Consider the following 57,671-nt stretch of genomic DNA (forward strand, 5'->3'; position numbering starts at 1 on the left):
TAAGAGCATTTTAAATCCCGCCTTCACCGCCTTTTCTAATAATTCAGGATATTCTGCCAGATCGATCCTGGTCTGCGCCACAAAACGCTTCTTTATCTTTCGGGCTATTATAAGATCACATATCTCTTCAGACCTCTTGGGCTCGGTGAAGAAGTTATCGTCGCTGAAAAGTATAATACCGGCAGAGATGCTTTCTATTTCCTTGACCACGGATTCCGCGCTACGCGATGCGTAATCTCTTTTCTGCCCCAATGGATTTAAGTTAAATGTGCAAAATTTACAACTAAAAGGACAGCCCCTTGAGCTTAGGATTGTATCTATGGTTACACTTGTCACTTTCATGCCGTTTGACATTATGGAATATTCGTACTGTCTTAAACTACGATCCGGCGGCGTTATGGTATTTATATCGGGTAAAGGCCTATTCTTATTGTGAATCACTCTACCGCCAGCCCTGTAAGAAATCCCAAGTATTTTTTCAAGCGGCTCGTCTTTGGCTATTTCCTTTATAGTCTCTTCGCCTTCCCCCCTTACTATGATATTCACTTTTGGGCATCTTTTAAATATCTCTTCGACATCCTCCGTAGCCTTATATCCGCCTACGACCAAAGGTATCTCGTCCGGCATTAAATTCAGAAGCCCATAGACCTCATCCACCTGACGGTTCCACGAGACGCTTACGCATATTATATCTATATCCTTGCGTATAAAATCCATAAGCTTTTCGGTATCGCACAACATTTTATCGTACCTTAGATCGACAATTGTAACTTTGCCAACATGACCCTTAGCGCTTGTGGCCACGTACTCCAGGCCTGTGGGCGGGAATAGGCACATCCCTGTGCTGTTTTCGATATAAGGGTATAAGAATAAAGCATGCTTATATTTCATCTATATGACGGCCTTTCCTTAAAAATTTTGGAAATTTGAATCGTCGTAGGCGAATTCATAAACTCCGTAGAGATTCAGGTAGATTATTGTTTAGATTATAGCACTTGTTTTCCACCGCGTCCACAGCTAAAACTGACCTACCCCGAACACAATCCCAGGCACGTCCATACAGGGGGAGCCACTGCAGAAGTATTCGAAGCCGAGCGGGGAGGAATGATTTACTTCCTTTACAGTACTTTCAAGAGTATAATCTAATCTCAAATATAAGAAATACCAGTCTGGCGTTCCTATAGGCGAACCCCATGGGCCAGAAAAAAATGGAACACCTGTACTTGAGTAACCCCAAGTGTCCCTCGGTTTTAAAATGAAAGTGGTATAAAAGAAAAGGTCGTAGCTGATGCCAAATCAAAAAAGAAGAAAAGACGTACGGAATCTCGCGATAGTTGCGCACGTTGACCATGGAAAAACGACGCTGGTCGATACGCTGCTCAAATTTACAGGCGCCCATAAATTCGAGGAAGGCGAAGTAACTATTATGGATTCAAACCCTCTCGAGAAAGAGAGAGGGATCACGATTTTTTCAAAGAACGCCTCTTTTAATTACAAAGGTGTGCAATGCAATATTGTCGATACGCCGGGGCATGCCGATTTCGGAAGCGAAGTAGAGCGCATTCTTGAAATGGTCGATGGTGTACTTCTTCTTGTTGACGCCGTAGACGGGCCCATGCCCCAGACAAAATTTGTGTTAAAAAAGTCTCTCGAATTACATTTAAAGCCGATCCTCGTTATTAATAAGATCGATCGTCCCAACGCACGCCCTAATGAAGTCGCCACCATGACGTTTGATCTATTCTGCGAGCTTAACGCATCCGACGAACAACTTGATTTTCCCATAGTATACGCCTCCGGCCGGGACGGGTACGCTACGCTTGACCTTGACGAACCGAGCGACACCATAAAGCCTCTTCTGGACACGATCCTGCACAGAGTACTGCCGCCGATCGCTAATCCGAATCTTCCTTTTCAGATGCTGGTGACTATGCTCGATCATAATTCATATTTTGGACGCATGGCGATCGGACGTATATTCCATGGCGCTATACGTGTCGGGGATCCCGTTGCCCTTGTTAAACGCGATGGCACGGTTACCGCTAACAAGGTGACCAAGATTATGAAATATCAGGGCCTAAAGCGCGTGGAGGCACTTGAGGCAATGGCGGGAGACATTATCTTGATCACCGGCATCGAGGGCGTATCGGTCGGCGAAACGCTCACATGCATCGATGATCCGAAAGCGCTGCCCGCGGTAAAAATCGATGAGCCCACGGTATCCATGAATTTTTCCCATAACACAAGCCCGCTCGCAGGCAAGGATGGAGGCATATTCCTGACATCGCGCCATATCCGTGAACGTCTTGAACATGAAGCAATGGTGAATGTTGGCATAAAAGTCGAAGAGATTGATGGGGGTGAGAGGTTCAAAGTTTCAGGCAGGGGTGAGCTCCATCTCGAAATCCTTATAGAGACAATGCGCCGCGAAGGATACGAACTGGAAGTTTCGAGACCGCAGGTCATATTAAAGAAGATGGGCGAACAGATCCTTGAGCCGGTAGAGGCGGTGGTTATAGAAGCGGGTAGCGTATATCAGGGCACGATTATGCAGGCGCTCGGAGAGCGCAAGGCCCAGATGAAAGACCTAAAGACTGTGTCTTCCGGCGATATCCGGATGGAATTTATTATTACCTCGCGGGCGCTTATAGGGTTCAGGAGTGAATTCTTGTTGATGACGCATGGAAGCGGTGTTATGTGCCAGAACTTTCTAGAATATCAGACATACAAAGGTAGTATGCCTGCGCGCCAAAGAGGCGTTCAGGTCTCGAACGGTGATGGGGTAGTGGTAGCCTTTGCACTATGGAACCTGCAGGAGCGCGGGGAGATGTTTGTTGCGCCTGGGGATATGGCATACGAGGGCATGATCGTGGGCATATATAACAAAGGTGTAGATATAGTGGTGAATCCGCAGAAGGAGAAGAAGTTAACAAATATGCGCTCTTCGACTCGCGACATAGCGATCCAGCTGATACCTCCACGTAAGATTAACCTTGAGTTTGCGCTTGTCTTTATTGACGATGATGAATTGGTAGAGGTCACTCCGCTTAATATACGTCTCAGGAAGATGCAGTTAAAAGAAATAGATAGAACGCGCACTAGCCGGAAGAGCAGAGCCAAAAACGATTTTGATTGACAGATGGAATTTAAAGTAGTAAGCTAAAAAACACTACCGAGTAAAATATTAAAAATTCAATATTCGCATGGACTTTCCTCAAAACTTAGTATAATCCTGCTTTAGGTAGGCCAAATTAAAGACCCGAGTCCTTAAGTGAGACCCGGGTTTTTATTTTTGTAGTTCTTTAAAAAGGAGGTCAAAAATGAAGAAATCGGTTAAAAATATTCCGATTCAGAACTTGCTAACCTCAATGCTTAAAGACTCTAAAAAAGCGATGCTTAGCGCTGGGGCTTTTTACAGTTATATCGCCCAACAGGTTAGAAACGGGTTTATAAGGAGTAAATTCACAAAATTTTCTGAAGAAGAATCAAAAAAACACAAGGATACTATAAACACCCGGCTTAAACTGACAGAAAATAAATCCTATACATCGGGCCCAGACGAACCTGATACCTGTGAGGATATTTCAAGCTATTCTTTAATAGGCGCCTTACATCGAGCCAAGGAATTGGCAAAGAGAATAATCAAGATGTCTAAAGAGGAAAAGAAAAAAGACAGAAATCATCCTGAAGTTTATAATGAAATAATAAAGGATGAAAAAAAGTATTGCAAGGCCTTGAAAAAAGAAGAGCATTTTCCCAGGCCGGAATAAACATAATTTTGAAAAATCCTTGATTTCTGCCCGGAGAAGTGTTATCATACAACCTCAACAGAAGATGTAGTAGTTCCGAGTTTTGAAGGTGGGTCTGGGTACAAAAATGGAGAAACCTTCGTTAGTTGTAGCTTACAACTAGTGAGGGTTTTTTGCTTTTTAAGATGATAAACTTTCTGCCAAAACAACTAATGGTTTTTGATCCGCTGGCGCTGTTTTTTCTGGCGCTCATAGGGCTGGTGTGCATTCCCTCGGCAATATTCTCTATAGGATATCTTCGCGAAGAAACATTTAAGAAGAAGATGGTCGCGTGGGCGCTTCTTATTATCTTTGTCCTGTCGATGTGTTTGGTGGTGATGTCCGCCAATCTTTTTTCATTCCTTATTTTCTGGGAATTGATGTCTCTTGCCTCTTATTTTCTCGTGGTGTTCGATTTTAAACATGAGAAATCCATCCGCGCAGGAACCATTTATCTGGTCATGACGCATATCGGTACAGCCTGCCTCATGGCGGCGTTCTTTATTCTTTATAATTATGCGCGCTCTTTCGATTATGCCGCAGTTAAACAAATAGCAGTTTTCATGCCTGCCCAGGTAAAGAATATCATATTTTTACTTTTATTGGCCGGCTTTGCGACTAAGGCGGGCGTTGTCCCTATGCATATATGGCTTCCTTATGCGCATCCGCAGGCACCCAGCCATATATCGAGCATCATGTCAGGTGTAATGATAAAAGTCGCGCTTTATGGCGTGATTCGTTTTTTAATAATGATTTTGGGAACCGGCCCCGCTTGGTGGGGAGCGCTTATTATATCACTTGGAATAGTTTCATGCCTTGTAGGTATAATCTATGCTCTGATGAATCACGATCTTAAAAGGCTGCTTGCTTATTCAAGCGTTGAGAATATCGGTATAATCCTCCTGTGCATAGGTATGGCGATGCTTTTTGCCGGGCTTGGTATTAGCGCTGTTGCGGCGCTGGGCATGTGTGCCGGACTATACCATTTGATCAATCATGGATTGTTCAAGGGCCTTTTGTTTCTATGCTCGGGAAGTGTGTTTAAGGCAACGGGGTTGCGTGATATGGAAAAGATGGGCGGGCTTATCAAGACTATGCCGCAGACCGCGTTATTCTTTCTGATAGGGGCTATGGGGATTTCGGCGCTTCCGCCGCTAAATGGTTTTGTCAGTGAATGGCTTGCGTTTCAGGCTTTCTTCTCGGGGGTTATGCAGTCACACGGCGTTGTGAAAATTTTTATGGTATTGTCCGCGGCGGCTTTGGCCCTGACAAGCGGATTGGCCGGGGCTTGTTTTGTTAAGGCGTTTGGGATAACTTTTCTCGCACAGCCGCGGAGCGCCCGCGCCCGGGAAGCAAAAGAGGTCGGTCTCTCTATGAAGGCAGGCATGGCTTTACTGGCCGTACCTGTGATCTTATTAGGCATAGGAGCTTCTTTTTTCGCGCCTTTAATTTTAAGAATTTCCGGAGCCATATTAGGAGCTGAAGGCACAGGCGCATCATTTTATATAGTGTCGGTTTTACCGCCTGCGATATTGGCAACATTGATTATATTCGGAGCCGCGATATTTTTCTGGTTCAGGTTCGGCCTGCGGACCAAGCAGGTTTCTTATAATACATGGGATTGCGGATATTATGCCATTGATAGCCGAAACGAATATACAGCCACCGCTTTTTCCAAGCCCTTCAGGATCGCGTTTAGTTTTTTCCTGCTGCCTTATCGCAAGAGTGAAAAGATAAGAGATTCTTTTTATCATATACGCAGGTTCGCTTATGAAACGCATACAACGCCTATATTTAAACGTTATTTTTACAAACCACTTATAAATCTGGTTTACTCAACAGCATTTAAGATGCGCAAACTACAGCCCGGCAGCATCCATCTGTATATACTGTATATTTTTGTTACATTGGCGGCTCTGGTAGCGATCAGCACAATCTTTTAAACTATGACACAAATAAATAATATCGTTTCAATTATGGTTAAGGTGGCCGAGCTAGCCATAGCCGCGCCTTTAGTAAGCGGAGTTATCAGTAAATTAAAAAATAACTTTCGTATGCGAAAAGGCCCGAGTGTTCTCCAGCCTTATTATAATGTGCGCAAGCTTTTTTCAAAGGACGAGGTAATCTCAAAGCATGCTTCATGGATATTTTATGCCGCCCCGGCAATCGTTTTTATAAGCAGCATATTGTTTCTTTTCCTTGTATTAATCGCGCGGCCAGGCTACTCGATAGAAAACAATATAGTGATTCTTATAGCGGCTTTTTTTGTTTTAGGTTTAGCGCGTTTCTTTTTGGCTTTAGCCGGTCTTGACGCGGGTTCTTCATTCGGTGGAATGGGATCATCGCGCGAGATGTTTATTTCAAGTCTTGCAGAGCCAACGGCATTTATTTCAATATTTGTTTTATGCATGGGCCAGGAGGGCGCATTCAGGATATCAAGCCTGCTGGCCGGACTTGCTTTCTTTGTCGTGGTAATCGCTGAAACTTCACGTGTACCCGTAGACAACCAGGAGACACATCTTGAATTAACGATGGTGCATGAAGCTATGGTGCTTGAATATTCCGGCAGATCGCTGGCCCTGATAGAATTAGGCGGGCACATCAAGCAGATGGCTTTTTTTGTAATGCTTTCATGGTATTTTTTTCCTAATATGATAACCGGATTCAGCGGACCGGCGGTATTTGCTTTTAGTGTAGCCGTTGGAGCGCTGGTAGTTGCGTTGATAGAGATGTCTCTGGCAAAGATGAGGCTTTTCAGAGTAGTGGATTTATTAAGTTTTTCTTTTTTTATAGCGCTTCTTGCGTCAGTCGTTGCGGGATTGGGGTTATAAATTATGGTGCTGAATTTTATATTAAGCGGTTTTCTGATAGTCACTTTTCTTCTGGTTATTGCCAAAAGGATCACTGCTTTAGTCCGCGCGTTCGGGATTCAATCCCTTTTCTTGTCCTTATATACTCTATATATGGGAGTAAGCCAGCGGCATACAGAGCTATTGGTTGTCAGCGGGCTTATCTTTATCCTCAAGGTCATGGTAATACCTTTTGTGCTGCTTCGCATAATGCGCCGTATAAACGCGGAAGAAGACCTCGGGCTTATAGTGAATCCCCAGATCTCGCTCGTTATAGCGCTGGTATTTGCGTACCTTTCGTATCTATTCGCGCACAAGGCCATGGCGCTTACGAATTTTGCGGAATCATCCGCATTCATCGTGTCAATCACGGCGGTATGCGTCGGATTTTTTATAATGGTAAGCAGGATGAAGGCGCTTAGCCAGATTATTGGCCTTTTGGTTATGGAAAACGGAGTCTTTCTTGCCGCAGGCGCGATAGCCGGAGGGATGCCTTTCTTTGTGGAGATCGCGCTGTTTTTCGACCTGTTCATTTTTGTTATTATCATCGAAGTTTTTGTATATAAGGTAAACAGGCTTTTTACGCATATTGATACTTCCAAAATGAAGTCTCTTAAAGGATGAGCATGTTCATAGCTGTAATGATTTTTATATCGGCTTGCTTGATAATACTCCCATTATTTATCAGAAAGATAAAATTATTGGGCCTTATCAACGCAGTGGGATACGCGGCTATCCTTCTTACCTGTATCTTATTTTTAAAAGCCTTTTTTGCCGGCGGAAGCGCCGCCATAAATTTATGGGGATGTCTCTATATTGACTCATTGAGCCTTTTCTTTCTGCTGACTACATCTGTAGTAAGTTTCGCGGCAAGCGTATATTCTATAGGGTATATACTGGAAGAAGTGGAAGAGGCGAAGATGTCTGATCGTAAAGCGCGCGGGTATTTCCAGTTATTCAATCTTCTATGCATTACAATGCTGACTGTTCCGCTGCTCAATAATATGGCCCTGGTCTGGATTGCCATTGAATTGACCACTCTTATTTCCGCGTTTCTGGTAGGTTTTCATAACGTAAAAGAATCTATAGAGGCCGCGTGGAAATATATTATTATCTGTTCCGTAGGGATAACATTCGCTCTATTAGGGATAATATTATTCTATTATACCTCTTCAAAAGATGCGGGTGTGATGAGCCTGGAATGGGTGAGCATGATATCGGGTTCAGGCGCGTTTGATCCGAAAATCGTCAAGCTTGCCCTTATCTTTATATTCGTCGGATACGGGACCAAGGCCGGCCTTGCCCCAATGCATAATTGGCTGCCCGACGCGCACAGCCAGGCCCTATCTCCCATTAGCGGGTTGTTGTCAGGCGCGCTGTTAAAGATATCGTTATACGCGATATTGCGTTTTGTTATACTGGCGAATTTTTCTGCCGGGTACACGTATAGCTCAAAGCTTTTTATTTTATTCGGCCTGGTTTCTCTCGTGGTGGCGGGCGCTTTTATCTTAGTGCAAAAGGACTTAAAGAGGCTTCTCGCTTATTCGAGCGTCGAGAATATAGGGCTGGTATCTTTAGGTCTTGGGTTTGGAGGTTTCGGCGGTATTTTTGCGGGGCTGCTTCAGGTATTTAATCATGCCGTAACCAAGGCCCTCATGTTCTTCTGCGCCGGAAGCGCGGCGCATGCCTATGGGAGCAATAACATGAATAAGATGCGCGGCATGATAAAGTTTCTGCCTTTTACCGGCATAGCGATGTTTTTGGGGTTATTCGCGTTAGTGGGCATGCCGCCGTTTTCCATATTCATAAGCAAATTATTGATACTTATCGCCGCTTTTCAGGGGGGATATTATTTCGTCGCGGTGCTGATGCTTATTTTTATAGCGCTTGCTTTCGCCGGGTTGCTCTACCATTTAAGCGGGGTGATTTTGGGCAATGCGCCGCACATGATCCCGATACGCCGGGAGCCGTTAAGTTTAAAGATAGCGCTGTCATTTTTAGGTATCTTTATATTAGGGTTCGGGTTAAAGATCCCGCAGATACTTCTGAACCTGCTTGTAAATTGTCAGCAGCTTATTTTAGGTAGTTAAATGGATAATCGTGATTATATAAAAAACATTCTGGATTCTGAAAAGATCGGCTTAGTTGATATATCTCAACCGCATAAGGATGAATTATATGTCGCCGTGGGCAGCGCCGATTTTCTCAAGGCATGCAATCTGCTGCACAAGCATCTCGACTCTCCGGTGATGATGTTTTTCGCCGAAGATCTACGGCGCCTGTCCGGGAAATTTATTCTTTATTGCGCTTTTTTAAGTGTAAACAAACATTTATGGGTATTCGTTAAGCAGGAAATCCCGCAGGGCAAGACAATATTTGATTCTATCGCGAAAAATATATATTCCGCCAGTCTTTTTGAGCGCGAGATCAAGGAGATGTTCGGCATAGAGCCTGTAGGTAATCCGGATCCGCGAAGGCTTAAGCTTCACGACGAGGTCTGGCCGGAAGGGAATTACCCCTTACGCAAAGATTTTATCCTGCGACGTGACGCTGCCCAAAAGACCGCGCAATATCAGTTTAAGCGCGTTGAAGGCGAGGGAGTTTTTGAGGTTCCTGTCGGCCCTGTTCACGCCGGTATCATCGGCCCGGGCCATTTCAGATTTAGTGTAGCGGGGGAGCCCATAATAAATTTAGAAACACGCCTTGGCTGGACACATAGAGGCGCGGAGAAGATACTCGAAGGAAAAAGCATTTCAGAAGCTGTAAATATCATAGAATGTATAAGCGGTGATACCGCGTTTGGATACAGCCTTGCTTTTTGTCAGAGTGCGGAGAAGATACTCGGTCTCAATATTCCGGACCGCTCGCAACTTCTGCGTGTATTGTATTTGGAACTGGAACGTATTTATAACCATGCCAACGATATAGGCGGCATCGCTTTAGATGTAAGCTTCAGCTTTCCCGCGCAATTCGCGAGCCTGATCAAAGAAGCCATATTACAACTTAATGACAGTTTAACGGGTTCCAGGTATCTTAAAGGCGTTAATGTTGTAGGCGGTATCGATAAAGATATTGACAAGGCCAAGTCAGGGCTTATTTGTGAAACGCTTGTAAAAATTCAAAAAGATTTTTTGGCGCTCGAAGAAATGCTTTTTTCCAGCGTCTCTTTTATGGACCGTGTTGATACAACAGGTATTTTACGCACTAAAACAGCCCGCGATCTCGGTATAACAGGGCCGGCGGCAAGAGCCAGCGGCATAGCGCATGATCTAAGAGGTATTTTTCCGGGTATATATAACGATCTTTCTTTTAAGATATCAAAAGAGCTGTCGGGCGATGTGAAGGCCCGTCTCAAAATAAGATTCTCTGAAATAGAAGAATCTATCAATCTTATACGATTGTGTCTGAAAAAGCTTGAGGGTTGCGCTTCCCAGGCCAAAGTTGCCGCGCAGGCAAAAGAGGGCATGGCATTAGGTTATGTAGAAGCCTGGCGCGGCGGTGTATTGATATGGACCAGGTTAAATGGAGAAGGAAAAATAGAACGATGCAAAATAGTAGATCCGTCTTTTCATAATTGGGAAGGCCTGTCTTTTGCCGTGCTCGGCAATATTATACCTGATTTTCCTTTGTGTAACAAAAGCTTTGACCTGTCATATTCGGGAAATGATCTATGAACCATTATATTTTTAAAAATAGCCTAAGAAAGGGTAGAGTCACCATAAAACTCGATACAAAAAGTGTCCGCCCACCGACGGAGATTGAGTCTATGGGGCAAGAGCTTAAGAAGGCCATTCGCGCGAGATTCGGCAGGTCATTTCATATCCGTGAAGTGGATACCGGCTCCTGCGGCGGTTGTGAATCCGAGATAATAGCATGTTCCAACCCGCTATATGACATTCAGCGTTTTGGTATAGATTTTGTAGCCTCTCCCCGGCATGCCGACGCGCTTTTGGTTACCGGCCCTGTATCTAAAAATATGGAACTTGCGCTGAAAAAGACTTATCAGGCTATGCCCGAGCCTAAATTTGTAATTACTTTAGGAGACTGCGCAAAGGGCGCGGGCCCGTTTAAAGATTCTTATTACACCTGCTCGGGCGCGCAGAATGTTCTACCTGTTACCATGCACATCCCGGGTTGCCCGCCAAACCCGACGACGATAATACAAACGTTACTGGTATTTCTACAAAGATAAAAGCCTGGCTAAAAAAGCTCACCATAACCGCATATTTGTGATATAATCTTACAAAAAGGGAAGATAATGATAAAACATAATGGCAGCAACCAGCAGAATGCTCCACTTGAGCCGGAGCAGGGATTTTTCGGGCTCGGCATAGCTCCAAAGATACTTGAGATACTTGAGCGCATTAAATTTAAGACACCTACCCCTATTCAGCGCAAAGCCATACCGCTCGCTATTGAGGGGAAGGATGTTATAGGTATTGCCCAGACGGGGACCGGCAAGACGCACGCGTTCGCTATACCTATAATTCAGCAGTTAGCGAAAAAAGACGGCCTTGCGATAGTGCTTGCTCCCACGCGTGAACTCGCGCTGCAGATCGAAGAAGCCATACGTCCATTGGCGCAAGCCTTTGGGATGAGGACGGCTTGTCTCATAGGCGGGACTCCCATGCGTCCGCAAGAAGAGGCCCTGCGCAGGCGCCCGCATATCATAATAGCCACCCCCGGGCGTTTTATCGACCATATGGAAAATAGAAATATTATGCTTATCAGGGCCGGCATGCTCGTTTTAGATGAAGCCGACCGCATGCTCGACATGGGATTTGCTCCCCAAGTGGAGAGGATACTAAAAGGATTAACGCGCGAACGCCAAACGATGCTATTTTCGGCTACCATGCCGGCGGCGATAATGCGGATGATAAATACTTATATGAAGCTTCCCGTGCATGTTGAGATCGCTCCATCAGGCACGACCGCCGAAGGCATAACGCAGGAGCTTTACATTGTAAAGCGTGAGGCAAAGCTGAGCCTTTTGCGCAAGATATTGGCGCAGCATAACGGTTCGGTGCTTCTTTTTTCGCGGACAAAACATAATGCGAAAAAGATCGCCAGGTCTATACGCGAAATGGGCCACCGGGCTACGGAGATCCATTCGAATAAGTCGATGTCACAAAGGCGTGAAGCGCTGGACGGGTTTAAGTCCGGCCGTTATCGCATACTCGTAGCTACCGATATCGCCTCAAGGGGCATAGATGTGACAAAGATAGAGATAGTAATAAATTATGATCTTCCGGAGGATGTGGAAAATTATGTGCACCGCATAGGCCGTACCGGGAGAGCCGGGTGCAAGGGGCACGCCATCTCTTTTGCCACGCCGGATCAGAGTAGTGACGTAAAAAATATCGAGAAACTCATTAAGAAACAGCTGCCGATAGCGAAACATCCTGAAATTCCGTCGGAGGAATTTGACAAGAATCAGAGGCCGCCTGTAAGCGCCGCGCATCACCGAGGCGCAGGGTTCGGGCATCGCTACAGGCCCAGGCCGGGGCATTTTTCTAGGAGATAACCTATTAAAGGAAAGTAGAAAGGAGGGCGTAAAGATGCGTGGAGTAAGGGTTTTATTTTTTATAACAGTGGTTGGTTTTTTATGCCTTATCTGTAATTGGGCAAGCGCGGAAGATACAGTAGTTGCCGAGCATAAAGCCCAGGTCAGAGCGGATAAAGAAGCCATTAAAGAGCAGATCCAGGAAATAAAAGAAGATGCCCAGGCTGCCAGGGCCGAAGAAAAGCAGATAAGGGAACAGATGCGTCAGGCGCTTATAGCGGGCGATAAAGAAAAAGCGGCGCAGTTAAGAGAGCAGTTAAAGGCAACGCATGCCGAAAATGTTAAAGAGATGCGGATGGACAAGAAAGAATTAAGAGAAAATAAAAAAGACCTTCGGCAGGACATGAAAAAGCCGTTTAATCCTCCAGGCCCTCGGGGCGGCCCGGGAAGAGGCCCTAAGAAATAACATATTATACTTTAGGTTCACCGATAATATTGTGACAATATAGCGGTTACAGCTGTGATTAGGCTGTAACCGCTTTTGTTACCGAATTCTTGTTAAGAAATGAAAAAACATGCTTGTAATTTTTCCTGTTTTATGCTATTTTCTTATCCCTGTAATATTAGGTCGCACTAATCCAAAGTTAAACCAGAAGGAGTAGTTTTAATGCGTAGATTATTATTAATCGCAGCGGCACTCGTATCAGTGCTTACATCAAATGTTCAAGCATCGGATAACCAGCCATCATTCAGCATTATAGACGCGAAAGAGAAAGGCATATTCAATATAGGCCCAGCTGTCGGTGATGTTGTATCCAAGCAGGAAGAATCGGCCAAAAAAGAAGTTCTCGTATTGGATTATTCTATATTCAAGGGGGCCATAATAGGTGTTTGGACAAAGGGCTTTCCGAAAGGGATTAATCAAGAGGCGGTTGACGCTGTTAAGGTAGGGCTGAAGGTTCAAAATGACGAGTACTTAGATACAATTTCTGTAAAGCTTGAGATAAAAGGGTCGAAGGACGTGCAATCGGTTCCGCTGCGCCTGAAGAAAGGGTGGAACTATGTAAAGGAAACGATAAACTGGAACACCATAGGCGATCTTAAAGAAGTAGTCTTTGTCGTAAGTCCTGTGACTATTAATCCTACCGGAGGCGATCCCATGTGGTGGTTCAGCACACAGGAGGCTCCCACCGCAAAGAGCAATGGCAAGACCGACGGCATGCTTTATATAGACCTGGATTTTTACAAACTTACATTCCTGCAAAAATATTTCACCTTCATAAAATATGGGCTTGTTCTCATCTTAGGCCTTATCCTTGGCCTTGTCACATTGATATTTAGTGAATTGTTCGGCAAAAAACATAAGGCTGGTTCGGTTAAAAGGGCAGTGCCGACCGCTGGTTTCACACTTTCGAGTATTAAGCGCGATCTATTATATGGCATAGCCGCGGTTTCCATCATAGGCATATCTATGGCTGCGTTTTCCGTAGGATCTGCCCGCCTTCTGGATTCCGGTATAAGATTTGAGTTTCTGGCCATAGGATTGGCGGGCGCAGTTATCACATGGGTCATAAAAAGGGGTTTGACCGGAAAGAATCTTACGGCTGTAGAAGTTTTTCAGGATATTGTACTGACAGGAATACTCGCCGCCGCGTCGAGCAGACAGGCTGTCCTGCAGGCGCCTTCCAGCTGGGCTGATATATTAGTGTTCAGCAATCTAATAGCCGGTATAACACTTCTTATATATCACGTAGCCAATCTTTGCTCTATATCATCTTCCGGCAGGCACCTGAAATTTGTCACAGGGCTGCTGATAGCGATAACGCCGTATCTATTCAATTGGCTGTTATTATTGGAAAACGTCAGCATACCCCATATGTTGGGCAATCTGCTTACATTTAATCTGCTTTCCGCCTGGCCGGCGATCTCCGGCATTATGGGCCGTGTCGTTATCGTGTTTATCTTTAACGAAGTTGTCACAAACATGATAAGTATCGCCATAGACGGCAAAGCGCTCAAGACTTTAAAAGCGCATCTCTTCACATTCTTTGTTTCACTGGCCATCTCTGTATCCCCCGATATCGCGGACCTTGGCTCAACTAAGATCATAGCGTCTTTGCCGGTGTTGTTAAGGGCGATCGCCTCTATCATCACAACTATGCTCTCTTATGCCGGTCTCTGGGGTGAGGTATATCTTATTACAGGAATGATATTGGATGGGATAAAGCGTGTCGCGCCTTCGCGTGAGGCCGTGTCCAAGAATATTATTACAGGTATGCGCAAAGGTATGGCGTACAGCGGAATTTTAGTAGCATTCATGTACGCCCTTAAGATGCTGTTAGACGCGAATACTGTCCAGTCTATCGCGAAGAGCTTTCCTGTCATAGTAGGTATAGCGGTGGGAGCGGCGGTATTCCCGCTTCTAAAGACGATAATCGAGACCTTTGACGGAAGCCTGCCGTTTTTCCAGAGGATGCGATATAGTTATCGCGATGGAACACTTTATGCCAGGGGCGCTGTCGCCGGATTTGGGTTTGCCTACATGGTCACTCAAGGTTTTATTCAAAAGACCATGTCCGAGAGGATTTTATTTGGTACGACAACCGGCCTTATCGCGTCGGGCGGTATAAGCATTTTAAGGGACATATTTTACGCGATAAAACATCAAGGTAAAATTCAGTCGTGGAGGCTGTATTTTACGGACTCTATATTTGGCGCTTTTGCCGGGAGCGCTTTGGCGTTTTATATAGACGCTCTGCAGGTGCCGGTTGTTATAGAGAAGTTCAAGCTGTATATGAGTTCCGGGTTGCCTCCGGCCGATTACGTGACGTATCCGCTGATCAATAAATGGGGCCGTGTCAATCTTGGGACATACTCCGGCGGGCCGAAGCTTCTTTTTATAGAGTCTTTAGCCGGTGTAATAAATTGGTCTATAGCCGCGTGGTTGTTCGCGGTGAACAAGGTATTCATGCAGGCGTTTTTTGACAAAGATAAGACGCCGATAAAGTTTTTCTTCTCAAAAGCAGGGTTCGCGCAGCTTATGGAGCATATGCTCTATGTATTGAGATGGGGCCTGTGGATGTCGCCGATAATCTTTACATTCCTGCGCATGATGCCCAACCCTACATGGTATAACCAGGACGGCGCTATCAGGACAGCAGTCGCTATCTACAATAATATTACGATGTCACCCGAGACATTTAACGCGTGGAGCCTCAAAGTATTCGTGTATGTTCTCGCTTTTGACATCTTCCGCGTTCTTATATGGATGGATCATATGGGATTACGTGTCGCAACGCTCGTCAACCTAAGCTTCATAGGCATGGATAAGCTGGACGAAAAAGTGTCCCGCTTTATCGGTCCGGCCGCGGCGCAAAGATACATACCCGAGGGGATCAAGAGGTTCGCTACATGGGCGCCGCTTTTAATACCTTTCTATCTTCCGCGCGGCCAGGATTGGGATTACGCCTGGAGCACGGCGGAGGGCATACAGAGCGCTTCCAAAGACGCCGGCTTGGTGGCTAATATAAATTCTCTTGGGTTACCCGAAAAGATAACTCTTATATTCGCGGCTATAGCGTTATTTACTATACTATCCTTCGTCGGGCGTTTGTGGGGAAAGCGTATCAAGGAGCGCAAAGATAGAAATTATGAACTGACTAATGGAGAGTATAAAGTTACCGTCAAGGATACGGGCGAGGTCTTCAGCGAGTCCATATACAAGGAGCATGATGTGAGCCGCCGCTCTTACGATATTATAGATCCATGCGGAAGAATTCTTTATCTTGTCGACGCTTCCGAATCCTCCGACAGTAAAAAACGTTATTGGCCCGTAGTCGGTAATTTTCCAAAGAAGCAGTTCGAACCTTCCAAAATTCAGAAGAATGAAGATTCGATAGAGTTTGTTAACGTTGCCAACGGCGTGAGCGCGTCTGTTAACATAACCATTCCGGATCCGGATGATATGGCGGAGATGTGGGCCATAAAACTTGAAAATACGACAGATAAGAAAAGAGAGCTTAAGGTCGTTCCATATTTAGAATGGGTGCTCAATAGAGCGCTCGATGACAGATTCCATACGCAATACCAGAGGCTATATCCCGAAATGGAATACTTGAGCGAATTAAATACCATGCTTTCATGGCAGAAGAGCACAAAGGCGATGGGTATTCTGGCCAGCGATATCCCGGCACAGGGGATCCTTTCCTCGCGCGTAGATTTTATCGGCCGCGCGCAGAGCATATGGTCTCCGAGAGCGTTGGAGACCCTTAAATTTTTACCTGCCGGCGATACAGCCTCACACCCGACTTTCGATCCTATAGGGAGTCTGCTATTAGGTGTGTCGCTTGAGCCAAACTCATCGAAGACCTTTAATATATTGATAGGGTACTCGAAGAATAAGAAGGCAGCTTTAGAGCTTATAAATAAACACTTAAAGCCCAAAGGGATAAAGAAGCCGGCGGTGGAGAAAAAATCTCCTTTTATCGGTCATGGAGAAATTCCGGCGGGTACTCCTAAGCCATATTTTAGATATGAGGATAACGGTAATAAACTTATCGTGAATACTCCCTACACTCCGCGTCCTTATGACCATGCGTTATCGAACGCGATACATTCGGTAATGGTCACAAACCGTGGCCTTCATACATCGTGCAATGGTAATTCACAGCAGAACAGGTTGACTCCTGATTGGCCGGACATAGCGACGAAAGAGATACCGACGGAAGCCATATATCTCTATGATGAGAATAACGGCAGTTGGTATTCGCCCACGTATCATCCTTTGAATGACAAGAACGCTAAATATGAATCCGAATTCGGCACAGACGGGACGGCGGTGTTTAGAATGTTACGCCAGGCGGTCTCCACAGAATTAAAAGTCTTCGTTCCGCATGACGATCCGCTGGGTGTTTATCTGTTAAAGATAAATAATAATTCCGATAAGCCGTTAAAGATGCGCGTCGCCCCATATTTCGAGATGACGCTTGCGTTCCAGCCCGAAAGATCAGGGCCTCTGCAGGCCAAGCGCGATAAAGTTTCCGGAGCGCTTTTATATGAAAACCCGCGCAATATTTTTAGATCGGGATGGGCATTCGCTTCTATGTCGTTGCCGTCACAGAAATTCGAGACGCGCCGCGGCAGATTTTTTGGAAACGGCCGAGGAGTCACAAACCCTTACATGGTAGAAAAAGGAGAATCGGATAAGACGCAGTTTACCGACGACAGGGCAATCGCTTCCTTTATCGGCACAGTCGAGATCCCCGCCGGACAAGAGCGCGAGATAGCCGTTATATTGGGGCAGACAGATACCAAGAAAGATGCTCTTTCCCTCGCGCGCAAATATAACGATATAGGGTTGGTCAAAAAAGCGCTGGATGATACACGCAACTGGTGGATGAAGCTCATGGGTACGCTTTCTGTCCAGACCAATAAGCCGGAATTCGATTATTATCAAAACTGGCTTAAGTATCAGGCGCTCGCGGAACGTATATGGGCAAGGCGCGGGTTCTATCAGACGAGCGGCGCGTACGGATTCAGGGACCAGCTTCAGGACACAGTGAACCTTATATGGATAGACCCTGCTTTGGCGCGTAAACAGCTGATATTGCACGCGTCCCAGCAGTTTATAGAAGGCGATGTATTCCATTGGTTCTTTACGTTAACGGACGGCAGAACTTCGTTTTCCTGCAGATCTCACGCTTCGGATAACCCCGTCTGGCTTGCATGGGGCATCGTGGAATATATAAGAGCCACCGGCGATCATTCAATACTCGATGAGATGACTTCATATGTGGTATCGGAATTTCCTTTTGCGCCGCTTCCGAAAAACAAGCAGGGGTGGGGCCATATGTATCATCGTTCGACGCGCTCCGATACCGTTTATAAACACTGCATGAGGTCCATAGACCTGATATTAAAGAAGCGTTCAGGGAAGCACGGGCTCCCGCTGATGGGAGTAGGCGACTGGAACGACGGATTGGACGAGATAGGCAGTGAGGGCAAAGGCGAAAGTATATGGCTCGGCTTCTTCCTGTACTATATCTTGAAGGGAATGGTAGATATTATAGAGATGAAGGACGGGCCGTCGCGTAAAGAATATTACGTGAAGAGAATGGCAAAACTCAAATCCGCGCTTGAAGACACATGGAGAGGCGACAGGTATCTGCGCGCCTTCCACGACAATGGCATGGAGATAGGCGTAAAAGACAGCGGAATATGGGAGATAGACGCGCTTACCGCGTCGTGGGCCGTTATAGCGGGCATGGACTTTGACAGATGCGTGACGATATTCTCCACCGCGCTGCAGGTGCTCGAAAAGGATAACGCGATATTGCTCGGTTGGCCGGCGCTACGCGAAGACTCGAAGCCTTATTTAGGCAGATCCAGCAAGTATCCGGAAGGCGTGCGCGAAAACGGTATGTATTGCCATGGCGTCCAGTGGCTTATCAGGGCCGCGCGTATCATCGCAGAAGAGTTCGATAAAAAAGGCAATCAGGATAAAGCCGGTGAATATAGGGCGACCGCTTACAGATTATGGCTTAAGGTTTCAGCTATATGGCATATGACGGAAAAAGAGATTGAGGTCTATGGCGGACAGCCCAATAAGCAGGCGGCCGATCTTTTGACGAACTTCGATCCCGGCAGGATGATATGGCATGGTTATACAGGCGCCGCGGGATGGATGCTGCGTCAGGCTATGGAGGGCGTGATAGGCGCGTCTTTGGTGAAGAACGAACTTATTATGCCGTCAGACCTGGATAAGCCAAGAGGAGAATTAAAGATAAAAAGTGTCCGAAGGGAATGCGCATAGTCCATAAAGTATTTTTTACCCTATTAGTATTTATCTTAATAACTGTATCGGCGGCATCTGCCGCCGATACAGTCCAGCCTAAATCAGGTATCTTACACACCAAAGATGGTATAATCATTTCATACGACCATTACAAAGAAGGTTCGAGGCCCGTCATTATAGTGTGCCCCGGATTTTTTAACAGCAAAGACAATAGATGGATGCGCAGATCCGTCGAGATGCTTAATTCTAATTATGACGTGATAATATTCGATTTTCGCGGTCACGGAAAAAGCACAGGCAAATATACATGGTCGGCAAAAGAGTACATGGATCTGGACGCGGTTATAGATTACGCGAAGTCTTCTGGGTATAAATATATAGGCATACTTGCTTTTTCTCTCGGCGCGGCCGTGGCGGTGAATGAAGCCGCCGTAAGAAGCGACATTGACAGTATGGTGCTTATAAGCTGCCCTTCAAGATTCCAGAGCATAGACTACTGTTTCTGGGAGCCCGGGATGTTTTCTGACTTAAAAGACAATATGGAATGTAATTGGCAGGGCAAGGGCGCGAAATTTTCGAATATATTTATGCATAAAGAAGATCCGATAGACTCGATACGCCTTATAAAAAACACACCTCTGCTTTTTTTACAGGGAGACAATGATTGGGTAATAAAGGCCAGGCACGCCAAAAAATTATATGACGCCGCAATATCAGAAAAGAAGCTCGGGATAATAAAAGACGGGCTGCACGCCGAGAGGCTATTACAGTTTCATTATGATGAGGTTAAAGATCTTGTGTTAGACTGGTTTTCCAAAACAATAAAGTCATAGTCAGATGGATATGAAATTGTCCAAAGTTAAAAGCGTCCGTTATTGCATTGTTTTTGTATTGTGCGCCTCTATCCTCGCGGGATGCTCGTCCATACCGATACAGACATCATCGTCATATTTTAAGGATCTTTATAAGCGTATCCAATATACCATGGACGGCCGGTACAGAGTGGTCGATATCTTCTATGCCACGACCAGAAAGTTGAATGAAAATAAGACATCATCCATATATTTTACCAATAAAATTTCCGACAGCCTGGCGACAGGAGAACTTAATATAAAGATAGACCCGGGGTTAAGGATAGAGAAGATGCTGCCTAAACGCCTGAAAAGAGAAGGTATAATAGGCATACAGGATATAACTAAGTCCGACGAAGACGCGTTTATAAAAAAGTTATCGGATACGGTAAAATCATCGCCGCATAAATCCCTTCTCGTCGTTGTGTTTGGTTACAAAGATGATTTCGAGGCCACGGCAATTAAGGCGGCATATTTCGCGTATCTGCTTGATATAAATACTCCGGTACTTCTTTTTGATTGGCCCGGAGATCAGCCCGTTGATATAGGCGGTTATAAAAATGCCCAGGGGTTTGCTACGGAGTCAGGACACCGCCTGGGAGAGCTATTAATAAAGATAAACCGTGAGGTTAAGCCTGAAAAGCTATGGGTTAAAGCGTCCAGCCTTGGCTGCCAGGTTGTATGTGATGCCTTTGATCAGATGTATAAATGTTCGGACTGTTCCGACGCCGATACGGAGATAGATCATGTTATATTGGCCGCTCCTGATGTTAGCCAGGACGAATTCGACAACAAATTTAAGGAGCAATTAATGGCGCTTTCAAATAGGCTGACCGCGTATGTCTCTTCCGACGATGAAGCGCTGCTTGTAAGCGGCCTCATAAATGACGATAGGAGGCTTGGCCGTCAGAAACCCAGGATAAAGGATCCGGCGCAGCTTGAGGAAGCGAAGAATCTATTATACTTGAAGTCTCAAAATCCGGACAGGGTAACCGTTATCGACGTGACGCCGATAAATTACGCGAGCTACAAGCACGGTTATTATCTTGAGTCTCCGGAATTCTTCGATGATTTCTATATGCGTATATTTGGTACAAATCCGAGTTTAAATCGCAGATTATATCTTCTTAAGTTCAAAGACAAGACCGATTATTGGGTCTTGCAGGGCAATAGGTAGTTAAGACATCAAAAAGTGATTTGACGCGCCTTCTCTTTTGCAATACAATGATCGTGTGCAAAAGATAACTGTAAGACGAGGGAAGCCCGAAGACGCCCACCATTTTTCCGAACTCGTTGCGTTATCAAGTCCCGCGCTTTTTTTAGTCCTCTTTGGCTCAAAAGTAAAAAGATTGATGGAAAAACTCTTTCCGCATAAAAGGCACTACTATAGCTTTGACAGGTCTTTCTTTATTGAGGTCGACGGAAATACGGCGGGTATGGCGCAGTTGCACAGATTCAGACCCAGAAGAAGAGAAAAGATAAACCTGACTTTTCTGCTTATGAAGTATATGAATTGGCGCCTGCCTTCGAGCGTAGCCCCACTTTTAATGTCAGAAAAGATCATCAGAGATTTTTCAGGCAGAGACTGTTATTTGAGTAATGTCGCGGTCTACCCCGAATATAGAAGCCTTGGCCTTGGTTCAAAACTATTAGGCGCCATCGAAGAAGAAGTAAAGAGCGCCGGTAAAAATAGAATAGTGCTTCATGCGGATGCTAAAAATCATGGCGCAATCAGGTTATACGAAAGGCTCGGATACAGGATAGAAGAGAAGTCCCCCACTCTTAAGATTAGAAATAAATATTTTGATTATCTTATTATAAAAAAGAATCTTGCTTCTTAACTCTTCCCAGGTAGTAATACCAAAAGTCCAATCCCCTGTAACACTCCGACGCGGATGTATCTATTAAGGTATCGCTATCTATGCCGAACTCGGAAAGCTTATACAGGTTATCATTCTTCAACAGTTTGTGTTTTAGCAGTATTGCCGAGCCTATAATATTCGCCGGCATCCCTTTACGCAAACCCTCCTTATTATTGCCATTACATATAAGATGATACTCCAGATTTCCCGATAAGACGCTCAAAATTTGTATTGCTATGGATATGAATATGAGAATAACGGCAAAATATCGCGCCAGACATTTTTTGGAGATAAAAATATAAAGCGGAAATAACCAAAGAAATATTGTCGGCACGAGAAGCCGCGGCCCCCAGCACCATCCGCCGTACCACATATGCCACATGGATATCGCGATAAGATTCGATAGTATTATGGATACAAAGAATACCGCTTCCCTGCGATAGTCCTTAAAAATTTTTATATAACCTATCACGCTTAATATAAGTATTGGATTATATATAAATATTCCTTTATCCAGATAGTACAGTAATTTCGGGATATTTGTCTTTATGCCGGATAGATAGAACATGCCCGCTTCAGCGCCGTAACCAAATTCGAATATATCATGAAATCTTATATAGTTTAAAGATAGGCTAAAGCAGATAGCGCCCAGGATAAACGATAAAAATATCAGGCCGTGGGCGGCAGCGCGTTTTATATTCTCCTTATTTATTAGCCATATATAAACAAGGAACGGCGGCGCATATATTAAGTTAATGGTTCCTATCAAGATAAGGAAAGCGTATGACGTGCCCGCCGCCAACAAACTATTTTTTGTATTTTTCAGGGTAAGATATACTGAAAGTATCAGAAAAAAGCCTTGGGTTACTTCCGAGAAGGTCCATATGCTATAGCGCCACTGCATCGTTGCCAGGCCCAGCACAAAAGCCATTATTACCGCGGTCTTTAATGGGACATAGAATTTTTTATATAGCATGCGGAAGAATATTGCCGCCGCGCCGGCGCCGAAGAAGATATTATAAAAAGATACCAGAAAATTTACTATGAACTCTTTTGGGGCCGCGCTTATATGCGCGATAAGCTTTGAGGCAAGAATAAAAGGGATAAATATTACCGCAAGGCCTATTCCGTATTTTGAATAGTATTTCCCATCCCGGGATTCAAAGCAATACCCTCCTGTGTGCTCATCTATGGCCAGAGAGCCTTTCTCAATAATGGATTCCGCGGTGAGAATAGAGAAATGGGTGTCGCTTATCTCTATGAATCCTTTTGCCGTGATAAGATATATCAGGCCGAGCAGGCAGAATATGAGGATAGCGCTTTTTGTTGTCTTATCCATAGCGTATATTATATAATAATCACAATAAATAGAGGTTTAAAAATTGCGCATAGCGTATCTTGCTTTAAAAATACTGGCGCCTAAAGCCAGGCATTTCGAGAATTCCACAAAAAAACCCATAGAGGTTCAGAAAAAACTGCTTTTCCAATATCTGCATCGTAATAAGAATACCGAATATGGAGTCAAATATCACTTTTCGCATGTGAAATCCATCGGGGATTACCGCATGCTCGTTCCAATGAGCGATTCCGAAACCATCTTTCCGTATGTAGAGAAGATTAAGAAAGGGACCAATAATATCCTCACGAAGGATAAAGTTGTATTTTTCGGGCTTACAAGCGGCACCACCGGAAAACCGAAATTCATTCCGGTGACAAATTTTTCCCGGAAGAAGAAAGCCGAAGTGATGGATCTCTGGGCGTATTATATATTGAAAGATCATCGCGATGCATTGGACGGGAAGGTGCTTGCCATAATAAATCCCGATGACGATGATGCGACGGATATAGGTATACCGGTGGGCGCCGAAAGCGGTCATGCGTATAAAAATATGCCGCGTATGATAAAAAAGTTTTACGCGGTGCCTTACAATGTGTTTATGATACAGGATTACGAGTCCAGGTATTACTGCATAGCGAGGATAGCCCTGGAAAAGAACGTAACTACCATTGCCACGCTGAATCCAAGCACTATCGTTCTTCTTTGCCATAAGATAGAAAAATATAAAGACGAGCTTATCGAGGATATAGAGAAGGGGACTTTAAGTAAGAATGTAAAAGTGCCGCCTTACGCAAGAAACGCTTTTGAGCGCACTTTCAGGCCGAATAAAAAAAGAGCCGATGAATTAAAGAATATTCTAAAAGAAAAAAAAGAGTTGCTGCCGAAATATTTTTGGCCAAACCTTAAACTCATAGAGTGCTGGAAGGGCGGGACTGTAAAATTATACCTAAGAGAATTGCCGCAGTATTTCGGCGGCGTTCCCATAAGAGATTTCGGCTGCCTTTCAACGGAAGCCCGCAGCTCGATACCTATGAGCGACACGGGAGCCGGCGGGGTCCTCGCGATAAACACCAATTTTTATGAATTTATTCCAAAAGAAGATATTGGAAAGAGCGAAAAGCGTTTTCTTTTGTGCGATGAACTGGAGAAGGCTAAAGAATATTATCTTATAGTTACTACTCCGGGCGGATTATACAGGTATAATATAGATGATATAATTACCGTTACCGGATTTTATAACAGGACGCCTGTCATAGAATTTGTGCAGAAAGGGTTAAACGCCGTTTCTATAATGGGAGAGAAGCTTTATGAGTCTCAAGTGAATGAGGCGGTAAACAGGGCTGCCGATAAACACAAGCTTCTTATAGCCTTTTTCTCCGCCTGCGCCCAGTGGAATCCGCCAAGATATATATTTCTTGTGGAGTTTGGAAGAAACGGCCAGAGTGTGAATAAACAGGCATTATTAAGATCCATAGAGGAAGAGCTTGGTAAGGAAAATTCCGAATATAAATATGTCCGCGATTCGCAGCTGTTAAAGCCTCCTGTGCTGAAAGTAGTCAAGGCGGGAGAGTTTGAGAAGTATCGCGTCAGGCGTGTTAGTGAAGGCGCCAACGATAGCCAATTTAAAGTAGCCGAATTGACGGCCAATGCAGATTTTGAGAAAAACTTCGCGGTGGAGGAAGAGATCTGCCTGGATTAGCTTAGCGAAAAAGGTGTTTAAAATATCGAAAGGATATAAGGCATGGACTTTGTTTCGATGAAGACACAGATCAAGAATGCGGGATTGGATAATATTCGTACCGACAACGACGATTATCTGGAGGCAGTGATCAAAAGAGAGTCGATAGACAATATTATACAGGCGCTTGAGAGTGTATTTGGCAAGCCGGCATGGCCCTCAAAAGATAAGTTGTCCTCCCCGGTGCAAAAACTTGTTAATGATTACGGAGGCTTAAGGAAAGGGCAGACTTTATTTTCCATTAATGGCGACGGGGTATTGGTATTTGCCATGCTTTGGCCGTGGCAGGATGGTGAAAGAATTACATTGAAGATGGGCAAAGCCTGAGATAGGCCGGGAGGGTAGAAAAATGAAAAATCTCATAACGGGCGCTACGGGTTTTGTAGGAAGTCATATCGCGGAAAGGCTCATCAAGGAGGGCGAAGAGGTTATAACGCTGGTCAGAAAGACCAGCAAGACAGATTTTTTAAAGAACATAGGCGCAAAGTTCGCTTACGGAGATATTAATGATGTAGATTCGATAAAAGACGCGATGAGAGGCATAGATATAGTCTATCACAGCGCTGCGCTCGCCGATGAATGGATATCGCCCAAGCAAGCCCGCCGCGTCAATGTTGATGGGACGAGAAATTTACTCAATTGCGCGCTGGAAGCGAAAGTAAAAAGATTTGTATTCATAAGCAGCCTCGCTGTTCTCGGGATGAGAGATCACCATGGAACAAACGCTGATGCTCCATATCATAAAACGGGCGACAGTTATATCGATACCAAGATAGATTCCGAACAGCTCGTTATGGGTTACTACAAAAAATATGGTTTGCCGGTTACCGTGGTAAGGCCCGGGTTTGTATTCGGCCCGAGAGACAATAAGCTGATACCGCGTCTTTCCGACAGGCTCGGAAAAAAGCAGTTTATGTTTGTCGGCAGCGGCAAGAACAAGATAAATTCCGTTTATGTCGAAAACCTCACAGACGCGATAATACTTGCCGCCAGAAGCGACAAGGCGATAGGTCAGAAGTATAATGTTACCAATGACAGCGGCATGACGCTGGAAGACCTGGTATTCAAAATCGTTGATATCTGGAAGTTCGACAAGCCCAAAAAGCATATTCCCAAAGCCATGGCTTATCTGGTATGCCATGTACTTACCGCCATCGCGCGCCTCACAAAGGCCAAAGAGCCGCCTTATATTACAAAGACGCGTATAAAATTTTTGTGTTTAAACCTTGATTTCGATATTGCGAAAACAAGAAATGACCTCGGCTATGTTCCGCGAGTTTCGATAGAAGATGGTTTAAGAAGAACCAAAGAATGGATGCAGAAGAAAGGATAGCGCCGCAAATTGGATGTCAGGGTAGGACAATTTACATCTGAAGATAATTTAGGCCTATACTATAATTACTGGCCGGTTCAGGATAATCGGGCCCCTGTCGCGGTATATCTTCACGGCCTGGAAAGCCATATGGGCTGGTTTTTTAATCTCGCCGAATCTTTGAATTCAAGAGGTATTAACGTATATGCTTTTGACAGGCGCGGCTCCGGTATTAACAAAGAAAGTTGTAAGAGCTTCTGTCCCAGATATATATTAAGCGACGTAAAAACATTTCTGGACCTTGTGAAGCAGGACCATCCGGACAGCAAGATATTCCTGGTGGGCCTTTGCCTGGGCGGGAAGATAGCTGTAAGCTTCGCCTCTTTATATCAAAATTATGTCGATGGCCTGGTGCTGGTATCCCCGTCGCTTAAAAGTAAACTTAAATTTTCGCCTTTTGAAATATTGTCAATATTATTCAGGCCCAACAGCACGCTCAAAATACCCATCGAAGACAGGATGTTTACCTCAAACGAAAAATATCTTAAGCATATCAAAGTGGATCCTATGAGGCTTCACTATATTCCGGCGCAGCACCTTCTTGAGATCGCAAAGATGGACAGGTTTGTGAAGGCAGCTTTGCGCAATCTTCGGCTTCCCGTCCTTCTTATGCTGGCCGGTATAGATGAAATAATAGATACTGGAAGCATAAAGAAGTGGTATGAAAAGCTGCCATCCCAAGATAAGACCATAAAGATATATGAGGACTTTTATCATCTATTGACCTTCGAGGAGAAGGCCGATGGGGTTATGGATGAAATTTCCGGATGGATATGGGGTAGGTCCAATGCCTGAAATATCAAAAATAGAGATCTTCAAGACAAACTTGCCTTTTAAGCATTCCTTCAAACATTCACTTAAATCAAGAAACGACAGCGAGAGTATATTTGTAAAAGTTATACTGGATAACGGCATAACCGGTTTCGGGGAGAGTCTGCCCAGAAGTTATGTTACGGGCAATACGCAGGATTCTGTATTTAAAAATTTAAGTGATTCCGCCGGAAAGCTTATAGGAACCAGGCTTGATGATAACATAGAATCCATTAATTTTATAAAGAGCCTTGAGGGGCTGGAGGGCGAAGCGCGCTGCGCGGTAGAAATAGCGCTGCTCGATTCTCTTGGAAAAATTTGCTCTAAGCCGGTATCGGCATTTTTGGCAGATGTGGTAAACACGAAATTTGTCTATAGCATGATAATTCCTACCGTATCGGCGTTTAAAACAGGCCTTATATGCTTATTTGCCAAGGTCCAGGGGTATGAATTTATAAAGGTGAAAGTAGGGGCGGATACAGATGTACAGAGGGTGAAGCTCTGCAGGAAGATATTGCCGAAGGCGGATATAAGAATTGACGCCAATGGCGTGTGGGATTCAGCAAAGACCGCGCTTGGGATGATTCAAAGATTGCGCCCCTTTAAAATATCGTGCATAGAGCAGCCTACGCCAAAAGACGATCTTGAAGCGATGCAGGAAGTGGCGGATTTTTGCGCCGAGCCGGTAATGGCGGATGAGTCTCTATGTACCAGGCAGGATGCCTTGAAGCTTGCCCAATCCAGAGTTTGCGATATGTTCAATGTGAGGCTCTCGAAATGCGGAGGAATATTCAGGTCATTGGATATTATGGATATAGCCCGCAACCACGAGATGTCTTGTCAGATAGGCTGTCTTGTAGGCGAATCCGGCATTTTGTCGGCAGCCGGAAGGCACATCGCAAGTGTTGCCAAAAATATCGTTTATTTTGAGGGTTCCTATTCGAGATTTTTGCTTAAAGAAGATATTGTGGAAGAAGATTTGACACCTGCCAGGAGCGTCGGATATACTCTAAAAGGGGCCGGGTTGGGTGTGACTGTGAAAGAAGATATCTTGAGGAAGTATTCAAAAGAAAGCCTTTTGATAGGCCAGAAATGAATGCGCTAAGCCTTCTTGTAAAGATGCGTGCTTTTGCGGCGGATAAATTCGATAAAAAGACGAAAAACCCGCTATCCGCGCAGAAGGAGTTTTTGCTAAATATGCTGTATAGCAACAGAGATACGGTTTTTGGCAAAGAACATAAGTTTTCCGAAATTAAAACCATAGACGATTTCCAAAAGAATGTTCCCGTCCGCAATTATGAGGGCTTAAGGCCGTACATAAAGAAGATGATGGAGGGCTCTGACGGCATTCTTGTAAAGGATAAGGTAATATTTTACGGCATCACCTCCGGCACCACCAGTATCCCTAAATTTATCCCTGTCACGAAAAAATCCCGCAGACAAAAATCCGCGGTTATGAATTTATGGCTTTATCACTTGCTTAAGAAACATCCCGAAGCGCTTGACGGTAAATCATTTATTGTCTCAAGCCCCGCGGTGGAAGGCTACGCCGAATCGGGCGTGCCGTATGGCTCCGAATCCGGGGACGCTTACAGGCACATGCCGTCTTTTATCAGCAAGCATTATGCGCTTCCCTACGAGGTTTTCTGCATTAAGGACTATGAAGCGCGATACTATACGATGTTAAGGATAGGCATAGAGGCGGACGTTACAAATGTAGGCACTATGAATCCTCTTACTATACTTGTCCTTTGCCAGAAGATAGAAAAATATGTCAAAGAAATTATCGAAGATATAAGAAATGGTACTCTAAATAGCGCGTTAAACATCGACACCGATATACGTAAAGCGCTGGAGAAAAAATTGAGGCCCAACATTTCAAGGGCCGCCCAATTAGAGAAGTTGTTTATTGAGAAGGGGGCCCTCGTTCCTAAGGACTTTTGGCCTAATATGGCCCTTATCGAATGCTGGACAGGCGGCACTGTAGGGTTGTACTTAAAAGAGGTGATAAAATATTTTTCTGAAGATATAAGCGTGCGCGACTTCGGATTTTTGGCGACCGAAGCGCGTTGTTCCGTGCCTGTATCCGATAATGGCCCGAGCGGCATATTGACCATAACATCCAATTTTTATGAGTTTATGCCCGAAGAGGATATCGAGAAGGAAAGCCCGCGGTATTTGACAGTCGAAAAATTGGAGAAGGGCAAAAGATACTACATTATATTTACGACGACAGGAGGGCTGTACCGCTATAATATAGACGATATAGTAAAAGTTATAGGATCTTACAATGCCACGCCTGTTATAGAATTTATACAGAAAGGCAAGAACGTCTCCTCCGCCACAGGCGAAAAACTGTACGAAAGCCAAATCATAAGCGCGATACACAAGGCGAAAGAGATTACCGGTGTCAATGTGGAATTCTTTTGCTGCTGCCTGGAATGCCAGATACCTCCTAAATATTCTTTTCTGATAGAGTTTACATCTGATCCCGGCCATTCACAGAAGAAGAACTTTTTAAACGTTGTCGAAGACAACCTCGGCAAGATAAACATAGAGTACAAGTCGAAACGCCTTTCACAGCGGCTGGGTGACCCCAACCTGAAAGTTTTGGAAAAAGGTTCCTTTGAAAAGTTCAGAAGAGCGCGTTTGTCGGCATTGCAGCATGACAGCCAGTTTAAAGCAACTCACTTAAGATGCGACTTTAAGATCCCGCCGGAATTTAAAATCATCGAGGAAATAGCACTTTAATGGAAGATCATATAATTACGGATAAAGGTAAGCAGAATTGGCTTATAACTATCGTTTCTTTGACCGTATTTATGTTCACTCTGGATTACAGCATGCTGAACATATCGCTTCCTGTCATAGCCAATTTTTATGGGGCCAATATCGGTATTGTTTCCCGCCTGCCTCTTGCATATCTATTGGTAGTTACGAGCACGGTTTTACTATTCGGCAGGCTTGGCGATATCGCAAGCTTCAAAAAGATATTTGTCTGGGGCCTTGGGGTATTTATAGCGGGAACATTTATTTGCGGCCTCGCGCCTACATTAAATACACTTTTAGCATTTAGGATATTTCAGTGTCTCGGTGAAGCTATGTTCAGCCCTATGGGCATAGCCATCGTGACGACATTTCTTCCGGATAGCGCCAAGGGCAAAGCGCTCGGGTTAATGGCTACCGCCCAAGGTTTAGGTTTCTGTCTCGGGCCCATACTGGGTGGATTTATAAATGACCACATCGGCTGGCATAATATATTCTTTGTAAATATCCCCGTAGGAATATTGGCTCTTATGGCCGCGCTCAAAGTCATACCTTCCAATCAGCCTATGCCGGAATCGAAACGCGTAGATCTTCCCGGAGCGGTACTGATTTTTATTTCGTTATCAACTTTAATTTTCGCGCTGAATTCTATCGCGAAATTGGGATTGAAAAATAATATCATAATATCGTGCTTTGTGGTTTCCGCGGCGGCAATGGGAATTTTTATAATGACTGAAAAGAGGACCTCAAGCCCTATACTCGATCTGTCGCTTTTTCGCAATCCGGACTTTACATTCGCCACAATTTCCGCGCTATGTACCGTATTCGTTTATATGGGGCTGATATTTCTGCTGCCGTTTTATTTTAGCATGGTCAGGGGTATGGATATCGTGCACTCGGGACTTTTGCTTATGATACCGGCGATAATGGTGGTTATCTTTGCCCCTATAGCCGGCAAGATATCGGATATGATTGGTTCCAGGCTGATCTGCTCGGCCGGCATAGGCCTGACAACTTTGGCATTTTTGATATTTTCTATCCTTACGCCCAAGTCGCCTGTTATATGCGTGATTCCCTCGCTGATACTGGCCGGAGTCGCGATAGGATTTTTTCTCCCCGCGAATAATAAGCTTGTTATGGTCCATGCGCCTTCAGACAAACAGGGCATGGCATCGGCCGTGTATAAGATACTTAACAGCATAGGCGGCGTATTTGGCATAGCCATACTGCCGCTCGTCCTTATGAGCAAAATTTATAAGACAGCGGCCCTTGAACATGTGAATATAGCCGCGGCCAGACATTCACCCGAAATATTGATAGCCGGATTTAACGCGGCGTTCCAATTTGCCATGTTTGTATGCGTGGCGGGCCTGGCAGCAACGATTATGGCAAAGGACAAAAAATAAGTGGAGACGCTTTCCAAGTCAATCGGGAAGCTGCCCCCGCAATAAGACACTTTCCCGATGCGCTTGGAAAGCGTCTCCAGGGTATTATGAAAAGAAGCAGAGAAGATAATTTGCTGGAGCCAGCCGGCATGAAGGCCGGCCGGTTTTTTAAACTTTCAGCCGGCGACCTTATAAAATTGCCCCCGGGAAGCGATATATTTAAGCTTCCGTCCAGGGAGGCGGTAGTTTACGACCCCGTTAGCTTAAAGTTTGTATCCCAGAAAGGCCGTATAGCGATAGCGGCGTTCCTGCCTCCGGGATACACCGTCACGTATAACAGCGCATATAAGGAAATAGGCAAACCCAGGAAGCTGCCCCTTTTCGCTTATGCCGCATGCGCGTTGCGTCACGGGGATATCTACACCGCCGCAGTAAGGGTGGATGTGTCGCCATGCCATGATTCAAGATTTATGGATATGCGGCTTGTCGAAACCAACGCGCGCAAGTTTTTGAAGATCTTTCCTAAAAACAGCCTTATAAGGCATCTTAAAAATTGCGCTTTATGCTATGGCTGCCCTAACGCTAAAAATTTCTTCCTAAATAAATACGAGGCCCCGCTGCCGACATCTCCTTCGTGTAACGCTCAATGCGCCGGATGTATATCGTATCAACCGGACGGACAGATACGGCAGACCCAGCCCAGAATAAAATTTATTCCATCCCCGGAAGAGATTGCCCAGATAGCGTTATTTCATATAAAGAATACCAAAAATCCTATTGTAAGTTTTGGCCAGGGCTGCGAAGGAGAGCCGCTTCTTTGCGCCGGGATAATAGAGAAGGCGATAAAGCTGATAAGAAAGGCCACGTCAAAAGGCGTTATTAATATCAATACGAACGCGAGTTCTCCGGAGGCGGTTGCCAGGCTCTTTGACGCCGGCCTCGATTCTATTCGCGTTAGCCTTAATAGTGTCCGGCAGAAATTTTATACAAGTTACTATAATCCTATGGGGTATTCTTTTGGGGATGTCGCCAAATCCATAGATATAGCCAAGAAGAAAAAAGGTTTTGTTTCGATAAATTATCTTACGGTGCCCGGTTTTACCGATTCAAAAGACGAATTTACCGCGTTTAAAAAGTTTTTGGTAATATATGGTATCGACATGATACAATGGCGCAATCTTAATTATGACCCATTGAGGTATTTCAAAGAGATGAATATAAAACCGAATGCGTCGGATATGCTTGGCATAAAAGAGATAATAGATTTATTGAAGAAAGAATTTCCAAAGGTCAGAATGGGATATTTCAATACGTATGAAGGTGTTAATAGTAGACGGGTATAACGCTATACACAAGATACCGGAAATAGACTCCATCATGGATGAGAGCCTTGACCAGGCGCGGAGCGCTATAACCGGATTAGCGAAAGAGTATCAGCGCAGGATAGGGGGTATTTCAGAGGTATTCGTCGTGTTTGACGGCCAAGATGAATACAGGGGGCTTTCTTTAAATAAGCCAAACCAGGTTTTTTCAAGAACTGGCCAGGGCGATAGAAAAGTGATAAGGCTGGCCCAGGACAAATCGGACAAGTTTCATGTGGTAGTGGTTTCAGACGATAATCGCGTAGGAAACAGCTGCCGCGCAGCCGGAGCGACGGTGATAACGGTAAAGAAGTTTTATGACGCTATTAAAAAATATTAAACATACATTTAGGGCGCTTCGCTATAGAAACTACAGGCTATATTTTTCAGGCCAGACCATATCGCTTGTAGGTACATGGATGCAGCAGATGGCGATAAGCTGGCTCACATACCGTATAACAAATTCTGTTTTTATGTTGGGGCTTATAGGTTTTTTGGGCCAGATACCGACGCTTCTATTCACTCCTTTCGCCGGTGTATTCGCGGATAGATACAACAGGCATCGCATCCTTATGATAACCCAGGTATTGGAGATGGTTCAGGCGCTTATACTCGCGGCGCTTATAATGTCGGGGGTGATTTCTATATGGCATATAGTGATACTTACAATATTTTTAGGTATAGTAACGGCTTTTGACGCGCCCGCGCGCCATGCGTTTGTGGTGGAAATGGTTTCGACAAAAGAAGATCTAAGCAACGCCATCGCCTTAAACTCGCTGTCATTTAACGCGGCCCGTCTTATAGGCCCGGCGATGGCCGGCATACTGGTCGCTATAGTGGGAGAGGGGATGTGCTTTTTCATAAACGGAGTAAGTTATATCGCGGTTATACTGGCTTTGTTCGGTATGCGTATTACTCCGAGGATGATACAAAAGGAGCATAAGCCGATAATGCATGGTTTCAAAGAAGGGATGCGTTATGTCCTGAATCATCCGACTATAAAATCTATAATGCTTATAACGGCGCTGATAAGCCTTGTCGGCATGTCATATGTGGTATTGATGCCGGTATTTGCCAAAGATGTTCTGGGCGGCGGGCCGGGTACGCTGGGATATCTTATGGGAGTCTCAGGTTTGGGCGCGCTACTCGGTGCGCTATACCTTGCTTCAAGGAAGGATGTCAAGGGGCTTGGCAGAGTGGCCTTCTTTAACGCGAATTTATTCGGCATGGGCCTTATAGCCTTCTCATTTTCGCGCGTGCTTTGGCTCTCTATGGCAATTCTTGTATTTATAGGATTCGGGATGATGGCCCAGATGGCGTCTTATAATACGGTTTTGCAAACTATAGTGCATGATGATAAGCGCGGCAGGGTGATGAGCATATTTATGGCTGCTTTCATGGGCATGGTGCCGTTCGGCTATCTCATCGCCGGATCTTTAGCCAGTTTATTGGGAGCGCCGCGCTCACTTATGATATTTGGAATATTATCTGTCGCCGGTTCGCTTCTTCTCGTGCGCAAGGCGGATATGGCCAAGGAGGGGTTATGGTAAATTTTCATTTTGTGGAATTTTTTGATATCCCGGTATTTAATTTTATTAATCATAATTTAAGTAATCATTTTTTAAATTATGTAATGCCCATTATAAGCCGGATGGGAGGCGGTGAATTGTACTTTGCCTTAGGTGTCTTGTTGCTTTTTTCCAGAAAAAGGGAATTAAAAATTTTAGGCATTGCCTTATTGGCAGGTATTACGGTCTCATACTATATTGTCACCGTGCTTAAAGTATTCATAGCAAGGCCCAGGCCTTTTGTAGCTCTTGCCAATGTAATTTTTTTGGGGCCTACGGAAAGAGGCTATTCCTTTCCGTCTAACCACACGACGATGGCTTTTATGACGGTCTCGTTATTGGCGAGCCATTTTAAAAAATATATTTTGTTTTATTCCTTCGCCGCGCTTGTGGCATTTTCAAGAGTTTATATGGGTGTCCACTATCCTATAGACGTCCTCTCCAGCGCCATTCTCGGATGTTTTATAGGGTGGCCGTTAGTTCGGATCAGTCGTTTACTCGAAACAAAAGTATAGTAAGAAAAATATAGGAGTTTTGGCATAATTCACTTGTTCTCGCCAGTAATTCCGTTATAATAGGTACCTATATATGTCAGAGAATGCGGAAAATCAAATTATTGAAACGGATATTCTGATTATCGGAAGTGGTCCGGCGGGGCTATCCGCCGCGATTCATTTTACCGATCTTATATGTCAGCATAATAAGGCTGTCGAGGCCAGATCGTTAAATGAAGCAAAGCTTCCTTTAAATGTTATGCTCCTTGAAAAGGCCCACGCTTTAGGAAACCATACTCTCTCAGGCGCTGTAATTAATCCGGTTTCGCTCCGCCAGCTTTTACCTGATATTGCAGATAAAGATATGCCTTTTGAAAGCCCGGTTCTTAAAGAAGATATCCGGTTTTTCACCAAAGATAAATCTTTCAAGCTTCCTTTCAAGCCGCCTTATATGTCCAACAAAGGAAATTATATCTCATGCTTGGGTAAAGTGGTGCGCTGGCTCGGCGGGATCGCGGAAAAAAAAGGCGCTCAAGTATTTACCGGTATTAGCGCCTGCGAGCTTCTTTTTGAAAACGGCAAGGTCGCGGGCGTTCGGACCTGCGCTTCAGGTATTGATAAACATGGCATGAGGCTGCCGAATTACCAGCCCCCCGCAGATGTCAGGGCCAAGATCACCATTCTCGCTGAAGGGGTAAGAGGATATCTTACTAAGGCGCTGATCAAGCAATTGAGTTTATCGAGAAATCGCAATCCGCAAGTTTATTCTTTAGGCGTCAAAGAGGTTTGGAAAATACCGGAAGGCGTATTTAAACCCGGTCATGTCATGCACACTCTTGGCTACCCGCTCGATTTTAATCAATTTGGAGGCGGTTTTGTTTATGGCTTAAGCAAGGATCTCATAGCTGTCGGCTTTGTCGTTGGTTTGGATTACAACGACCCTACTTTTGATATACATCATGCGCTTCAAATTTACAAAATGCACCCCCATATTCTTCGTATTATTAAAGACGGTAAAATAGTGCGTTATGGAGCTAAAACTATACCGGAAGGCGGGTTTTTTTCTATGCCCCAACTGTACCATGATAATGTGATGATCGTAGGTGATTCTGCCGGCTTTACGTCTGTGCCCAGCCTGAAAGGAGTCCATCTGGCAATCCAGTCCGGGATGCTTGCGGCGAAAACAGCGTTTGATGCCATCAAAAAGAATAACACCTCCGCCGGTCAGCTTGCCGTTTACGAAGAACTCTTTAAAAAAAGCCCTGCCTATAAAGAGCTTTATGCCGTCAGGAATTTCCGCCAGGGCTTTAAAACAAATTTATTATTTGGCATGTTGCAGTTTGGCGCGCAAATTTTAACCGGCGGCCGCGGCTTATCTTTGAGCGGGAGGCAAGCCATAAAGGAAGATTATAAACATTGCCGGTTGATCAAAGAGCTGAATGGGAGAACATTTTTAGAGCGGAATAAGGACAAGCTGGCTTTCGATGATAAAATGACATTTAGTAAGGAAGCCGATCTATTTTATTCCGGGACAAAGCATAATGAAGAACAGCCCTCTCATATTGTGGTGCCGAGTGCCGATGTTTGCCAGGAGTGCATTAAAAAGTATAATGCGCCATGCCAGAGATTCTGTCCATCAGATGTTTTTGAAATCACCACTGATCCGAAAACAGGAAAAAAAGAATTAGTACTTCATCCATCGAATTGCCTGCACTGCAAGACATGTGATATTAAAGACCCCTTCGAAAATGCAATATGGAACCCGCCCTACGGCGGCGATGGCCCGCGATACGAGAGTATGTGAAAATTATAGGCATCAGTATAAATGCATTCTTTTCTCGAACTTGTAAATAAAAGAAGCAGCGTGAGAAGGTATTCCGCGAGGCCGATACCGCGGGAAGTCATTGGTAGATGCCTCGAGGCAGCGCGGCTGGCGCCGTCTGCCTGCAATTCACAGCCATGGTATTTTATAATAGTCGACGACCCCTCATTGAAGGATAAGATTTCAGCTGCGGCCTTTTCCGGAATATATTCGATGAACTCGTTCGCTAAAAACGCGCCTGCGCTTGCTGTAGTGGTCAGAGAGAAATCCAGCCGGCTTGCTGCTGCCGGAGGATGTTTCAGGGGCGTTCAGTACAATCTGATAGATATCGGCATAGCATGCGAGCATTTTATTCTGCAGGCCGCGGAGGATGGTGTCGGGACATGCTGGCTCGGCTGGTTCAATGAAAGAGCGGTAAAGAAGGCTCTGGGCATACCAAGAGAGAAGAAGGCCGACATGATAATAAGCATGGGTTATCCTGAAAAGATAAGCGAGAGGCCCAAGACGAGAAAGTCTTTAGACGAGATCAGCACCTTCAATAATCCCCACAAATCATAAATAAAATCAAATAAGATATTTTTCTTGACAAGAAACGCCATGTCTGGTATTATTGAAAACGATTTTCAATAAGTGAGTGGATCAAGGGGTGAATAAATTTGAAAGTGGTAATTTTGGTAGCCATAATGATCTTGTTTGGCTGTGCCGCCGCGACAAAACAACTTAACGCCCAAGCGCGAGACCCGGATTTATTATACCGCGCTAAATGTACGGCGTGTCATAGATTATATCCGCCCCAGGATTATACTTATCAGAAGTTTCAGGTATACGTAACAAGATACGGTTCAGGCCTTAGTGACGAAGAGCGGCCCAGGCTTTTAGACTATTTAGCAGAGAACGCAAAACAGGAGCGCGAATGAAGAACAAAAATAGGTAATAATTAAGAGGGGAGGGTAGAAATTTTTTTAAGATATAATTGAAAATGATTTTCAATAAAAGGAGGATAAGATGTTTAAGAAAATAACAGCTGTTTTTATTGTGTGCCTTTTAGGCATCACATGCATTTCAGAAAATGTTTTTGCTGATAGAAGAAGCTATGTATGGACCTATGAGTACCAGACCATGCCCAAAGGGATGGCCGAGATTGAATACTATTTGACAGAGGAGCAGAAAAACATAAATAAAGCTAAGCCCAATACCTGGAAACACTGGTTTGAGCTGGAATACGGCATCACGGACCATTGGGATATAAGCATGTATCAGCAGTTCAAACAGTCCAATACAATTTCATCCAGCACATTCGAATACGACGGGTTTAAGGTCAGAACAAGGTATCGATTTTTTGAGAAGGATAAACTGCCCGTTGACACCATGTTATACCTTGAATATATAAGGAACGATAATCTCGAGAAGCCGAATGTGCTGGAGGGGAAAATCATCTTTGCCAAAGATATTGCCAATTTTAATATAGCCTATAATCAGATATTGAAACAGGAATTGGCCTATGCCGGCAAAACCGAACATGAATATGCGGCAGGCGTAAGTTACGAAATAACACCGGCATTTAAAATCGGGATTGAATCGAAGGGCAACTATACGGACCGAAAATATTATGTCGGCCCGACTATAGGATGGGCGTCGTCCAAATTCTGGGTTTCTGCGGGTGTTGCAGCCGGACTTAATGAGCAAAGCGATGATATGCAGGTCAGGATGATAATGGGATTCCTTTTCTGATGATTTAAAATAAGAATGATTGCGACGCCCTGACCCAATTTAAAAAAGGAGCGGGATAGAGGCCTACTATTAACACGCCTGTCATTACTATAACAAGCGCGGCCTGAAGAGGCAATGATCTTTGCCCGGCACTCGCCACTTTTGGTTCATCAAGGTACATAAACTTGATTACCCGCATATAGTAATACGCCGCTACCACACTATTTACGACACCTGCTATAGCAAGAAGAATGAACTTCGATTGGATCGCGGCGGCAAATACCAGGAATTTTCCCAAAAACCCCGCTAACGGCGGTACCCCCGCGAGCGATAGTAAAAATACGGTCAGCATGAATGCGGTGAAAGGATTCTTTTTGGAGAGTCCCGCATAATCTTCTATTGCGTCACTTCCTATAGAGTTTGAAACCAGAATAATACATCCAAAGGCGCCTAAGTTCATGAGAGCGTAGGCAAGGATATAATACATGACGCCTTCCATCCCCGACGCGGTTCCGACAACAAAGCCTATGAGTATATATCCGGCCTGAGCTATGGATGAGTATGCCAGCATGCGTTTTATGTTGCTTTGAGAAATAGCTATGACATTTCCGATGGTCATGGTAAAAATCGATATGAGCATGACCAGGCCCGACCAGTTGGCGTATAGGGGAAGAAAATTTTCCGTAAATATGCGCAACAGTATGGCAAAACCTGCGGCCTTCGGCCCGGCAGAAATGAACGCAGTGACAGCCGTAGGCGCTCCTTGATATGCGTCTGGCGCCCACATATGGAACGGCACGAGCGCGCATTTGAAACTGATGCCTGCCAATATTAGTATAAGCAGAATTAATGCGACAAAAATGTTCACTTGCCCTGCTTTCAAGGCGCTTGAAATCAGAGACAGGTCTGTAGTGCCGAATAATCCATAGGCCAAAGAAATACCGTAAAGCATTATGCCTGTTGAAAGAGCGCCGAACAGGAAATATTTCAAAGCTCCCTCGCTTGATAAAGGGTCGTGTTTAAGGAACGCGACCAGGATGTATGAAATTAACGAAAGCATCTCAAGTGATATGTAGATCATGAGCAGGTTATTTGACGAAACCGCCAGAAGGAGCGCGATAGCGGCGTTTAGAAGAAGAAAATAATATTCTCCCATGGATTCTTCTTTTAACGCCTTATAACCCATCGAGATCAGGATTACGATGCCGGTGACGAATAAGCATATCTCTTTAAAAAATAGAGAGAATGAATCGTTGGTGAGCATGTCAAAAAAGATGACCGGATTCGTTTTATGGCTTTGCGGCAGGCATAATGACGCGGCTACAACCGCTAAAAGGGCAAGTGCTCCCAGTATATGCTTATTTCTGATGAATAATGAAGAGATCAGAATTGTAATCGAAAATCCAAGCAGTATGATCTCCGGAGCGATAAATCTTATATTTTCAATGATGGTCAAAATATCAATCCCCCGAGTTTTTGTATGAGTGAGTTGACAGATACAAGCTGGTATTTAAGCGCTAATAAAGGATATACGCCTATCGCTATTGTGATTATCGCAAGGGGTATCAATGTAAAAAGCTCGCGTTTATTTATATCAAGAATGGCCGCCCATTTTTGATTTAAAGGCCCAAGAAGCACTCTCTGGATCATATATAAGAAATATCCCGCGGTTATGATTAATCCTAAGACGGAAACAATAGTTATTATTTTGAATACAGGATATGCTCCCATAAGCGCCATGAATTCACTTACGAACCCGCTTAAGCCGGGAAGGCCCAGCGATGCGAGCGTGAATACGGTCAGTATCCCGCCATAGACAGGCATCTTCACGCCAAGCCCCCCGAATTTATCAAGCTCTCTTGTATGCGCGCGATCATAAAGCACGCCGACCAGGAAGAACATCCCGCCTGTTATTATTCCGTGATTGAACATTTCAAGAAGAGCGCCGTTAAGCCCGGTTACAGACATGCTGGCCAGGCCGAGCATTACAAATCCCATGTGGCTTACAGATGAATAAGCGACCATTTTTTTAAAATCTGTCTGTGCCATTGCCACGAACGCTCCGTAAACTATGTTTATTACACCGACGATAGCAAATGGCAGCGCAAAATAATGCGCTGCGTCCCTTAATAACGGAAAACTTATTCTGAAGAAACCATACCCTCCCATCTTAAGCAAAACACCGGCCAGTAAAACGCTTATAGGGGTCGGCGCTTCGACGTGCGCGTCAGGAAGCCATGTGTGGAAGGGGAAGGCCGGGACTTTTACCGCGAACCCGAGATAAAAAGCTATGAATATTATGATCTGCATACCCAGCGTCAAGGCATTTCCCGTTTTACCGAGTTCCAATATATTGAAAGTATGCGGCGCGGACATGAAGTAGAGCGCAAGTATACCCAGAAGCATGAAGACCGAGCCTGCCAGGGTATATATAAAGAACTTTATGGCAGCGTATTCTTTTCTCGGGCCGCCCCAGATGCCTATCAAAAAATACATCGGGACCAATACTATTTCCCATAGGACATAGAATAGGACAAGGTCGAGCGCGGCAAATGTGCCGAGCATGCCGGTTGAGAGCAGTAGATATAAGAAGAAATATTCCTTCTGCCGTGTATCTATGCCGTAAGATCCTATGCACGCCAGGAAACTCAATAAAGTCGTCAGGACTATAAGGCCGATACTTAAGCCGTCTACGCCGAGGTGATAGAATACATTTATCGACGGGATCCAGCTTGCGATCTCCTCAAATTGCATTGCGCTGCTTGAGTGGTTAAACTTCAGCAATAAAAGGACGGAGAGTATAAAAGAAATAGCGGTGGCAGCCGTGGCGATCGTTTTTATCAATACTATATTTCTTTTGGGAGCGAAAAGTATTAATATGCCGCCAACCAGCGGCAAAAATACAATATAAGACAAAATCGGGAAATGCATCTTTATCCTCCTATTAATTTAACAAAAATAATAAGCGCCAGGCAGAAGAACGCTATGAGTAAATACGTCTGGATATAACCCGTTTGAATCCGCCGCAATGTGGCTGAAAATAATCCCACGACATTCGCAGTCATATTTACCGCGCCGTCCACTATATAACGGTCTATCCAGGCTTTTATCTTACTTAAGATAACAGCCACCCGGGCAGTCCCATTAACGGCGCCATCTATTATGCCCAGATCGAATTTAGACGCAAGGCGGGCCAGGCGGACAGCCGGTTTAATAAATATAAATTCATAAATTTCATCGATATAATATTTGTTATATAAGAGGTTATACAGGGGCGCGAATTTATTTCGTATTCCAAGCGGCAATATTTTGTTCTTCATTATATAGAATAGATACGCTGTCCCTATGCCTAACGATGCCGCAAGAGTAGAAAGAAGCATGACGAGATAATTCGGGGCGAGGCTCTCGGAATTCTCGGATAGGCCGGGATGGATAAAGGCCTGAAACGCATTATGCATAAAAGGGGACCCCACGAAGCCTATAAATATAGCAAATATCGCCAGTATAGACAGTGGGATGGTCATTACTTTCGGAGATTCATGAGGGTGGAGTTCCGACCGCGGTTTTCCGAATAGGACCAAAAATATAAGCCTGAACATGTAAAATGCCGTCAAAAGGCTCGTTATCATCGCTATTGCAAAAAGATAAGGATGTCCGCTATGCAAGGCCTCGGACAGTATCTCGTCTTTTGACCAGAATCCGGAGAATGGCGGCACGCCTGAAATTGCGAGACTCGCTATTACAAAAGTCATGCCCGTAATCTTCATCTTTTGAAATATGCCGCCCATCTGGCGTATATCCTGAGTATGTATAGAATGTATTACGCTGCCGGCGCATAGGAAGAGAAGAGCCTTAAAAAAGGCGTGCGTCATGAGATGGAATGTTCCCGCGGAATATCCGCCCACACCCAGGCCTATCATCATGAACCCCAGCTGGCTTATGGTCGAATACGCAAGTATACGTTTTATGTCATTATTTACAGTCGCGATGGTGGCGGCAAAGATAGCCGTAGTCGCGCCGATATACGCCACCCAGATCAGCGCCGGCTGATGCGCCAAAAATAATACAAAGCATCTGGCGACCAGATACACTCCTGCGGCGACCATTGTCGCTGCGTGGATCAGTGCCGAGACAGGTGTGGGACCCTCCATGGCGTCAGGCAGCCATACATGAAGCGGAACCTGTGCGGATTTTCCTATAGCGCCGCAGAATATCAGTAACGCCGCCGCAGTGAATAATGGGCTGTGGTCGGTTATGCCGGCCAGTCCGCTGAAATGTACCGTGTGAGCCGAGAAGAATAGGATAAATACGCCGATCAAAAGGCCGGCATCTCCTATCCTCGTAGTTACGAATGCCTTCATGCCTGCTTTCGCGGCAGATGTTTTTTCGAACCAGAATGAGATTAATAGGTACGAGCAGAGCCCTACTCCTTCCCAGAATATCAGAAGCGTAATAAAGTTGTCGGCGAGAAGAAGCCCGAGCATCGAACTCATAAAAAGCGACATATAGGCGAAGAATCTGGAAAAACGCGGATCATCCTTCATGTAGCCTATAGAATATATCTGGATAAGCGTTCCGATGATAGTCACAACAAGAAGCATCATACAGGTTAACGGGTCGACTATTACGCCGACATTTAATGACGTGGCGCCGAATACGATCCACTTAAATAGGGTATACGAGCCATGGCCCTTAAGTAATAAGGCAAACGTATAAATGGAAAGGCACAAAGAGATGCCACAGGCAAGGATCGACACAATCGCGCTTATCTTTTTAATCTTCCGACCGAAAAAGATATTTATCACAAATGCTAAAAAAGGGAAAACCGGTATTAGGTGCGCTATGTTTACCATTTCATTAAATTTAGTTTATTTACCAATATAGTCTTCACATTTCTGTATATCGAGATCACCAAACCCAGACCGACTACGGCCGAAGCAGCGGCAATAGCTATTACGAAAAGGGCAAATATCTGGCCCAAACCGTCGTTTGACCCCAAAAATTTATTGAACATTATCAGGTTTATATTAGCCGCGTTTAATATCAATTCGATAGACATTAAAATCCCGATGGCATTCCTGCGTGTTAAGATTCCGAATATACCTATTGAAAACAGTGCCGCGCTCAAGATCAAAAAATGGCTCTGGCAGATCATCTCTTCCCCTGCCTTCCGATGACTATGGCCCCGACAAGTGCCGCCAGCGAGATCAAAGATATGACTTCAAATGGCAGGACATATTTTGACATCAGAAGTTTTCCCAACTGCGGAAGGCCCAAAGGCGCCGTCTCCTGCCCGACGGCATGCCAGGCAGCCCTGGCTGTCACTTTAATAAGTATAAAAAATATTGCCAGTGATGCTAACGCGGGAATCCATATGCGCCGGATCATTTCACGCATAGAGCCGGTATCGCCTTGCGCGGTCAGCATTATTGTAAAGATGAATAATGTTACTATGGCGCCTACATAGATCAGGATCTGCACGATAGCCAGGAATTCCGCGTCTAAATATAAGTAGACGCACGCTATGCCTATCAGCGTGAGGGCAAGATATATAGCGCTATGGAATATGTTACGGCTCATCACGACTAAAGCTGCGAATAGTAACGTGCCGCAAGCGATTGTATAGAATGTCGCTTTGATCACTATGTCTTGAGGAATGCCGGTATTATTTAACAGTTGGATTAATCCACTCACTATACTTCTCCGGATCTAACAGGTCTATATATAATTTATTACGGTCGTATACGCTTATCTCATATATCTTATTCATGTATACCGCGCTCGTCGGGCATACCTGCTGGCACAGCCCGCAAAAACAGCAAAGTTCCATGTTGTATTTAAACGTCTCAAGAGATTTTTTCTTATCTGCCTCTTTATGGGTAATGGCAAGGCACGCTGTCGGGCATATCTTTACGCATTGGTTGCAGACGATGCATTTTTCACGGCGCAAGTCCACCAGCCCTCTGAATCGTTCTGTCATAGGCTGTTTTTGCGTCGGATACTGGAGCGTTATCGCGGGCCTTAAGTGGTACTTTAGCGTAATTGCAAGCCCCTTTACGAGGCTCCACGCGCCGCCGATAACATTTTTCAAAAAATTTATCGTTTTAATAATAACCATCCTGATACCGCCAGATTAATAAACGCAACTGGTGTTAAAACTTTCCACGCGAATGCCATCAATTGGTCCACCCTTACACGCGGGAATGTCCACCTGACCCACATCCAGATAAATATGAGAGCGTATGTCTTGATCAGAAACCACGCCACAGGCGGTAATATCGGACCTTGCCAACCTCCGAAGAAGAGCGTGGTCGCGATTGCCGCTATAATGAAAAGGCTCGTGTATTCCCCCACGAAGAACATGGCGAATTTCATTCCCGAATATTCCGTATGAAATCCCGCGACGAGCTCCGATTCGGCCTCGGGTATGTCGAAGGGGGCCCTATTTACTTCGGCAGTAGCGGCTATAGTATAGATTACGAAGGCCAATATCATGTCCGGGTGGAATATATACCAGCACTTTTCCTGCGCCTCGACTATTTTTTGCATCGAAAACGAATTAGCGTGCATTGCTACGATGACCACCGATAGTATCATCGGGACCTCATAGCTTATTATTTGCGCCGCTGACCTCATGCCGCCGAGCAGGGAATATTTATTATTAGAACCCCAGCCCGCCATGAATATCCCGATCACGCATATAGAAGAGATAGCCATCATGTAAAGGATGCCGACATTTAAATCCTTCGGAATAAGGGTTCTGCCGAATGGTATTGTTACGAAGGCCATGACCGTGGGGACCACGACAAAGAACGGCGCCAGCCACCACACCAATTTATCCGCTTCGGCGGGCCTTATATCTTCTTTGAGTAAAAGTTTAACCGCGTCCGCAATCGACTGTAAAACGCCGTGCCATCCGACGCGCATAGGCCCGAATCTGGATTGTATATGGGCCGATATTTTTCTTTCCCACCAGATAAGGAACATGGCGGACGCCGCGATGAAGCCGAGCACCGCGAACCCTGTCGCCAGCATTAGTATAAAGGTAAGCATGGTTAACATTATCTGTCTATCTCTCCCATGATGATATCGAGGCTGCCCAAGACGCAGACGATGTCAGCTATTTTTAATCCGCTTATTAATTCCGGCAAGACAGCCAGATTGGAAAAGGAAGGGCTCCTTATCTTTAATCTGTATGGATACATAGATCCATCGCTTACAATGAAAAAACCCAATTCGCCTCGCGGATTTTCCGTCCTCATATATGCTTCGCCCGCGGCCGGTTTATGGATGCGTCCTGCCTTTGCGGTAGGGTCACCTTCCGGCAGCGCTTCGATGGCCTGTTCGATGATCCTCAAGCTCTGGCGTATCTCCTCTATCCTCACCTTGTATCTATCCCAGGCGTCGCCGTTTTCTCCTACGGGTATATCAAATTTGAACTTATCATATACAAGATACGGCTCGTCCCGTCTTAAGTCCCATTTTACGCCGGACGCGCGCAGATTAGGCCCGGTTACGCTGTAATTTATCGCAAGGTCTTTAGGAAGCACACCTATGTGTTTGGATCTGGCGAGAAATATCGTATTGTAGGTAAGGAGCCAATCATAGTCATCGACTTTTGACCGCATATATTTGATGAATTTCTTTATATCTTCATCTATGCCTTTAGGAAGATCGAACTGAACCCCGCCTACGCGCGTATAGTTATAGGTAAGGCGGTTTCCGCATATCTTGTCAAATATATCTACTATCTTTTCGCGCTCACGGAAACAATAGAATAAGGGGGTCGCGAAAGCTCCCAGGTCCTGGGCAAAAGTGCCGACCGCGAGCAGATGGCTTGCGATCCTGTTGAGTTCGGCTATAATGACACGTATATATTTTGCGCGCTGTGGGATCTCCAATTTCATCAGTTTTTCAACGGCCATTACATAGGCAAGGTTATTATTCATGGATGCGACATAGTCAAGCCTGTCTGTAAATGGGATGAACTGCGTATAGGTGCGGTTTTCGGCTATTTTTTCCATGGAGCGGTGCAGATAACCGATGTGAGTGGTGCAGCCTTTGATCATCTCCCCGTCCAGTTTCAATTCAAGCGAAAGGACGCCGTGCGTGGAGGGATGCTGGGGTCCCATATTGATAAGGAACTCCTCGGTGCATATATCTTTTGTCTGTATCGTATCCATAGGCTTAATTATAATCTTGGCTTTGCGATGAATTCCGGATTGGAATAATTTTTTCGCAGAGGATATTCTTTCCAGTCATAGGGATTAAGTATCCGGCGAAGGTCCGGGTGGTTTAAAAAATTGACTCCGAACAGGTCGTATACCTCGCGCTCCAGCCAGTTGGCCGATTTCCAGATCCCTGTTAAGCTGCCAACATGCAGATCATCATAAGTTAAATATATTTTAAGACTTATAGCATGATGCTCGCGGATGGAATAGAGGGTATAATTTAACTCTATCTTTTCTTTTGTGTCTATCGCGGTTATGCAATGAAGATTATCAAAGGCAAGCTTGCCGCTTTTTAAATATTGCGCCACATCCAAAAGCGATTCTTTGGATATAACGATAGAACCGCTTACCGGCCCTTCTAAAGCGTCCGGAAATTTATTTATAATAGCTGCGGATATTTCACTTGAGAGCATCTTTCTCTTTCCTTATTTTTTCCTGTAGTTTCATTATCCCGAAGAGCAGATTTTCAGGGCGGGGAGGGCAGCCGGGTATATATACATCTACCGGTATACCGAGGGCATCCGTGCCCTTCGTAACAGAATAGGTGTCATAGTAGAATATGCCTCCCGATATGGCGCAATTTCCCATGGCAATAACATATTTAGGTTCAGGCATCTGCGCGTAGAGACGCTTGATACAATCGTTCATCTTGACGCATATTGTACCTGCTACTACCATGACATCGCACTGCCTTGGGCTCGCGCGGAATACTCCCGCGCCGAACCTGTCTATATCGAAACGTGAAGCGCCTGTAGCTATCATCTCTATGGCGCAGCAGGCCAGCCCGAACGTCATCGGCCACAAGGAAGAGGCCTTGCCCCACTTTAAAAGACTCTCGCTCGTTGTGAGAAATAATCCGCCTCCGGGCATCTTATTTATCAGTTTTGCTGCCGGTATTTTTTCGATTACTGCCATTCGAAAACTCCTTTTTTCCAGGCGTATATCAATCCGAATACAAGTATAGCTATAAATATCATCATTTCAATGTATGAAACTATCCCGAGGTCCCGGAATACGGTAGCCCAGGGGACTAAAAACAAGACCTCTATGTCGAATATTACGAATAAGAGGGCGACAAGATAGTAACTGACGTTAAATTGCACCCTCGCGCACCCTTTTAATACCTCGCCGCATTCGTAGGTAGCGTTTTTTTCGGGGCTCGGCGCCCGCGGACGGAGCAGCCATGACACAATAAACGCGCCCGCCACGAATACGATCCCTAAAATGAAAAAAAGGCCTACAATGCCGTAATTTCCGATAATCATATTTAAATATTATATCCATTATCGTTTTATATGCAAGTATTAAAATTAGCCACCATTTTTATTGCGAAATTGGTTTGAGTGTAATATAATCTATAGCCTATTTAATATGGCTACCACGTGGGATAATAAAGACCTTTTCTGTAGTGATCTCCCTACTAAATTCCAGCCCGGCATAGGCAGGATTTTAGTAACAGGCGCTTCCGGATATATAGGTGGAAGGCTGGTTCCGGAACTTCTGGGAAGAGGGTATAAGGTTCGCGCCATGGTGCGCAGCGCGCCGGATACTTACAGGACGCTTTGGCCACATGCGGAAGTGGCGGTAGCAGATGTGCAGAATATCGATAGTTTAAGAGCGGCGCTTGATAACATAGATACGGCTTATTACCTGATTCATTCGCTGCGCCTTGGTCCTAAGAGATTCGCGCAGGCCGATATAAATGCGGCCAGGAATTTCAGTAAAGTAGCCGAAGAGAAACACGTCAGCAGGATTATCTACCTCGGCGGCCTTGGCGATGTCCGTAGCTCCCTATCGTCTCATTTACGCAGCCGAGCCGAAGTAGCCAGAGAAATCAGGCGCAGGAAGACTCCGGTAACGGTTCTCCGGGCGGCGATAATTGTCGGAAGCGGAAGCGCCTCATATGAGATCATTCAGCATCTGGTAAGGGAGCTTCCGATAATTTTTATTCCGCGCTGGGCAAAAAACAGATGCCAGCCGATAGCCGTACGAGATATTATAAAGTATCTTGTGGGTGTATTAGAGACTCCGGAAACGTCCGGCCAGTCTTTTGATATAGGCGGCAAGGATGTTCTGACATACGAAATGATGCTCAAGACACTGGCAGAGATACGCCGCAAAAAGATCTTTTTTATACCCGTACCGTTTTCCAGTATCCGATTTTATGCCTATGGCGCGAGTCTTCTAACGCCGGTTCCGGAAGCGATTACTTCGTGCCTGATGGAGGGGTTAAAGAACGAAGTTATCTGCCAGGATAATAGCATAAGAGGGCTTATACCGTTTGAGCCGCTTTCGTATAAAGAGGCGATAATAAGGGCCATGTCCCGGGAAGAGCAAGATAAGGTATATACGAGATGGTCCGATGCCTCTACGCCGGCCTACGAATTGGCATTGAAACTCGACGAACTTAAGGGCATGCCTACCTACACTGCCAGCGACTCGATCACGACAGCAAAAGACGCCTCCCGGTTATTCGGGTCTATATGCAGGATAGGAGGAAAAGAAGGGTGGTTTCACAGTAACTGGTTGTGGCGCTTAAGGGGAGGCATAGACCGCGTTTTGCTTGGAGTAGGTTCTGCCCGCGGGAGGAGATCCGATTCGAGCCTAAAGATCAACGATGTAATAGACTTTTGGCGCATAGAAGACTTGCAGGAAAATAGACGGCTTCTGCTGCGCGCCGAGATGCGCCTGCCGGGGAAAGCATGGTTAGAGTTCAACATTAAAGAAGATGGTCCAGATAGGGTGTTGAATGTCACAGCGTACTACGACACACATAGCCTTTTTGGCAGGATATACTGGTACATGTGCCTGCCTTTGCACCATTTTATTTTTCATAATTTGATCAAAGAAATAGAGAAAAGGAGTTAGATGTGAATTTTAAGATCTGGTTAAAAGCTGTACGAATACCGTTTTTTACAGCGACAGTAATACCCGTGCTTTTCGGATATTTATTGGCATGGCGTGACGGGCATAGTTTTATATGGCACCGTTTTCTTCTCACGCTTTTCGGTGCAATATTCATTCATGCCGGTACTAATCTGGCAAATGATTATTTTGACTATCTTGCGGGTTGTGACGAAGCCAACCCTACGCCAACGCCGTTCAGCGGAGGGAGCAGAGTGATCCAAAATGGTCAAATCATGCCTAAGAAAATATTATACGCTTCTTTGCTATTTTTCATCCTGGGTTCCGGAATAGGCCTTTACCTTAATTATATATGCGGCGGGAATGTCATCCTTGTTTTAGGCGCAATAGGTGTTTTCTTTGGATTCTTTTACAGCGCCCGTCCGTTCAAGATAGGGTATGGCGGTTTCGGCGAACTCGCCACAGGCATAGGATTCGGGCCGCTTATGGTAATGGGCGCGTATTATGTGGGAGCGCAGCAGTTAACCTTCAGGATATTTTTTGCCTCCATGCCGATCGGTATCCTGATCGCCCTGGTGTTATTTATAAACGAATTTCCTGATTATATAGGGGATAAGGCGGTAGGAAAACGTACGTGGGTCGTGATTTTAGGCAAAAAGAACGCGATTTTTATTTATTATATACTGCTTGCGGCAGTATATGTTATAATAACAGCCTTAGCGTTGGCTAAATCTTTACCGTACACCTGCCTTATAGCGGTCCTTAGCTTACCGGTAGCATTCAAGGCGTTCACGGTATCCAGAAATAATTATGAAAAGATTCATGAGTTATTGCCGGTTAATGCGGCTACGATAGGGCTGCATTCAATGATAGGCATACTGCTATGTGCCGGGATAGCGATAGATAAGATTTTTGTACCCTGGAGATAAAATATGCAGTTAAAAGAAATTTATAGCCCCATCAGGAATGAGTTGACCGAGATCGAGCGGCTGATCAGGTTTAACATCGAAAACAGCCCGACCGCGTCGATAGTGAAGATAGGAGGATATCTTCTGCGCTCGGGAGGCAAAAGGCTCCGGCCGGCCCTGGTGACTTTATCCGCAAGGGCCACTTTGGAAGGCGATGTTTCGGCGTCTTCAAAACAGGTGCTAAATATAGCTTCAGCGGTTGAATTAATACATCTGGCGTCGTTGTTACATGACGACGTGATAGATCATTCAAAGATACGCCATAATAAGCCTACGGTTAATGCCAAATGGGGCGAGGATGTGGCAATTGTCCTGGGCGACTATCTCTATTCAATAGGCTTTGACCTGATATCGTCCTGCAGAAACCCGGATGTCCTTGACTGTATAAGCCGGTCTACTCGCATGATGTGCGAGGGTGAGCTTACGCAGGTTTGCGAAAGGGACAATCTCGACATATTGAAAGAACGGTACATAACTATAGTGAAGAATAAAACAGCCAATCTGTTCGCGGCATGTTGTCAGGCCGGCGTACTGGCTGTCGGCAGACACACCGCGCTGGGTATGCTAAAAGAATATGGGCTGAATTTCGGGATAGCGTTCCAGATCGTAGATGATTCGCTCGACCTGATCGGTGAAATAAAGGATCTGGGGAAAGTCCCGGGCGCTGATTTTAAGATGGGCGAGTTGACCATGCCTATATTGAACCTGCTTTCTGAAACCGAAGATAAAAGATTGGTCCGTAAACTCATTGCGCAGAAAGACAGCAAAAGGGCATTCAAAGATATAAGGAAGATGTTTATCAATTCCGGCGCGCTTACAAAGACGATAGACGATGTCCATCTCTACGCCGAAAAGGCGAAGAAGAGCCTGCGCGGATTAGCGGATTCTTCGTTCAAGCACAGCCTGTGCGCCCTGGCCGATTTTGCTGTTGATAGGATAAAGGCATGATAAGATGGCCAAATATTATCCCATAAATCTGTGCCTGAAAAATAAAAAATGTCTGGTAATAGGCGCCGGCGTAGTAGCCGAGCGCAAGATAAGACGGCTCCTGGGAAGCGGAGCTCTTGTTTCGGTAGTAAGTCCCGTTAGCACCCCCGCTTTAAAGGCTTTATGGAAAAAGAAAAAGATCGTATTTAAAAATAGGAAATTCGACTTAAGGGATCTATCTGGAGCATACATGGTAATTGCCGCCACAACCGATAGATCAGTAAACTCTGCCGCATCCTCCTATTGCCTCAAAAATAATATTTTAGTCAATGTTGTAGATTCCCCTGAAGAATGCAGTTTTATTCTGCCTTCTGTAATAAGAAGAGGGGCCTTGACTATAAGCATATCTACGGACGGTGTAAGCCCGGCATTGTCAAAGAAGATCCGCCAGGATCTTGATAAAGTGTTTGGCCCTGAATACGCCGACTATCTACGTATAATGAAAGATCTCCGGCCCAAGGTGCGGGAAAAAATAAAAAATATGAAATCCAGAAAATGTTTTTTTAAAGAAACGCTTAAAGGGCAAATATTCGATCTTCTCAGGCAGAAGAAGGTGCGGCAGGTCAAAATAAAGCTGGAGCGTATTTTAAAAAATGCAAAGGTATCTTAATCTTCATATAGCGGCCGCTTATATTAGTTACATCATATTTTTTGTGGCTTCGGTAGCCGCGGTATTATATATCATACAGGACAACGCCATAAAGAATAAGCGGACAGCCGTTATCTTCAGCCGGCTACCGAGCCTATCTTTTTTAGACAAGCTTAACTACAGGAGCATAAGTTTAGCGTTTCCCATACTTACGCTCTCGATTTTCTGCGGATTTCTTTGGTCCGAGAATATCCACGGTATCTGCTGGTGGGGTTATAATTCCCGCCAGTTCTATTCTCTTGTCCTTTGGCTGATCTATGCCCTTATCCTGCATGTAAGATTATCTGCTAAGGTGCGGGGCCGAAAAGTGGCTCTGCTGTCTATTTTAGCTTTTTTTATAATAATTCTCAGTTTATTCGGTACCTGCCCGTAGTTCGGAGAAATATATATGGATTTAGTGGTTATTGGCATAAATCATAAAACCGCCCCTGTTGAGATAAGGGAGAAATTTTCTTTCTCTGCCAGGAATATTACCGAGGCGAATCGTTTGCTTAAGGAAAGTGCTATTTTGGAAGAGAGCCTTATCTTGTCTACGTGCAACCGCATGGAGATATACGCTCTTGCGCTCCGGGATAAAGACTATGTGGGTTGCATAAAGAGCTTTCTGGGCCGGATCCATAATATTGATGTATCGGATTATGAGGATAGAATTTATATTTATAAAGGTAAAAAAGCGGTAGAGCATTTATTCGGAGTTACCGCGGGCCTTGATTCTATGGTTATCGGGGAGATGGAGATATCAGGCCAGGTTAAGAATGCCTATAAGGATGCCAGAGAAGGAAAAACTACAGGCAAGATATTGAACAGATTGTTTGAAAAAGCCCTTAATACCGCAAAGAAGATAAGAACTGAAACATCTATCGGGCGGGGGGCTGTTTCCGTGAGTTCAGCTGCGGCTATGCTTGCGAAAAAAATATTGGGTGACCTGAAGGATAAAACGGCGATGATTGTAGGTGCCGGCGCCGTCGGTGAACAACTGATCGTGTATTTGAAAAAAAACGGCATAGGTTCTATCCTGGTCGCGAACCGTACTTTGGAAAAGGCGCAAAGTCTCGCCCAAAAGTTCGACGCCACTGCTGTCGCATTCAATGATTTCAGCGAGAGATTGATCGATGTGGAGATAGTGGTCGCTTCCACCGGCGCCCCGCATTGTATCATACGCAAAGACGATATAGCGGCTCTGATGCCGAAAAGAAAACAGAGGCCGCTTTTCATCATCGACCTTGCGGTTCCGCGTGATGTGGAGTCCCAGGTTAACACCATAGACAATTCGTACCTTTATGATATAGACGATCTGCAACGGATAGTTGATGATAATATAAGCTTAAGGAAAAATGAGCTGGATAACTGTTCCAGGGTCATCGGCAATGCGGCAGATGTCTTCATAGGGTGGATGGCGAGGGAGAACATAAGGCATGAGTATAGCGGAAAATAAACGTTTTATTATAGGATCGCGATCGAGCAAACTAGCCCTGACGCAGACCAGATACGTCATGGATAAACTGAAAAAATTTCACCCCTCGCCTAATTTTGAGATAAAGACCATAAAGACGGCGGGGGATAAGATACCGGATGTGGCTTTAAGTAAGATCGCCGACAAGGGGTTTTTCACTAAAGAGATCGAGGAAGCGTTATTGAGGCGCGAGATCGACCTTGCTGTGCACAGCATGAAAGATTTGCCGACGGAATTGTCGCCACACCTAAAGATTGCCGCGGTCACAAAAAGGGAAGATCCGCGCGATGTGCTGGTTTCAAGGGAAGGATTTACTTTAAAGACACTGCCTCAAGGTTCCAGGGTGGGGACTAGTAGTCTGCGTCGTAGCGCTCAACTGCTATATATAAGAAAAGACCTGAAGATTATGGATCTGCGCGGGAATCTGGATACGCGGATAAATAAATTAGATCGCGGCATATATGACGCGATAATACTTGCCTATGCCGGCATAAAACGGCTGGGGCTTACGGTAAAGCTCTCGGCTATATCTACGCAAGAGATGTTGCCGCAGGCAGGCCAGGGCGCATTGGCCATCGAGGCGCATGAGGATAATCACGAAGTCATTAATATGGCCAAGGCGTTAGACGATGCAGATTACCATTTGGCCATCGACGCGGAGAGGGCTGTACTCTCAGGCCTGGGAGGCGGTTGCCAGGTGCCGATAGGAGTATATGCCGCAGTAGAAGGTGATATCCTACATGTAACAGCGGGCGTATTTTCACTTGATGGTAAAATGGCCGTAAGGGATGAAATTTCGGGAAAGAAAATCAATGCTCAGGCCTTAGGCCGGCAATTAGCCGAAAGAGTCCTGGAGAAAAATGGCGCACAGCAGATTCTTCGGGATTTCAGTAAAGGTATGAGGTGATATCAATGTTGAGGTCAACAGTATTTCTTGTCGGTGCAGGCCCGGGTGACGAAAAGTTGATAACTGTCAGGGGTCGAGAACTGGTAGGCCGGGCCGATTGTATTATTTATGATAACTTGGTTAATGCTCAAATTTTAAAGAACGCGAAATTTGGCTGTAAGATTATATATGTTGGCAAGAAAGCGAGCGCGCACACATTATCGCAAGATAATATAAATAAACTTCTGGTAAAAGAGGCAAGGCGGTATTGCAATGTAGTTCGCCTTAAAGGCGGAGACCCGTTTATATTCGGAAGGGGTGCCGAAGAGGCGGTATATTTAAGGAAGAAAGGAATAGATTTCCAAATTGTTCCGGGAGTCACCAGCGCAATAGCGGTTCCTGCCTATGCAGGCATCCCCCTTACAGAAAGAAGCATGACCTCGACGGTAGGTTTTATCACAGGACACGAAGACCCCACTAAGCCGGACTCGGGGGTAGACTGGAACGCATTGACAAAAGCGCTGGGTACGATGGTATTCTTGATGGGCGCGGGCAACCTTGGACTGATAGTAAAAAGGTTGATCGCAAGCGGTAAGCCTGTAGATACTCCGGTCGCCGTGATAAGGTGGGGTACTACGGCAAAACAGAAGACGGTGGCCGGTGTTTTAAGCAACATAGTCAGCCTGTCGCGAAAAAATAAAATATCACCGCCAGCCATAATAGTCGTCGGCAAGACTGTGGAGTTGAGAAAGGAATTGAATTGGTTCGAGAAGAGGCCTCTTTTTGCAAAAAGGGTGATCGTCACCCGTACGCGAGAGCAGGTCAGCGAACTTTCGTGTAAACTCCGGGATCTGGGGGCTGAAGTTATCGAGATACCTACAATCAAGACCGTATCGCTTAAATCCGATACGTTGTTAAGAAAAGCTTTTTCATCTGGGAAATACGACTGGGTATTCTTCACAAGTCAGAACGGCGTATATGAATTCGACGGATTTTTAAATAGATCCGGCAAAGACTGCCGAATGCTGTGCGAGGCGAAGATATGTGCCATAGGTTCCCAGACTGCGAAGGCATTACGCGGTATCGGCATAAGGCCCGATTACACACCACCGGAATTTACCGCGGAATCTATAGTGGAACATTTTAAAAAGATGCGTTGTCCGGGCCGAGCCCTTATTCTGCATGCTAAAAAAGCGCGCGAGGTGCTGCCGGAGGGCCTTAAAAGATCAGGATTTAAGGTAATGGCAATAGATTTGTACGATACGGTTGTGGCAAAGGAAAGTTCCATCGCCCTGAATCAGGCGTTGGCCGAATATGTAGATATCATCACATTTACCAGTTCGTCAACGGTTGAGAATTTTATTAAACTTGCCGGGAAAGATTACAAGCGTAAACTTTCCGGAGTAAAACTTGTTTCAATAGGGCCTGTCACATCAGACACGTTAAAAAAGTTCGGTTTAAAACCAGGCGCGCAGGCCAAGGTCCATACCATAGACGGGCTTGTAAAGGTATTAGTGGAGTAAAAACTAAAATGATAAATTGTACGAGATTGCTTTCTGGTAAAAAAGGTTTTTATGACGAGATCCGTTATGCTAAGGGTAAGCCCGCGGACACTAACCGGCCGATAGTGGTATGGAATACCACCAAAAGCTGTAATTTACAGTGTGTCCATTGTTATTTTGATGCTCACGCAAAGAAAGACAAAGGCGAACTTACGACTGAACAAGCAAGGACCATGATCGACGATATTGCGGCCTTCGGCGCGCCCGTATTCTTATTCTCCGGCGGGGAACCTTTTATGCGCGAGGACCTGTTTGACCTCGGCAAGTATGCGTTATCCAAAGGATTGCGCACGGTAATATCCACTAATGGTACTCTGATCACCAAAGATACCGCTAAAAGAATAAAGGATGCAGGATTTTCATATGTGGGCATCAGTCTGGACGGACTGGAGGCTGTGAATGACAAGTTCCGTAAAGCGCCGGGAGCTTTTAAGAAAACATTAGAAGGGATAAGGAACTGTCACTCATGCGGGGTGCGCGCGGGATTAAGGTTTACTATTAATAAGCATAGCTTCCGTGATATGGCCGGCATATTCGACCTGATCGAAAATGAAGGCATCAAACGAGCCTGTTTTTATCATCTGGTATATTCAGGCAGGGGAAGTGCAATGATAAAAGAAGACCTGACTAAGGAAGGGTCACGGGATGCCCTGGACCTTATCTTTGACAGGACTATAGACTTAAGCCGTAAAAGCGAAGATACGGAAATCCTTACTGTGGATAATCACGCGGACGGTGTCTATCTGTATCTGCGCCTGAAGAAAGAAGGCAAAAAGCGCGCGGACGAGACACTTGAGCTTCTAAAAATCAACGGAGGCAATAAATCAGGCATCGGTATCGCGGACATCGACAATCTTGGCTTTGTCCACCCAGATCAGTTTTGGAGGCATTATTCTCTGGGCAATGTAAGAGAAAGGAATTTCAGTGATATATGGTCCGATGAAAGTGATGCCTTACTGCATAATTTAAGGAATAGGCTTCATCTATTAAAGGGAAAGTGCGGCCGCTGTCACTTCCAGGATATCTGTGCCGGAAATTTTAGAGTAAGGGCAGAGGCGTTTTATGGCGATGTGTGGCAGGAGGATCCGGCCTGTTATTTGAGCGAAGAAGAGATATTGAGTGTAAGAGAGGATTAGCTTAGGATGGCCCAAAAGCGACCGAAGGAAACTCCCAAGAGGAGACAGAAAGTAGATCTAAGGTTAGTTGCGTGGGAATTGACACGCAGCTGCAACTTAGCCTGCAGTCATTGCCGGGCGTCAAGTAAGCATGGGCCGTATCCGGATGAATTGACCACCGAAGAATGTTTTAAGGTCATCGACGATATTGTTTCATTCAGTAAGCCCATTATCATTCTCACGGGCGGTGAGCCGTTATTAAGAAAAGATATTTTCGAGATCGCCGGATACGGGAAAAAGAAGGGGCTTACCATGGTGATGGCGCCTAACGGCACGCTCTTAACCGAAGAGAATGTCAAAAAAATAATTAGCTCGGGTGTAAAAAGGATCTCGGTCAGCCTGGACGGCCCTGATGCCGGCTCTCATGATAATTTGAGGCAGGTTCCCGGTGCCTTCAATACTGCCTGTGACGGAATAGCAAGAGCAAAAATAGCCGGTCTTGAATTTCAGATAAATACTACCGTCACCAAAAGAAATATAAAGCTGCTTCCCCGGATAATCAAATTGGCCAAAGACCTTGGAGCGAAGGCGCACCACATCTTTCTTCTTGTGCCAACGGGTCGGGCAAAAGAGATGGCCGAAGAAGAGTTGTCGGCATCGGAATATGAGGAAACGCTTAAATTGTTAGCGAGGGAGAAGAAGGGTTCTTCTTTGGAGATAAAGATAACCTGCGCTCCACACTTCAACCGCGTTTTGCTGCAGGAACACGCGGCCGCCGCGCCCAGCCTGTCCGGCAGGGGGTGCATGGGAGGGGTAAGTTTTTGTTTTATCTCGCATGTAGGCGACGCGCAGCCGTGCGGTTATCTTGAAATCAAATGCGGCAATATACGCAAACAAGCCTTTAAAGACATATGGCTTGAGTCCGAAGTATTTAATAATATCAG

52 protein-coding genes (1 of these 52 running past the window's edge) are annotated in these 57,671 nt (G+C 45.1%); 39 read left to right on the top strand and 13 right to left on the bottom strand.

Going from position 1 to position 57,671, the window contains the following annotated elements; genetic code table 11:
• The coding region (locus Q8R38_02400; GenBank protein ID MDP3790875.1) for a cobalamin-dependent protein at window positions 1-891 on the bottom strand (891 nt) is incomplete at its 3' end.
• Between the two features lie 397 nt (window positions 892-1,288).
• Between Q8R38_02400 and typA the strand changes: the two genes are divergently transcribed.
• The 14 genes from typA (at window position 1,289) to Q8R38_02470 (ending at window position 21,625) form a co-directional block, all read left to right on the top strand.
• Window positions 1,289-3,136: a translational GTPase TypA gene (gene typA, locus Q8R38_02405; protein MDP3790876.1), complete on the top strand. Its 1,848-nt coding sequence runs from the start codon at window positions 1,289-1,291 to the stop codon at window positions 3,134-3,136.
• 184 nt (window positions 3,137-3,320) lie between these two features.
• Window positions 3,321-3,770 carry a hypothetical protein gene (locus Q8R38_02410; protein MDP3790877.1) on the top strand — a complete coding sequence of 150 codons (450 nt, stop codon included), beginning with the start codon at window positions 3,321-3,323 and terminating at the stop codon, window positions 3,768-3,770.
• 164 nt (window positions 3,771-3,934) lie between these two features.
• Window positions 3,935-5,731, top strand: a complete 1,797-nt coding sequence (locus Q8R38_02415; GenBank protein ID MDP3790878.1) for a proton-conducting transporter membrane subunit — start codon at window positions 3,935-3,937, stop codon at window positions 5,729-5,731.
• Between the two features lie 3 nt (window positions 5,732-5,734).
• Entirely contained in the window at window positions 5,735-6,619 is an 885-nt protein-coding gene (locus tag Q8R38_02420) for an NADH-quinone oxidoreductase subunit H (protein ID MDP3790879.1), read from the top strand.
• 3 nt (window positions 6,620-6,622) lie between these two features.
• A complete protein-coding gene (locus Q8R38_02425) occupies window positions 6,623-7,261 on the top strand; it encodes a hypothetical protein (protein MDP3790880.1) in 639 nt (212 codons plus the stop codon).
• A 2-nt stretch (window positions 7,262-7,263) separates the two neighbouring features.
• Window positions 7,264-8,727, top strand: a complete 1,464-nt coding sequence (locus Q8R38_02430) for a proton-conducting transporter membrane subunit (protein MDP3790881.1) — start codon at window positions 7,264-7,266, stop codon at window positions 8,725-8,727.
• Entirely contained in the window at window positions 8,728-10,311 is a 1,584-nt protein-coding gene (locus tag Q8R38_02435) for an NADH-quinone oxidoreductase subunit C (GenBank protein MDP3790882.1), read from the top strand.
• Window positions 10,308-10,829 (top strand): NADH-quinone oxidoreductase subunit B family protein, encoded by a 522-nt coding sequence (locus tag Q8R38_02440; GenBank protein MDP3790883.1) that lies wholly within the window; start codon window positions 10,308-10,310, stop codon window positions 10,827-10,829. The genes Q8R38_02435 and Q8R38_02440 overlap by 4 nt, the downstream gene beginning before the upstream one ends.
• Before the next feature lie 66 nt (window positions 10,830-10,895).
• On the top strand, window positions 10,896-12,161 hold the full coding sequence (locus Q8R38_02445) for a DEAD/DEAH box helicase (protein MDP3790884.1): 1,266 nt from the start codon (window positions 10,896-10,898) through the stop codon (window positions 12,159-12,161).
• A gap of 34 nt (window positions 12,162-12,195) precedes the next feature.
• Entirely contained in the window at window positions 12,196-12,606 is a 411-nt protein-coding gene (locus Q8R38_02450) for a hypothetical protein (protein ID MDP3790885.1), read from the top strand.
• 201 nt (window positions 12,607-12,807) lie between these two features.
• A complete protein-coding gene (locus tag Q8R38_02455; GenBank protein ID MDP3790886.1) occupies window positions 12,808-18,951 on the top strand; it encodes a hypothetical protein in 6,144 nt (2,047 codons plus the stop codon).
• Entirely contained in the window at window positions 18,942-19,766 is an 825-nt protein-coding gene (locus tag Q8R38_02460) for an alpha/beta hydrolase (protein MDP3790887.1), read from the top strand. Before Q8R38_02455 ends, Q8R38_02460 begins: the two co-directional genes overlap by 10 nt.
• Before the next feature lie 10 nt (window positions 19,767-19,776).
• Window positions 19,777-20,961 (top strand): alpha/beta hydrolase, encoded by a 1,185-nt coding sequence (locus tag Q8R38_02465; protein ID MDP3790888.1) that lies wholly within the window; start codon window positions 19,777-19,779, stop codon window positions 20,959-20,961.
• A gap of 55 nt (window positions 20,962-21,016) precedes the next feature.
• Entirely contained in the window at window positions 21,017-21,625 is a 609-nt protein-coding gene (locus Q8R38_02470) for a GNAT family N-acetyltransferase (GenBank protein ID MDP3790889.1), read from the top strand.
• Here Q8R38_02470 and Q8R38_02475 read toward each other — a convergent pair.
• The gene (locus tag Q8R38_02475; protein ID MDP3790890.1) at window positions 21,600-22,985 is read right to left on the bottom strand and encodes a hypothetical protein; all 1,386 of its coding nucleotides are present in this window, start codon (window positions 22,983-22,985) and stop codon (window positions 21,600-21,602) included. The two genes, Q8R38_02470 and Q8R38_02475, sit on opposite strands and share 26 nt — an antisense overlap.
• Window positions 22,986-23,028: 43 nt before the next feature.
• Here Q8R38_02475 and Q8R38_02480 point away from each other — a divergent pair, with 43 nt between their 5' ends.
• The 15 genes from Q8R38_02480 to Q8R38_02550 all read left to right on the top strand — a co-directional run bounded on the left by Q8R38_02480 (window position 23,029) and on the right by Q8R38_02550 (window position 38,032).
• Window positions 23,029-24,684 (top strand): GH3 auxin-responsive promoter family protein, encoded by a 1,656-nt coding sequence (locus Q8R38_02480; GenBank protein MDP3790891.1) that lies wholly within the window; start codon window positions 23,029-23,031, stop codon window positions 24,682-24,684.
• Window positions 24,685-24,726: 42 nt separating this feature from the next.
• A complete protein-coding gene (locus Q8R38_02485; protein ID MDP3790892.1) occupies window positions 24,727-25,050 on the top strand; it encodes a hypothetical protein in 324 nt (107 codons plus the stop codon).
• A 22-nt stretch (window positions 25,051-25,072) separates the two neighbouring features.
• Entirely contained in the window at window positions 25,073-26,056 is a 984-nt protein-coding gene (locus tag Q8R38_02490) for an NAD-dependent epimerase/dehydratase family protein (GenBank protein MDP3790893.1), read from the top strand.
• Window positions 26,057-26,065: 9 nt separating this feature from the next.
• Window positions 26,066-26,890 (top strand): alpha/beta fold hydrolase, encoded by an 825-nt coding sequence (locus Q8R38_02495; GenBank protein ID MDP3790894.1) that lies wholly within the window; start codon window positions 26,066-26,068, stop codon window positions 26,888-26,890.
• Window positions 26,838-28,001: a dipeptide epimerase gene (locus Q8R38_02500; protein MDP3790895.1), complete on the top strand. Its 1,164-nt coding sequence runs from the start codon at window positions 26,838-26,840 to the stop codon at window positions 27,999-28,001. The genes Q8R38_02495 and Q8R38_02500 overlap by 53 nt, the downstream gene beginning before the upstream one ends.
• Complete coding sequence (locus Q8R38_02505; GenBank protein ID MDP3790896.1) at window positions 27,998-29,656, top strand: GH3 auxin-responsive promoter family protein; 1,659 nt, start codon at window positions 27,998-28,000, stop codon at window positions 29,654-29,656. The genes Q8R38_02500 and Q8R38_02505 overlap by 4 nt, the downstream gene beginning before the upstream one ends.
• Window positions 29,656-31,077, top strand: a complete 1,422-nt coding sequence (locus Q8R38_02510) for an MFS transporter (protein MDP3790897.1) — start codon at window positions 29,656-29,658, stop codon at window positions 31,075-31,077. Before Q8R38_02505 ends, Q8R38_02510 begins: the two co-directional genes overlap by 1 nt.
• Before the next feature lie 86 nt (window positions 31,078-31,163).
• Window positions 31,164-32,399, top strand: coding sequence for a radical SAM protein (locus tag Q8R38_02515; protein ID MDP3790898.1), 1,236 nt, complete (start codon window positions 31,164-31,166; stop codon window positions 32,397-32,399).
• Window positions 32,371-32,757 carry an NYN domain-containing protein gene (locus tag Q8R38_02520; protein ID MDP3790899.1) on the top strand — a complete coding sequence of 129 codons (387 nt, stop codon included), beginning with the start codon at window positions 32,371-32,373 and terminating at the stop codon, window positions 32,755-32,757. Before Q8R38_02515 ends, Q8R38_02520 begins: the two co-directional genes overlap by 29 nt.
• A complete protein-coding gene (locus tag Q8R38_02525) occupies window positions 32,735-33,967 on the top strand; it encodes an MFS transporter (GenBank protein ID MDP3790900.1) in 1,233 nt (410 codons plus the stop codon). Before Q8R38_02520 ends, Q8R38_02525 begins: the two co-directional genes overlap by 23 nt.
• Window positions 33,961-34,500, top strand: a complete 540-nt coding sequence (locus Q8R38_02530) for a phosphatase PAP2 family protein (GenBank protein ID MDP3790901.1) — start codon at window positions 33,961-33,963, stop codon at window positions 34,498-34,500. Before Q8R38_02525 ends, Q8R38_02530 begins: the two co-directional genes overlap by 7 nt.
• A gap of 73 nt (window positions 34,501-34,573) precedes the next feature.
• Window positions 34,574-36,283, top strand: a complete 1,710-nt coding sequence (locus Q8R38_02535) for an electron-transfer flavoprotein:ubiquinone oxidoreductase (GenBank protein MDP3790902.1) — start codon at window positions 34,574-34,576, stop codon at window positions 36,281-36,283.
• A 21-nt stretch (window positions 36,284-36,304) separates the two neighbouring features.
• Window positions 36,305-36,859 (top strand): nitroreductase family protein, encoded by a 555-nt coding sequence (locus Q8R38_02540; GenBank protein MDP3790903.1) that lies wholly within the window; start codon window positions 36,305-36,307, stop codon window positions 36,857-36,859.
• A gap of 98 nt (window positions 36,860-36,957) precedes the next feature.
• Window positions 36,958-37,218: a cytochrome c gene (locus Q8R38_02545; protein MDP3790904.1), complete on the top strand. Its 261-nt coding sequence runs from the start codon at window positions 36,958-36,960 to the stop codon at window positions 37,216-37,218.
• Window positions 37,219-37,306: 88 nt separating this feature from the next.
• Window positions 37,307-38,032 carry a hypothetical protein gene (locus tag Q8R38_02550; GenBank protein MDP3790905.1) on the top strand — a complete coding sequence of 242 codons (726 nt, stop codon included), beginning with the start codon at window positions 37,307-37,309 and terminating at the stop codon, window positions 38,030-38,032.
• A gap of 4 nt (window positions 38,033-38,036) precedes the next feature.
• Here the strand turns inward: Q8R38_02550 and Q8R38_02555 are convergent, their stop codons facing one another.
• From Q8R38_02555 to ndhC, 11 genes are read right to left on the bottom strand one after another with little or no spacing between them, the layout of a single operon-like run.
• Entirely contained in the window at window positions 38,037-39,467 is a 1,431-nt protein-coding gene (locus tag Q8R38_02555) for an NADH-quinone oxidoreductase subunit N (GenBank protein MDP3790906.1), read from the bottom strand.
• Window positions 39,464-40,942 carry an NADH-quinone oxidoreductase subunit M gene (locus Q8R38_02560; GenBank protein MDP3790907.1) on the bottom strand — a complete coding sequence of 493 codons (1,479 nt, stop codon included), beginning with the start codon at window positions 40,940-40,942 and terminating at the stop codon, window positions 39,464-39,466. The genes Q8R38_02555 and Q8R38_02560 overlap by 4 nt, the downstream gene beginning before the upstream one ends.
• Before the next feature lie 2 nt (window positions 40,943-40,944).
• Window positions 40,945-42,864 (bottom strand): NADH-quinone oxidoreductase subunit L, encoded by a 1,920-nt coding sequence (gene nuoL, locus Q8R38_02565; protein ID MDP3790908.1) that lies wholly within the window; start codon window positions 42,862-42,864, stop codon window positions 40,945-40,947.
• Window positions 42,858-43,166, bottom strand: a complete 309-nt coding sequence (nuoK, locus tag Q8R38_02570) for an NADH-quinone oxidoreductase subunit NuoK (GenBank protein MDP3790909.1) — start codon at window positions 43,164-43,166, stop codon at window positions 42,858-42,860. The genes nuoL and nuoK overlap by 7 nt, the downstream gene beginning before the upstream one ends.
• Complete coding sequence (locus Q8R38_02575; GenBank protein MDP3790910.1) at window positions 43,163-43,705, bottom strand: NADH-quinone oxidoreductase subunit J; 543 nt, start codon at window positions 43,703-43,705, stop codon at window positions 43,163-43,165. The genes nuoK and Q8R38_02575 overlap by 4 nt, the downstream gene beginning before the upstream one ends.
• On the bottom strand, window positions 43,677-44,129 hold the full coding sequence (locus tag Q8R38_02580; GenBank protein ID MDP3790911.1) for an NADH-quinone oxidoreductase subunit I: 453 nt from the start codon (window positions 44,127-44,129) through the stop codon (window positions 43,677-43,679). The genes Q8R38_02575 and Q8R38_02580 overlap by 29 nt, the downstream gene beginning before the upstream one ends.
• Window positions 44,108-45,073 carry an NADH-quinone oxidoreductase subunit NuoH gene (gene nuoH / locus Q8R38_02585; protein MDP3790912.1) on the bottom strand — a complete coding sequence of 322 codons (966 nt, stop codon included), beginning with the start codon at window positions 45,071-45,073 and terminating at the stop codon, window positions 44,108-44,110. Before nuoH ends, Q8R38_02580 begins: the two co-directional genes overlap by 22 nt.
• A complete protein-coding gene (locus tag Q8R38_02590) occupies window positions 45,073-46,194 on the bottom strand; it encodes an NADH-quinone oxidoreductase subunit D (GenBank protein ID MDP3790913.1) in 1,122 nt (373 codons plus the stop codon). The genes nuoH and Q8R38_02590 overlap by 1 nt, the downstream gene beginning before the upstream one ends.
• Window positions 46,195-46,202: 8 nt before the next feature.
• The gene (locus tag Q8R38_02595; GenBank protein ID MDP3790914.1) at window positions 46,203-46,655 is read right to left on the bottom strand and encodes an NADH-quinone oxidoreductase subunit C; all 453 of its coding nucleotides are present in this window, start codon (window positions 46,653-46,655) and stop codon (window positions 46,203-46,205) included.
• Complete coding sequence (gene nuoB / locus Q8R38_02600) at window positions 46,642-47,112, bottom strand: NADH-quinone oxidoreductase subunit NuoB (protein MDP3790915.1); 471 nt, start codon at window positions 47,110-47,112, stop codon at window positions 46,642-46,644. Before nuoB ends, Q8R38_02595 begins: the two co-directional genes overlap by 14 nt.
• Before the next feature lie 35 nt (window positions 47,113-47,147).
• The gene (ndhC, locus tag Q8R38_02605; protein ID MDP3790916.1) at window positions 47,148-47,507 is read right to left on the bottom strand and encodes an NADH-quinone oxidoreductase subunit A; all 360 of its coding nucleotides are present in this window, start codon (window positions 47,505-47,507) and stop codon (window positions 47,148-47,150) included.
• A 106-nt stretch (window positions 47,508-47,613) separates the two neighbouring features.
• Between ndhC and Q8R38_02610 the strand changes: the two genes are divergently transcribed.
• The 10 genes in view from Q8R38_02610 to Q8R38_02655 are tightly spaced (at most 15 nt apart) and all read left to right on the top strand, a layout consistent with a single transcriptional unit that may run on beyond the window.
• Window positions 47,614-49,110, top strand: coding sequence for an SDR family oxidoreductase (locus Q8R38_02610; protein MDP3790917.1), 1,497 nt, complete (start codon window positions 47,614-47,616; stop codon window positions 49,108-49,110).
• 2 nt (window positions 49,111-49,112) lie between these two features.
• Window positions 49,113-50,036 carry a 1,4-dihydroxy-2-naphthoate octaprenyltransferase gene (gene menA / locus Q8R38_02615; protein MDP3790918.1) on the top strand — a complete coding sequence of 308 codons (924 nt, stop codon included), beginning with the start codon at window positions 49,113-49,115 and terminating at the stop codon, window positions 50,034-50,036.
• 3 nt (window positions 50,037-50,039) lie between these two features.
• Entirely contained in the window at window positions 50,040-51,023 is a 984-nt protein-coding gene (locus tag Q8R38_02620; protein ID MDP3790919.1) for a polyprenyl synthetase family protein, read from the top strand.
• 4 nt (window positions 51,024-51,027) lie between these two features.
• On the top strand, window positions 51,028-51,672 hold the full coding sequence (locus Q8R38_02625) for a bifunctional precorrin-2 dehydrogenase/sirohydrochlorin ferrochelatase (protein MDP3790920.1): 645 nt from the start codon (window positions 51,028-51,030) through the stop codon (window positions 51,670-51,672).
• Window positions 51,656-52,084 (top strand): cytochrome c biogenesis protein CcsA, encoded by a 429-nt coding sequence (gene ccsA / locus Q8R38_02630; protein MDP3790921.1) that lies wholly within the window; start codon window positions 51,656-51,658, stop codon window positions 52,082-52,084. Before Q8R38_02625 ends, ccsA begins: the two co-directional genes overlap by 17 nt.
• A gap of 15 nt (window positions 52,085-52,099) precedes the next feature.
• Complete coding sequence (gene hemA, locus Q8R38_02635) at window positions 52,100-53,146, top strand: glutamyl-tRNA reductase (protein ID MDP3790922.1); 1,047 nt, start codon at window positions 52,100-52,102, stop codon at window positions 53,144-53,146.
• Complete coding sequence (hemC, locus tag Q8R38_02640) at window positions 53,127-54,071, top strand: hydroxymethylbilane synthase (protein ID MDP3790923.1); 945 nt, start codon at window positions 53,127-53,129, stop codon at window positions 54,069-54,071. The genes hemA and hemC overlap by 20 nt, the downstream gene beginning before the upstream one ends.
• A gap of 5 nt (window positions 54,072-54,076) precedes the next feature.
• Window positions 54,077-55,573: a uroporphyrinogen-III C-methyltransferase gene (cobA, locus tag Q8R38_02645; protein MDP3790924.1), complete on the top strand. Its 1,497-nt coding sequence runs from the start codon at window positions 54,077-54,079 to the stop codon at window positions 55,571-55,573.
• 8 nt (window positions 55,574-55,581) lie between these two features.
• Entirely contained in the window at window positions 55,582-56,748 is a 1,167-nt protein-coding gene (locus Q8R38_02650; GenBank protein MDP3790925.1) for a radical SAM protein, read from the top strand.
• 6 nt (window positions 56,749-56,754) lie between these two features.
• Window positions 56,755-57,671: the 5' portion of a radical SAM protein gene (locus Q8R38_02655; GenBank protein ID MDP3790926.1), read on the top strand. Its footprint extends 151 nt past the window's final position; only the first 917 of its 1,068 coding nucleotides appear in the window; its start codon is at window positions 56,755-56,757; the stop codon falls past the right edge of the window.

This window comes from Candidatus Omnitrophota bacterium (assembly GCA_030695905.1).
Lineage (GTDB): Bacteria > Omnitrophota > Gorgyraeia > 2-01-FULL-45-10 > 2-01-FULL-45-10 > CAZHPY01.

Coding starts and splice junctions, on each gene's coding strand:
- typA (MDP3790876.1), top strand. CDS start 1,289: ATGCCAAATCAAAAAAGAAGAAAAGACGTACGGAATCTCGCGATAGTT.
- Q8R38_02410 (MDP3790877.1), top strand. CDS start 3,321: ATGAAGAAATCGGTTAAAAATATTCCGATTCAGAACTTGCTAACCTCA.
- Q8R38_02415 (MDP3790878.1), top strand. CDS start 3,935: ATGATAAACTTTCTGCCAAAACAACTAATGGTTTTTGATCCGCTGGCG.
- Q8R38_02420 (MDP3790879.1), top strand. CDS start 5,735: ATGACACAAATAAATAATATCGTTTCAATTATGGTTAAGGTGGCCGAG.
- Q8R38_02425 (MDP3790880.1), top strand. CDS start 6,623: ATGGTGCTGAATTTTATATTAAGCGGTTTTCTGATAGTCACTTTTCTT.
- Q8R38_02430 (MDP3790881.1), top strand. CDS start 7,264: ATGTTCATAGCTGTAATGATTTTTATATCGGCTTGCTTGATAATACTC.
- Q8R38_02435 (MDP3790882.1), top strand. CDS start 8,728: ATGGATAATCGTGATTATATAAAAAACATTCTGGATTCTGAAAAGATC.
- Q8R38_02440 (MDP3790883.1), top strand. CDS start 10,308: ATGAACCATTATATTTTTAAAAATAGCCTAAGAAAGGGTAGAGTCACC.
- Q8R38_02445 (MDP3790884.1), top strand. CDS start 10,896: ATGATAAAACATAATGGCAGCAACCAGCAGAATGCTCCACTTGAGCCG.
- Q8R38_02450 (MDP3790885.1), top strand. CDS start 12,196: ATGCGTGGAGTAAGGGTTTTATTTTTTATAACAGTGGTTGGTTTTTTA.
- Q8R38_02455 (MDP3790886.1), top strand. CDS start 12,808: ATGCGTAGATTATTATTAATCGCAGCGGCACTCGTATCAGTGCTTACA.
- Q8R38_02460 (MDP3790887.1), top strand. CDS start 18,942: ATGCGCATAGTCCATAAAGTATTTTTTACCCTATTAGTATTTATCTTA.
- Q8R38_02465 (MDP3790888.1), top strand. CDS start 19,777: ATGAAATTGTCCAAAGTTAAAAGCGTCCGTTATTGCATTGTTTTTGTA.
- Q8R38_02475 (MDP3790890.1), bottom strand. CDS start 22,985: ATGGATAAGACAACAAAAAGCGCTATCCTCATATTCTGCCTGCTCGGC.
- Q8R38_02485 (MDP3790892.1), top strand. CDS start 24,727: ATGGACTTTGTTTCGATGAAGACACAGATCAAGAATGCGGGATTGGAT.
- Q8R38_02490 (MDP3790893.1), top strand. CDS start 25,073: ATGAAAAATCTCATAACGGGCGCTACGGGTTTTGTAGGAAGTCATATC.
- Q8R38_02500 (MDP3790895.1), top strand. CDS start 26,838: ATGGGGTTATGGATGAAATTTCCGGATGGATATGGGGTAGGTCCAATG.
- Q8R38_02505 (MDP3790896.1), top strand. CDS start 27,998: ATGAATGCGCTAAGCCTTCTTGTAAAGATGCGTGCTTTTGCGGCGGAT.
- Q8R38_02510 (MDP3790897.1), top strand. CDS start 29,656: ATGGAAGATCATATAATTACGGATAAAGGTAAGCAGAATTGGCTTATA.
- Q8R38_02515 (MDP3790898.1), top strand. CDS start 31,164: ATGAAAAGAAGCAGAGAAGATAATTTGCTGGAGCCAGCCGGCATGAAG.
- Q8R38_02520 (MDP3790899.1), top strand. CDS start 32,371: ATGAAGGTGTTAATAGTAGACGGGTATAACGCTATACACAAGATACCG.
- Q8R38_02525 (MDP3790900.1), top strand. CDS start 32,735: ATGACGCTATTAAAAAATATTAAACATACATTTAGGGCGCTTCGCTAT.
- Q8R38_02530 (MDP3790901.1), top strand. CDS start 33,961: ATGGTAAATTTTCATTTTGTGGAATTTTTTGATATCCCGGTATTTAAT.
- Q8R38_02535 (MDP3790902.1), top strand. CDS start 34,574: ATGTCAGAGAATGCGGAAAATCAAATTATTGAAACGGATATTCTGATT.
- Q8R38_02540 (MDP3790903.1), top strand. CDS start 36,305: ATGCATTCTTTTCTCGAACTTGTAAATAAAAGAAGCAGCGTGAGAAGG.
- Q8R38_02550 (MDP3790905.1), top strand. CDS start 37,307: ATGTTTAAGAAAATAACAGCTGTTTTTATTGTGTGCCTTTTAGGCATC.
- Q8R38_02560 (MDP3790907.1), bottom strand. CDS start 40,942: ATGCATTTCCCGATTTTGTCTTATATTGTATTTTTGCCGCTGGTTGGC.
- nuoL (MDP3790908.1), bottom strand. CDS start 42,864: ATGGTAAACATAGCGCACCTAATACCGGTTTTCCCTTTTTTAGCATTT.
- nuoK (MDP3790909.1), bottom strand. CDS start 43,166: ATGATCTGCCAGAGCCATTTTTTGATCTTGAGCGCGGCACTGTTTTCA.
- Q8R38_02580 (MDP3790911.1), bottom strand. CDS start 44,129: ATGGTTATTATTAAAACGATAAATTTTTTGAAAAATGTTATCGGCGGC.
- nuoH (MDP3790912.1), bottom strand. CDS start 45,073: ATGTTAACCATGCTTACCTTTATACTAATGCTGGCGACAGGGTTCGCG.
- Q8R38_02590 (MDP3790913.1), bottom strand. CDS start 46,194: ATGGATACGATACAGACAAAAGATATATGCACCGAGGAGTTCCTTATC.
- Q8R38_02595 (MDP3790914.1), bottom strand. CDS start 46,655: ATGCTCTCAAGTGAAATATCCGCAGCTATTATAAATAAATTTCCGGAC.
- nuoB (MDP3790915.1), bottom strand. CDS start 47,112: ATGCCCGGAGGCGGATTATTTCTCACAACGAGCGAGAGTCTTTTAAAG.
- ndhC (MDP3790916.1), bottom strand. CDS start 47,507: ATGATTATCGGAAATTACGGCATTGTAGGCCTTTTTTTCATTTTAGGG.
- Q8R38_02610 (MDP3790917.1), top strand. CDS start 47,614: ATGGCTACCACGTGGGATAATAAAGACCTTTTCTGTAGTGATCTCCCT.
- Q8R38_02620 (MDP3790919.1), top strand. CDS start 50,040: ATGCAGTTAAAAGAAATTTATAGCCCCATCAGGAATGAGTTGACCGAG.
- Q8R38_02625 (MDP3790920.1), top strand. CDS start 51,028: ATGGCCAAATATTATCCCATAAATCTGTGCCTGAAAAATAAAAAATGT.
- ccsA (MDP3790921.1), top strand. CDS start 51,656: ATGCAAAGGTATCTTAATCTTCATATAGCGGCCGCTTATATTAGTTAC.
- hemA (MDP3790922.1), top strand. CDS start 52,100: ATGGATTTAGTGGTTATTGGCATAAATCATAAAACCGCCCCTGTTGAG.
- hemC (MDP3790923.1), top strand. CDS start 53,127: ATGAGTATAGCGGAAAATAAACGTTTTATTATAGGATCGCGATCGAGC.
- cobA (MDP3790924.1), top strand. CDS start 54,077: ATGTTGAGGTCAACAGTATTTCTTGTCGGTGCAGGCCCGGGTGACGAA.
- Q8R38_02650 (MDP3790925.1), top strand. CDS start 55,582: ATGATAAATTGTACGAGATTGCTTTCTGGTAAAAAAGGTTTTTATGAC.